This is a genomic window from Qipengyuania flavescens (assembly GCF_029688735.1).
GTDB lineage: Bacteria > Pseudomonadota > Alphaproteobacteria > Sphingomonadales > Sphingomonadaceae > Qipengyuania.
In genome coordinates, this window is sequence record NZ_JARULD010000002.1 from 786911 (window position 1) to 843033 (window position 56123).

The window sequence follows — 56123 nt, forward strand, 5'->3', positions numbered from 1 at the left end:
GTATCCGCCTCGGTAATGATCGGGGTAATGAGGCCGGTCGGCGCGGCAACGGCCACCGAGACATCGGCGCGCTTGTAGCGGTGGATGGTGTCGCCCTGGAAGCTGACGTTGCATTGCGGCACGCGCATCAGCGCGCGGGCCAGCGCCTTGATCAGCAGATCGTTGACCGACAGCTTGACCCCGTCCGCCTCCAGCCCGGCGTTGAGCTGCTTGCGCAGGTCGAGCATCGCATCGAGCCGCACGTCCACGGCAAGGTAGTAATGCGGGACCTGCTGCTTGCTCTCGGTCAGGCGGCGGGCGATGACCTTGCGGACATTGGTGAGCTTTTCTTCCTCGTAGGGCGCACCGTATTCGCTTTCGGCCGGCGTCTTGCTGGGTGTGCGCGGTTCGGCCATTTCGGCAGTCGCGTCCTGCTTGGCGGGAGCGGATGCCTTGCCGTCTTCCGCGCCTTCGACATCGGCCTTCACGATGCGGCCGCGCGGGCCGGAGCCAGTCACGTTGGCGAGATCGACGCCTTTCTGCTCGGCAATGCGGCGCGCAAGCGGCGAGGCGATGATACGCTCGCCGCTGTCGTCTTTCGGCGCAGCGGGGGCTTTCGTATCGACTTCGACGGGAGTGCGGGCGGGCTCGGCGCTTTTGCGGGGTGCGGCTTTGGCGGGTTCGGCCTTGGCGTCCGGCTCGCTGTCCGATTTGCTCTCAGCAGCAGTATCGCCCCCTTCCGGAGCAGCCGCAGCCGCCTCGTCCAGGTCTTCACCCTCTTCCGCGAGCATCGCGATGACGGTCCCGACCTTCACACCCTCGCTGCCCTCGTCGACCGCGATCGAGGCGATCGTGCCTTCGTCCACGGCTTCAAATTCCATCGTCGCCTTGTCGGTTTCGATCTCGGCCATGATGTCGCCGGCTTCCACCTTGTCGCCCGGCTTCACCAGCCATTTGGCGAGCGTGCCCTCCTCCATGGTGGGCGACAGGGCGGGCATCTTGATCGGCGTGGGCATGTTTACGTTACGTCCTCGCTGGGGAGAGAGTTCGCCCGCACCTCTGGCCAAAATGGCACGGGCAAGCAAGGTCCTTGCGCAGAATACGAATTACAAGATAGGCCCGCGTGCAAGAGAGGGGACTTTGGATGCGTATCTATCTGGTCGTGATGGACGAAACCGAGGAGGCGAAGCGGGCGCTGCGGTTCGCCAGCCTGCGCGCCTACAAGACCGGCGGGACCGTGCACATCCTGGCGCTGGTACCGCAGCAGACCTTCAATGCCTTCGGCGGGGTGCAGGCGACGATCGAGCAGGAAGCGCGCGACCGGGCGGAGGTGATGGCCAATTCGGCCGCGGGCAATATCTTCGGCGAGATGGGCAAAATGCCGACTATCGCCGTGCGCCCCGGCGCGCCAGCCGACGTCATCCGCAAATATATCGAGGAGCACGGCAATATCGCGGCACTGGTGCTGGCGACGAGCGCGGAGGGCAATTCCGGCCCGCTCGTAAACCATTTCGCGGCAACGGCGGGGAACCTGCCCTGCCCGCTCTACCTGATCCCCGGCGGCATTTCGAAAGACGAGCTGGACGCGCTGGCCTGATCGCTCAGGTCAGCGTGCCGCGCGTCGGGTAGCCCTTTTCGATCGAATAGGTCAGGCCTTCGAGCAGGTCGTCGAGATCGGGCCGCGTGAACGGCGCGCTCTGGACCACTGCCAGATGCAGCGTCCCGTCGGGCTTCACCAGGAACAGGCCGGGTTCGGAGAACGTATCCGGCTCCTCGCTGCCTTCGCGCTTTTCGCTGATGTAGAGGCCCCATTCGCGGGCTTTATCCTTGGCGAGCGAGTGGGCGATGGGCAGGTCGTGGGTCTCCCACTCCTCATGCGCAACGGCGGCACGCTCGGGGCTGTCCATGCTGACCGAGAACACATTGATGCCCTTGTCGGTAAAGTCGGACAATCGCCCGCCGAGTTCGGTCAGGTATTTCTTGCAGATCGGACAATGCTTGCCGCGATAGAACACCAGCATGGTGTAGTTCTCGGGCTCCTGCTTCGACAGTTCGAAGCGCGCGTCGATGGTCAGCGGCAGGTCGAGATCGGGCACTTTCTGGCCGGGGATAAGCTGGGGCATGATGTCTCCTTTTAGAGCATCAATGACCCCTGCCCCGGCCCGTTCCGAAGCTACTTCTTGCGGCCCCGATGGCGGATGTTGCCCGGCCGCCCCCGCTTGCCCTGATCGTGCTTCTGGCGTGGTGCGCCCTTGCCTTTCTTGGACCCGTTCTTGGGAGCCCCCTTGCGCTGGTGCGAGCGCTTCTTCGGCTCGGCGCGATTACCGCGACTTTCGACACCATGCCCGTCGCTGTCGGGCACTTCGAACTTGAGCGCACCGGTCAGCGCATTGGCCTCGGCCAGCTTCAGCTTCAGCCGGTCGCCAACGGCGTATTCGGTGCCGCTCTTCTCGCCGACCAGCTTCTGGGCCTTCTCGTCGTAAGTGAAATATTCTCGGCCCAGCGTGCTGACCGGGACCAGCCCGTCGCCGCCGAGCTTGTCGATGGTGGCAAAGAAGCCGAAGCCCTGTACGCCGGTAATCCGCGTGTCGAAGGTCTCGCCGACACGGCCCGAGAGCCATGCCGCGACATAGCGGTCGATCGTATCGCGCTCCGCCTCCATGGCGCGCCGTTCGGTCTGGCTGATGGCATCGGTGATCTGGCTGAGCGCGGTCTTGTCGCGATCGGACAGACCCGAGCCTTCCGGCAGGTCCAGCTTCGGCTTCGGCTTCGGTTGCTCGAGCTTGTAGGCATCGACCAGCGCGCGGTGGACCAGCAGGTCGGCATAGCGGCGTATCGGCGAGGTGAAGTGCGCATAGCTGCCCAGCGCGAGGCCGAAGTGACCCGCATTGGCGGGCCCGTAATAGGCCTGTGTCTGGCTGCGCAGCACCGCTTCCATGATCAGCGCCTTTTCCGCCGGATCGGAAATGTCCTTCATCATGCGATTGAAGAGGCCCGGGGTGATCACCTGCCCCATGGCGAACTTGCGACCCTGGCTGGCCAGATATTCCTTGAACGCGAGTAGCTTCTCGCGGCTCGGGGTTTCGTGGACCCGGTACACGACTGGCGCGTTCTTCGCCTCCAGTGCCTTGGCTGCGGCGACGTTAGCTGCAATCATGAAGTCCTCGACGACGCGGTGCGCATCGAGCCGTTCGCGCACGGCGATTTCTTCGATCACGCCGTCGTCGTTCAGCTTCACCTGCCGTTCGGGCAAGTCGAGATCGAGCGGGTCGCGCGCCTCGCGGGCCTCGTAGAGCAGTTTCCAAGCGCCCCACAGGTTCGTGAGGTATTCCGGCGCATCGCCGGCATCGATGGCCGCCTGCGCGTCCTCGTAAGCGATGTTCTTCGCCAGCCGCACGATGGCGCGGGTAAAGCGCCAATCGGTGACCTTGCCCTCGGGCGAGATGCGGATGTGGCAGGCCATGGCCGCACGGTCGACATCCTGTTTCAGGCTGCAAACGTCGGCGCTCAACACCTCCGGCAGCATGGGCACGACCCGGTCGGGGAAATAGACCGAATTGCCGCGCTTCCTCGCCTCGCGGTCGAGCTGGCTGCCCGGGCGCACGTAATAGCTGACATCGGCAATCGCGATGATGGCCCGGTAGCCGCCCTTGCCGTCGGGCTCGGCCCAGATGGCATCGTCGTGGTCGCGCGCGTCGGCGGGGTCGATTGCGACAATGGGGACATCGCGCAGGTCTTCGCGATGCTCGTCGCTAAGCGGCAGATCGACCGCACGCTCCGCCTCTTCGATGACTTCGCGCGGGAAAATATGCGGGATGCCGTGCTTGGCGATGGCGATCAGGCTGAAGGCCTTGGGCGCCAGCGGATCGCCGACGACCTCGACCACTTTGACCTTGGAGCGCGGCGATTTTCCCATGCGCTCGGCCAGCACCAGCTCGCCGACCTCGGCCTCGCCGACATCGCCGATGGGCGAGGAATCGCGCACCTTCTTGTCGACCGGCGCGAGCCAGTAATTCCCGCTGCCGTCCTTCTCGACCACGCCCATCAGGCCTTCTGTGCGGGCGGGCAGCTTCTTGATCGGCGTCGCGCGCCAGCCGCGTTCGGTTTCCTCGTTACGCGCAAGAATGCGATCGCCGCGCTTGAGCGCAGCCATCTTCCTGCTTTCCTTGACCATGAGGCGCGGCGGCTTTTCCTTGCTGTCGGGCGCCCAATTTTCAGGCTCCGCAACCGTTTCACCGTCCTCGATCGCAACGATCTTCAGTACGGTGACCTTCGGCACGCCGCCCATGCGGTGATAGGCGGTGCGCTTGCCGTCGATCAGGCCTTCTTCGGCCATGTCCTTGAGGCGCTTCTTCAGCGCGATCTTCTCCTGCCCCTTGAGGCCGAACGCCTTGGCAATCTCCCGCTTGCCGGCGGGCGTCTCGGAGGTCTGGATGAATTCGAGTATCTGTTCGTTGCTCGGCAGGCCCTTAGGCTTCCGATGTTTGTTCTGTTTTGTCATGCGCGCCATATGGGGATGGGCTTACTCGGTTTCATCCTCTTCCACCGGGATCGGGGCGAATTGGCCTGCCGGGACAGCGCTGGAGACCGGGCTGCGCGACCCGTCGGCACCGGTAGCACTGACTCCGAAAATCCAGTCGTCGCCGCGCACGCCTTCCAGCCTGGCATTGGTCGCGACGATATTCTCGATCACCGGCTCTTCGCGCCAATAGGCTTCATCGGTGCGGCGCTGCCACACGGTGTAGCCGACAGCGCCCGGGACCTCGCTCCACGCGATGTCGGTGTAGGTTTGCACGGCGGCTTCCGCAGTTGAGGCTGGTGGGGCAGGGGTTCGAGCAAGTTTGTCGAGTGCGCGGATGTTGAACTGCGTCACCTTGGCGAGATAGGCGAAGTCCATCTCGTCCGCCGTGTCGCCATAGACGGTTCCGCTTTCGGTCCGCAGGTCCTGGTGCTGATGCTCGTAATCCTCGACCGCCACGGCGATGCGGATGGCGGGAAAGCCCTTCTCCATGAACGGAATCTGGTCCCCGCCGCGCCCCATGCGGTCGACCCGCCAGATCTGGCGCACGTCGAGCCCGCCCTCGGTCTCGTCGGCGACATTGTCGAGCCAGCGCGAAAGGTTGCGGCTCGGGCTATCGTTCTCTCCGCCCTCGCGGCGCTGGGCGGCGCGGACGGCGTCGGTCAGATCGGCGCGCGGGCCTTCGGAGAACACGCGGACGTGGTCGGGATCGCAATAGCCGTCGCTGCCGCAGCTATTGCCGACCACGTCGTTGTTAAGCACGGCCTTGACCTGCCAGCCCTGCTCTTCGGCATAGTCCGCCATCAGGCGTCCGCCGTAGAGCCCCTGCTCCTCGCCCGAGAGCAGCGCATAGACGATGGTGACCGGATAGCTGTTTTTGGCGAGCTGGCGCGCAGCTTCGAGGACCAGCACCGTACCGGAGCCATCGTCATTTGCGCCTGGCGCATCGCTTTCCCAGTCCATCGCATCGGTGACGCGGCTGTCGATATGCGCCTGCACGATGACGACCTCGTTAGGCCGCTCGGTCCCGCGCTGGATCGCGACGGCGTTGCGGATGCGCGTCGGGCGCGGCAAGCGGCGGCCCTCTTCGATGCGTTCGGGCGCAACCATCGTCAGGCAACCGCCGCAGCTTTCGGAAATGCGGCCGAATTCGGCCAGCCCCCAGTCGACTGCCGCACCGATGCCGCGCTCCGGATTGTCCTGCTCCGACAGCGTGTGGCGGGTGCCGAAGCCGACCAGCGTGTCGATATCCGCTCGCAGGCGCTCCTGCGAGACGTCGGCAGCAGGATCAGCCCCCTGCGCGGCGAGCGGTGTGGTGGCAAGGAGGGCGGCGAACAGGGAGAGTTTTTTCATGGCCGAAGCTCTCGGCCAAACGCGTCGTCAAATCAAGCTAGTAAGCCTTCGCCAGCAGGACGCGCTCGACAGCCGGTTCGCCAGTAAAGATGCACGCCCCATCGACCGGCGCGGCGTCCATCGGCAAATTGCGGATCGTCAGCTTGTGCTCCTTGAGCCGCTCGACCACCTTTTCCAGCGCTTCTCCGGTCGGTTTGGACCACTGGACCTCGACCCAGCCGGGATATTTCGACGCTGCGAAATGCTGCTCGACTTGGGCGAATTCAGTGACACCGCGCGTTATGTTCTCGTTGCGCCGTTCCCCGGCCGCCGTCAGAAGCGATGCCTGCATGTCGGCGAGAATGTCCGGCACCGTCTGACCGGCAACCTCGCGAGTGGGCGTCTGGAAAGCAGGCTTGCCGCTCTCTGCGTCCCATAGGCGGTCGCGGCGAAGCAGGCTGACGACGCCATTGTCCATGTCGCGGCCGCCGACCTCGATGATCACAGGCGCGCCCTTGCGGACGTAATCCCAACGCTTGGCCGCGGCCTTGCCCGGACGTGTGTCGAGCAGGACCCGCAGCGGCTCGCCCAGCACATGCTGACTGGCGAGCGTTGCGCGCAGAGCTTCGCAATAGTCGATCAGCGCTTCGTCTTCGGGCTTGTCGCGCAGCATCGGCAGGATGACGACCTGCTGGGGCGCGATCTTCGGCGGCAAGCAGAGGCCGTCGTCATCGCCATGCGTCATGATGACGCCGCCGACCATGCGGGTCGAAACGCCCCAGCTGGTGGTGTGGCAAAGGCTTTCGCTGCCTTCCCTGTTCTGGAACTTGATGCCGGAGGCCTGCGAGAAATTGGTGCCCAGATAGTGGCTGGTGCCAGCCTGCAAGGCCTTGCCGTCCTGCATCATCGCCTCGATCGACCAGGTTTCGACCGCACCGGGGAAACGCTCGTTCTCGGGCTTTTCTCCCGCTACGACAGCCAGAGCGAGATCTTCGTCGGCGAAGGCCCGATAGACTTCGAGCATCCGCAGCGTGTGCTCCTTCGCCTCGGCTTCGTCGGCATGGGCCGTGTGGCCCTCCTGCCATAGGAATTCGCTGGTGCGCAGGAACATGCGGGTGCGCATTTCCCAGCGCACGACGTTCGCCCACTGGTTGAGCTTGAGCGGCAAATCCCGCCAGCTCTGCACCCAGCGCGCCATCGCATCGCCAATGATGGTTTCGGACGTTGGCCGCACGACCAGCGGCTCTTCCAGCTTGGCTTCGGGATCGGGGATCAGCCCTCCGTCCTTGCCCGCGATCAGGCGATGGTGCGTGACGACAGCCATTTCCTTGGCGAACCCTTCGACATGCTCCGCCTCGCGTTCGAAATTCGAGAGCGGGATGAAGATAGGGAAATAGGCATTGTCGTGCCCGGTCGCCTTGATGCGGTCGTCGAGCAGGCGCTGCATGCGCTCCCATATGCCATAGCCCCACGGACGGATGACCATGCAGCCGCGCACGCCCGATTCCTCGGCCATTTCGGCAGCGGAGATGACTTCCTGATACCAGGCTGCGAAATCGTCGGCGCGCTTGGTGTTCAGGGCATGGCGGATCTGGGCCACGGGCGTTCCTCGGGAGCTATGGTGGAAAGGCGCGGGGGCCGATGCCGCTATTTCGACAGTTCGTCCAGCTTCTTCTGCATGGCCGCCATCTGCTCGCGCATCTGGGCGAGTTCGTCGGTCTGCTCCGGTTTGGCATTCTTCGCGCCGGTCTTGCGGGTGCCGGGAATGAAAGCTTCCGCGGCGTTCTGCATCATCTTGAAATTGGCCTCCGCCATCTTGGCGAGCGGATTGGCCTCGATGCCCTTGGCGAAGGCTGCCTGTAGCTGTTCGCGGTTCTTGCGGAAGTTCGTCATGCTCGCTTCGAGATAGCTCGGCATCATCGACTGCATCGAATTCCCGTACATGCTGATGAGATCGCGCAGGAAGCTGACCGGCAGCATCTGCGTGCCATGGCTTTCTTCCTCGACGATGATCTGCGTCAGGATGGTGTGGGTAATGTCGTCCCCGCTCTTCGCGTCGAGCACCTGGAAATCGACATTCTCACGGACCATCTTCGCCAGATCGTCGAGCGTGATGTAGCTGCTGGTGTCGGTGTTGTAGAGCCGCCGGTTGGCGTATTTCTTGATGATGATCGGCTCGCCGTCTGCGGTACGCTTGGCCATCCTTGCATGCTCCCCGGATTGTGCAGTGCAGAGGAAGGCTTAGCACGTGCAAAAACGGCAGCGCAACATGACGCAAAGGTCAACCGAAGCGGCGTCCCAGAACGGTCAACAATTCATACTGCGAAAGAGAGGTTTGCCGCGCAGCATCGGGCAGGTGGTAGGGTAGCGAGACCCAGTCCCCCTCGCCGATCCCGGAAGCGTCGGTGAGGTCCAGGACGATCATGTCCATCGACACCTTGCCGAGGATTGGAAGGCGCTTGCCGTCGACCTCGAAATGGGCTCCGGCCCAGTTGCGCAGAATCCCGTCGGCATAGCCTAGCGAAACGACGCCGACACGCATCGTTGAAGGGGCCGTGAAGGTTGCGTTGTAGCCGACGCTTTCGCCCGCTCCGATCTGCCGGGTTTGGATTATCCTCGCTTGCGGATAGGCGACCTGCTGGATACCATCGGCAAGTTCCGATCGCGGGATCCCGCCATAGAGAGCAAGCCCGGGGCGCGTCAGATCGAATGAGAAGTCGTTTCCGAGCGCCACGCCCGCGCTGTTGGCCAGGCTGGTCTCGCGATGCGCAACCTTGCCCATGACTTCGCGAAATGCACCGAGCTGGACCGGGTTCTTGTCGCTGTCTTCATCGGCACAGGCGAGATGGCTCATCAGGACTTCGACCGATAAAGCCTGAATTGCAGGGTCGTTCACCTCGTAGGGCGAAATGCCGAGGCGATTGATGCCGGTGTCCACCATCAGATGGCAGGGATAACCGCCGTTTTCGGTCCAGATTTGCGCCTGCCTTACGCTGTCAATGACTGGCCGCACGCCGGTGGCTCTGGCGTAGTCTGCCTCCGCGGCAGAGCCGACGCCGTGCAGCACCGCGATTTGTTCTGCAGGTACATGTTTTAGAACCGCGGGGACCTCGGACCAATGCGCAACGAAAAAGTCCCGGCACCCCGAATTGCGCAGGACCGGTACGCAGGTATTCACGCCAAGACCGTAGCAATCCGCTTTCACCGCCGCGCCCGCCCTCGCCGAGCCCGACAGACGGTCGAGCGCGCGCCAGTTATGGGCGAGCGCATCCTCGTCGATATGCAGCCGCAGGGTCGGCGGAGGCAGGTCAGCCATGCGCGTCTTCGAAGTCTTTCGGCGGGCCGTCGGGAATGCCCCACCACGCGACCAACAACCCGAATGCCACAACCGCGATCGTGTACCAAAGCCCGGAATAGGCGTTACCCGTCATGGCCACGATATAGCCTGCGATCAGCGGCAGGAAGCCGCCGAGATAGCCTGCGCCGATGTGGTAGGGGATGGATATCGAACTATAGCGAATCTTGGCCGGAAACATCTCGCACAGCAGCGCCGCGACCGAGCCGTAGGTCAGGGCCGAAAGCATGCCGAGAACCAGCAGAAGTACGATGATCCCGATGATGCTTGTCGTCGGCGGGGTCTGCCGCTCGAAATTGTAGCCCTGCTCTTCCAGCCAACCCTGGATCGTCGCCCGGCGGTCGCTGTCGCCGACCCCGGCGTACTCATAGGGCTGCGAACCGATCGCGACCGATTGGGCAGAGCCCGCCCCGATGTCGTAGGGCACCCCTAGCGCCGTGAGATCCTGCAAAACCCGGCCGCAACTGCTCGCCTGCACTTCGGCGAAGGGATCGTAATCGCAAGCTTCGCCCGTCACCACGACCGGGGCAGCCTCCGCGCTGGCATTCAGGCCCGGATTGGCGAGCGCTCCGATGCCCCAGAACACGGGAAACAGAAGCAACAGCGAAAGGGCGGCGCCGATGATGATCGGCTTCTTGCGCCCCACCCTGTCGGACCATTTGCCGACCACGAGGTAGAACCCCATCGATATCGAACCGGCGATAAGCAGCATCCATTCGACGACATTCTCGTCGACGCGCATGGGGCCGCGCAGGAACGAAAGGCCGGAAAAGAAGGCTGTGTACCAGATCGTTGTCAGGACGCCGGTAATGCCGAACAGAGCCACGAAAATGCGCTTGCCGTTGCCGGGATAAGTCAGGCTTTCCTTAAACGGATTGGCGGAGGTCTCGCCGGCCTCTTTCATCGCCTGGAACACCGGGCTTTCGGACAGCTTTAAACGCATCCAGAGCGAAATGCCGAGGAGGACGATCGAGAGCAGGAACGGGATGCGCCAGCCCCAGGCCGCGAAATCGTCTGCCGGGATGAACGCGCGGCACGCGATGACCACGATGATCGAAAGCACGAAGCCGCCGACCACGCTGGCCTGGATGAAACTGGTGTAGAAGCCGCGTTTTTCGGGCGGTGCATGCTCCGCGACATAGATTGCCGCGCCGCCATATTCGCCGCCCAGCGCAAGGCCTTGCAGGATACGCAGGCCAATCACGATGATCGGCGCAACGATCCCGATGCTTGCCGCGCTGGGGATCAGACCCACGCCGGCAGTCGCCACGCCCATCAACGTGACGGTCACGAGGAAGGTGTATTTGCGCCCCAGCCTGTCGCCAAGAAAGCCGAACAGGATCGCGCCAAGCGGACGGAAGCCGAAGCCGACGGCAAAGCCAGCCCACACGAGGAGGATTTCGAGGGTCTCGTTATCGCTGGGAAAGAAGGCCGCGCCGATCAGCGCAGCGAGAGTACCGTAGATGAAAAAGTCGTACCACTCGAAGATGGTCCCCGCCGAACTCGCTGCGATCACGAGGCGGATTTCCTTGTCGGTCGGTTCCCTTTGCAAGGCGGTTGTGCCCCCGGACATGCGTCGCTCCCCAATTGCCCTTTAGCGCTGTTTGCCCGAGTTTAGCGGGAGGCTGTTTCCTTGGAAAGCGCGTCCAGCGCAGCTCTCCACGGCAAGAGGATCGCTTCGTGACGGCCTTGATGCGGCAGCGCCGGTTCGAGCATGCCTAGGCGCGGCCAGTCCGGCAGCTCGCCCCCAGACGACAACCACGCGGCGATGCTCCGCTCCGCCGCCTCCAGGTCTGCGAAGTTCCTGCCGACTGCGTCGCCCGCAAAGATCGCCGCAGCTGCCTGGCCGACCGCGCAGGCACTCACCTTCATGCCGACACTGGATATCGCGCCAGCGCCATCGATTGTGCAACCGATCGCCAGCGTGCTTCCGCAGGTGCGCGAACGCACTTCACCAGAATGCGGCGCGTGAGGATCGAGAGGAATATCCGCCAGCTCGACCGCGAGAGCCAGAAGTTGCGGGGAGTAAAGCGTAGTCCGCGCTGGCGCCGTCATTCGGCTTCGGCGGCCTCTTCGCCGCGAAGGCGAGCGCGCCTTTCTGCCAGAACGTCGGACAAGGACCGTGAGCCGGCATCGACGAGCTCATAGCTGCGAGCGGTCGTGATCCATGCCGGACGACCCTTGTAGCCCCAGATGTCGTCGTAGCCGAGCACCAGCAAGGAGAAAGCGACCACGGCGATTACGATGCCCTTGATCGCCCCGAAACCGAAGCCAAGCACGCGGTCGATCGGTCCGAGGACCGTGCCACTGGATGCGGAGCTGGCATTGCTGGCGATGACCTTCATCGCCGCATAGGGAATCAGCAGCAGGATGGTGAAAGTCAGAAGCGTGGTCGTGATGCCCGACCCAAGGTAGTCCTGCATGAACAGCGTCAAGGGTGTGTGAAGCTGCTTGATTGCAAACACCGCAAGCACCCACGCCGCGAGCGAGAAAAATTCCTGCACGAAACCGCGCATGAAACCGCCGACCGCCGCAATGCCGACGATGAACAGCACTATTAAATCGAAACCCGTCATGACGGGGCGCAGAATTATGCGCTGCCCATCACCCGGTCAACGAGGTTGGCGAGTTGTCCCAAACCCTTGTATTCGAGTGTGACATCCTTGCCTTTCGTATCGACCGGTCCGAACCCGCGCTCGAAACCGAGTTTCGCCGCCTCACGCAGGCGCAAACCACCATGCGCGACGGCACGAATTTCCCCGGCAAGTGAGACTTCGCCGAGCCAGACGCTGCGATCCGGCAACGGCTTGTCGGCCAACGCGCTTACCAGCGCTGCTGCCACGGAAAGGTCTGCCGCCGGGTCGGACAGGCGATAACCGCCCGCCACGTTGAGATAGACTTCCGCCGAGCTGAAATTGAGCCCGCAGCGCGATTCGAGCACCGCGAGGAGCATGGCGAGGCGCCCGCTATCCCAGCCCACGACCGCGCGGCGCGGGGTCGCGCCCGATTGTAGGCGCACGATCAGCGCCTGAATTTCCAGCAGCACCGGCCGCGTCCCTTCGATGGCCGGGAACACCGCGCTGCCCGCCATCGGCTCGTCCCGCCCCGAAAGGAAAAGCATCGAGGGATTGGCAACCTCCTCCAGCCCCTCGCCCGCCATCGAGAACACGCCGATCTCGTCCACCGCGCCGAAGCGGTTCTTGAGGGCGCGCAGGATGCGGTACTGGTGGCTGCGCTCGCCCTCGAAGCTCATCACCACATCGACCATATGTTCGAGCACGCGCGGCCCGGCGATATTGCCTTCTTTCGTCACATGGCCCACCAGCACCAGCGCAACATCGTTTTCCTTGGCGTAGCGGATCAGCTCGAAAGCGCAGCCGCGCACCTGGCTGACCGTGCCCGGCGCGCCCTCGATCGTGTCCGAATGCATGGTCTGGATCGAATCGATCACGAGGAAGCTCGGCGCTTCCATCTGACCCAGCGTGGTCAGGATATCGCGCACACCTGTCGCCGCGGCGAGCTTGACCGGCGCATCGGACAGCCCGAGCCGCGCCGCGCGCATGCGGACTTGCCCGGTCGCCTCCTCGCCGCTGACATAAACGACGCCGCGCCCCTCGCGCGCGATCTTTCCGGCGGCCTGCAGCAGGAGGGTCGATTTGCCGATCCCGGGATCGCCGCCCATCAGGATTGCCGAACCCGGTACCAGCCCGCCGCCAAGTGCGCGGTCGAACTCCGCCAGACCGGTCGGTTGGCGTGCCGGCAGCGCACCCGGCTTGTCGAGATCGACGAATTCTACCGCCCGCCCGCCGCTGGACAGATCGTGCTTCAGCGAGAAGACCGTCGCCGGTGCATCCTCGGTCAGCGTGTTCCACTCGGCGCAATCGGCACATTGGCCCTGCCAGCGGTGAGAGACACTGCCACAGGCCTGGCAGACATAGCGTTTCTTGGGCTTGGCCATGGGCGCTTGCTAACCGGAACATTTGCGGAACGCAATTGCCATCTGCGATGTAGCCGTGCAAACCGGACGCGATGCGCCAGAAAGAATTACGAATAGCGCTGGTCTGTTATGGCGGGGTGAGCCTGGCGGTCTACATGCACGGCGTCACGCGCGAACTGTGGCAGCTGGCCAGGGCGAGCCGCGATTTCCATAGCGAGAATGCGCCGCGAAGCGGCGTCGATGCCGTCTATCGTCGCCTGTTCGAGCGGATGGAGGAAATCCACGACCTGCGCCTGCGGGTGCTGCCCGACATCATGAGCGGTGCGAGCGCGGGCGGGATCAACGCCGTCTTCCTGGCGCAGGCGATCTATTCCGGCCAGTCGCTCGAACCACTGACCGATCTGTGGCTGGAAGTGGCCGATGTCGATGAACTGGTCGATCCGGAGGCCAAACCCAACTGGCGCCTGTCCAAGTTCTGGGCCCAGCCCTTCGCCAATTGGCTGCTCAGCAGGCCGGGGAGCGATATTGCGGACACGGTCGCACCGGAGACGCGGCGCGAAGTCGAGCGCAAGGTATCGCACCTTATCCGCGGGCGCTGGTTCGAACCACCGTTCTCGGGGCTGGGCTTTTCGCGGCTTCTCGAACGGGCCTTTGCGGCCATGGAGCAAACGCGGGCAGAAGCGCCTCTGCTGCCGCCGGGCCACCCGCTCGACCTTTATGTCACCGCGACCGATTTTCACGGGCACATGGAGCTGCTGCACCTCAACAGTCCGCCGGTGGTCGAGGATACCGAGCACCGGATGCCGATCTTCTTTCGCGAACGGACGCCGAAGCATGGCGGCGAAGGGCTGGCCAATCCGCTCGAGCTCGTGTTTGCGGCACGGGCAACGGCCAGCTTTCCCGGCGCTTTCCCGCTCTTGCGCCTCGACGAAATGGATGCGCTTTCGGATGCAAGCGGGCGCAGCTGGCCCGGGCGCGATGCCTTCCTCGAACGCATCATGCCGGTGCATGTGATGCGCGAAACCACCGACCACGTTTCGCTGATCGACGGGTCGGTGCTGGTCAACAAGCCCTTCGCCGGCGCGATCGGCGCGCTACGGGGCCGACCGGCCCAGCGCGAGGTGGACCGGCGCTTCATTTATGTCGACCCGCGGCCCGACAGGTTCGGCAAGCCAGACGGCAGCAAACACGAGCCGGTCGGGTTTTTCTCCGCCATCTTCGGCTCGCTCTCGACCATCCCGCGTGAGCAGCCCATACGCGACAATCTGGATCAGCTGGAGGAGCAAACGCGCGAGGCGGAAAGGATCGGGCGGATCGTCTCTTCCCTGCGGCCAGAAGTCGATGCGGCGGTCGAAAAGCTGTTCGGTCGCACGCTCTTCCTCGACCGGCCGACGCCAGCGCGGCTCGGCAACTGGCGGCGCAAGGCGCAGCAGGCGGCGGTGGAGCAGGCGGGATATGCTTTTCATTCCTACGCCCAGGCCAAGCTAAGCGGTATCGTGCAAAGGCTGGCTCGCCTCACGATGGCTGCCGCCCCGCGCCTGGCGCTGGACGATACCGGCCCGATCGAGGCGGTTCTGCGAGCGGAATTGCACCGGCGCGGGCTCAACATACTGTCTTTGCCCGGAGGCGGGGCGACGCCGCAGGCGATCGCCTTCTTCCGCGAGCACGATATCGGTTTCCGCATCCGCCGCCTGCGCCTGCTCGCGCGCCGCCTTGCTCGCGATTGGGAGGCCGATCCGGAGATTCCCGACGAGGCGCTGCAGCAAGCCCGGGACACGGTCTATGCGATCCTGTCCCTGTATTTCGAGAAGGAGGGCACCGCCGCGCTCGGGCCGGCCTTCGAAGGCGTCGCCGAGCAGGTGCTGGCCGATCCCGGAACGCTGCTGGACATGCTCGATGCCAAGCGGCTGTTGCCGGAGATCGACGATCGGGCGGAGGTGATGCTGGCCGAGGCGCTGGAGCAAATGCCCAAGAACCTGCGGCGGCGCATGCTCTTCGCCTATCTCGGCTTTCCATTCTACGACACGGCCACTCTAGCCCTGTCGCGCAACGAGGGACTGACCGAATTCGATGTTGTGAAAGTCGACCGGATCAGTCCGGACGATGCTCGCAGTATTCGCGAGGGTGGGACACAAGCGACCTTGCGCGGGATCGAGTTCTACAATTTCGGTGCCTTCTTCAGCCGCGCCTATCGCGAGAACGATTACCTCTGGGGTCGCCTGCACGGAGCAGAGCGGATGATAGACATCGTTTGCTCCACCATGCCCGAGCCCCTGCCCGACGGGGCGTGCCGCGAATACAAACGCGACGCTTTCCATGCGATCCTAGACGAGGAGCTCGAGGCCGGGCGCTGCTCGGTCAGGCTGATCGATCAGCTCCGCCGTGAAGTGAGCGAGCGCCTACCCTAGAATCTTGGCCCTAGTCGCGCGCTTCCAAGCTGCGGTAGATCGCGCCTGCGAACCCGTCGGCATCGATGAACCCTTCGCCGCGATCGAAGCTTGCGAGCGGCTGCGTCGCGACGGCCTGTTCCAGGCTCATTCCCTCGCCCATTAAAGCGCGGACCCGATCGACTGCCTGCCCGATCATCGTGCGGTAGGCGACGAGTTCTGACTTGTTCGACACCGGACCGTGGCCGGGGATCACCACCGTCTGGTCGTCGATCATGCGGATCACCGCATCGAGCGAATTCATAGCGTCGATCACGTTCCCGCCCGACGATGTGTCCATAAACGGGAAGCCGGGGATATTGAAATAGAGGTCGCCCATGTGGACGACATTGGCGCCGTGCCACATGACCACGCTGTCGCCATCGGTATGGCCGCCGCCGACGAACATCACATCCGTGCGATAACCGTTCAGATGCATGCTGACGCCCTGTCCATAGGTCACGACCGGCAGGGCTGCCTTGGCGGCCGGAGCAATCGGGTTTTCGCCCTCCCGTCCGTCGGCGAGGCGCGCACGGACATTGTGATGAGCAAAGATGAGCGCGCCCTTCTCGCCGAGGTTTTCGTTCCCGCCCGTGTGGTCGCCGTGCCAGTGCGTGTTGATCACATAATCGACCGGCTGCGCGCCGAGCGCTGCAATCGCGGCTTCGATCTTTGCGGTCAGCGGGGCGAACTGGTCGTCGATCAGGACCGTGCCGTCCTCGCCGTAACTCACGCCAATATTGCCGCCCGCGCCGAAAAGCACGGCGATACCGGGCGCGACTTGCTCGGCAGTGATCTCGACCTCGTCGAAATTGCGTTGGGCGGTCAAAGGCGCGGCCACCAGCGCGATGGCACCGGCAGCGAATGCGAAAAATTTGGTCATGGCAGTCTCCCTTGGGGCCTTGGTAGTGCCAGCCGGGAGAGCTGTCGAGCTAGCCGCCGAGCGCGGTCTTAAGCTTGTCGAAGAAGCCGCGACTTTCGGGGCATTCGTCTCCGGTCTCGGTCTCGCGAAATTCCTCGAGCAACGCGCGCTGTTCCTTGCTGAGCTTCGTCGGCGTCTCGACGGCAATTTCGACGACCAGATCGCCACGGCCCCGACCCTGTAACACCGGCATGCCCGCGCCGCGCTGGCGCAGCTGCTTGCCCGACTGGATGCCTGCCGGAATCTCGATCGTCACCTCGTCACCATCGATGTTCGGAATATCGATCGAACCGCCGAGTGCAGCCTTGGTGAAGCTAATCGGCACGCGAGTGGCCAACGTCGTGCCTTCGCGCTGGAAGATCGCATGCGGCTTCACGTGAACGAAGATGTAGAGATCGCCCGGAGGCGCGCCGCGCGGACCTGCCTCGCCCTTCCCCGACAGGCGGATGCGCGTGCCGGTGTCAACGCCGGGCGGAATGTCTACCTCGAGCTTCTGCGCCCGGTCGACCCGTCCTTCCCCGCGGCAATCGCGGCAGGGTGAGGTGATGACCTGTCCGCTGCCGTGGCAGTTGGGACATGGCCGCTCGACCACGAAAAATCCTTGCTTGGCGCGGACCTGCCCGCGGCCGTTGCACAGGTTGCAGGTGCGGGCCTGCGTACCAGGCGTCGCGCCCGAACCGTGGCAGGTATCGCAATTCTGCGAGACTTCGATTTCCAGCTCGGTCGACTTACCATGGAAAGCGTCCTCGAGATCGACCTGCATATCGTAGCGCAGGTCCGCCCCGCGCCGTGCCTGGGCGCGACCGCCACCGCCGAAGGCGCTGCCGAAGATCGTCTCGAAAATATCGCCGATGTCGCCGAAATCCGCGCCGGGATGCCCGCCGCCCGGTCCGCCGTTCTGGAAGGCCGCATGGCCGAAGCGGTCGTAAGCCGCGCGCTTTTGCGGATCCTTAAGGCAATCGTAAGCGGCGCTGACCGCCTTGAACTTGGCCTCGCTCTCGGTGCAGCCCGGATTGCGGTCCGGGTGATGCTTCATCGCGAGCTTGCGATAGGCGCTCTTGATCGTTGCGCCGTCCGCATCGCGGGACACGCCGAGCAATTCATAAAAATCGATTTCAGTCGCTGACATTGTTTTCCCTACCCAAAATCATACCGCCACCGGAGCGTGCAAGCACCGGTGGCGGGTCGATTTTCATCAGCGATCAGTTCTTCGAGTCTTCGTCGACTTCCGAGAATTCGGCGTCGACCACCTCTTCCTCGTCGGAGCCGGCGTCTGCGGCTGCGTCGCCTTCCGGAGCAGCCGAGGCATTCGCCTGTTCCTGCTCGTAGATCGACTGGCCCATCTTCATGGCTGCCTGGGTCAGCTCCTCGGCTGCCGAGTTGATGGCGGCCGGATCGTCGCCTTCGAGCGCGGTCTTGGTCGCTGCGAGCTTGGCTTCGACGTCGGACTTGAGCGACGCGTCGATCTTGTCGCCATGCTCCTCGAGCTGCTTTTCGGTCGTGTGCACCAGGCTGTCGGCCTGGTTGCGCGCTTCCGCGCTCTCGCGGCGCTTCTTGTCCTCTTCGGCGAACTTCTCGGCATCCTGGACCATCTGGTCGATGTCGGAGTCCGACAGACCGCCCGAGGCCTGGATGCGAATCTGTTGTTCCTTGCCCGTGCCCTTGTCCTTGGCGCTCACGTTCACGATGCCGTTGGCGTCGATGTCGAAGGTCACTTCGATCTGCGGCACACCGCGCGGTGCGGCGGGAATGCCGACCAGGTCGAACTGGCCGAGCAGCTTGTTGTCCGCCGCCATCTCGCGCTCGCCCTGGAACACGCGGATCGTCACGGCCTGCTGATTGTCTTCGGCCGTCGAATAGGTCTGCGTTTTCTTGGTCGGGATCGTAGTGTTGCGGTCGATCATGCGGGTGAACACACCGCCGAGCGTCTCGATACCGAGAGAAAGCGGCGTCACGTCGAGCAGCAGCACGTCCTTGACGTCGCCTTGGAGAACGCCCGCCTGGATGGCAGCACCCATGGCCACGACTTCATCGGGGTTTACACCGGTGTGCGGCTTCTTGCCGAAGAATTCCTCGACCACTTCGCGGACCTTGGGCATGCGGGTCATGCCGCCGACGAGGACGACTTCGTCCACGCCGCCCTTATCGATGCCGGCATCGGCCAGCGCCTTCTTGCAAGGCTCCAGCGTACGCTTGATCAGGTCGCCGACCAGCTGCTCCAGCTTCGAGCGCGTGAGCGTCTCGACGAGGTGCAGCGGAGTGGTCGCGCCGCCTTCCATGCGCGCGGTGATGAAGGGCAGGTTGATCTCGGTCTGCGCCGAACTCGACAGCTCGATCTTGGCCTTTTCCGCCGCTTCCTTGAGACGCTGAAGAGCGAGCTTGTCGGTCTTCAAGTCCATGTTTTCCTTCTTCTTGAACTCTTCCGCGAGGTATTCGACGATCGCGCTGTCGAAGTCCTCACCGCCCAGGAAGGTGTCGCCATTGGTCGACTTAACTTCGAAAACGCCGTCGCCGATCTCAAGGATCGAGACGTCGAAAGTGCCGCCGCCAAGGTCGTAAACGGCGATGGTCTTGCCGTCTTCCTTGTCCATGCCATAAGCAAGCGCAGCCGCAGTCGGCTCGTTAATGATGCGCAGCACTTCCAAGCCGGCGATCTGTCCGGCGTCCTTGGTCGCCTGGCGCTGGGCGTCGTTGAAGTAGGCCGGGACGGTGATGACCGCCTGCTTCACGTCTTCTCCGAGATAGCTTTCGGCGGTTTCCTTCATCTTCTGCAGGATGAAGGCGGAAACCTGGCTGGGCGAATATTCCTCGCCTCCCGCTTCGACCCACGCATCGCCGTTCTTGCCCTTGACGATGTCATAGGGGACGAGATCCATGTCCTTCTTGGTGGTCGGATCGTCGAACCGCCGGCCGATCAGGCGCTTGATCGCGAACAGCGTGTTGTCGGGATTGGTGACGGCCTGGCGTTTGGCAGGCTGGCCGATCAGGCGCTCGTTATCCTTGGTAAAGGCGACGATCGAAGGCGTCGTGCGCGCGCCTTCCGAATTTTCGATCACCTTGGGCTTGCCGCCGTCCATCACGGCGACGCAGGAGTTGGTGGTGCCGAGGTCGATACCGATTACTTTAGCCATGGTTTCCCCATCAATTGCTTCGTTGGACACCGCTCTGTCGGTTCCCCGCTACGGGCGGAACCACTCGGCGGCTCGTTCGAGTGGTGGTGTGTTAGGTGTGTTACGCACGGGATATAGGAGCGGTTTTGCTTGGCACAAGGGACCCCCGCGGCTAGTTTTCAAAGCTTGTTGGACACGGAGGCCAATCCATGAATTTCGCGCGTTTCGCCCCTTATGCTGTTGCCGTCGCAGCCTTTTCGGTCGCTGCCTGCTCCGATGGCGGAGATGCGCCGGAAGCCGCTGCGGATGCGAACCCGACAGGGCTGGAAGTATCCAATGCGCGGCTCGTGCTGCCGGCCGTTTCCGGCAATCCCGCCGCGATCTATTTCGAAGTGACCAACGCCGGCGAGCGCAATGTCGCCATCCGCAGCGCGTCGGTCGAAGGCGCCAGCAGCGCCCAGATCCACGACACGACGGAGTGGAGCGGTGAGATGGTCATGGGCGAAATGGGCCCGCTGACACTGAATGTGGGCGACAGCGCGAGCTTCGAACCGGGCGGCAAGCATGTCATGGCGTTCGACCTCGATCCTGCGCTCGAAGCAGGCGGCACGACAGCGATGACGCTGACCGTTGCGGGTGGCAAGAGCATGACCACCGATGTCGAGATCGTCGCTGCCGGGGATGATCGCTGAGCGGACCGACCGACACGCTCGGCCTCGAGAGCCATCCGGACGAGCGCGCTGCATCTTGTCCTGCCGGTGGCGAGCGCCCTCTGACGCCCGGCGAGATCGCCCTGGCGCGCACCGTTTTCGGCGATGCCATCGATTACGATCGGGTCACCATCAAACGCCGCAAGTGGTTTCCGTTTCAGCCACGCCGGGTCACCATGGCCCCGCGCGGCCACCTGCACTTCCATCCGCATAGCGAAGCCTATTGCGACGATTTCAGCACGGCTAGCCTGACGCGACAGGGCCTGTTCATTCACGAACTGGTCCACGTCTGGCAGGTCCAGACCAAGGGCCGCTGGTATCTCGTCACGCGCCGCATGCCGTGGGCACGCTACGACTATGCGCTTAAGCCCGGATGGGGGCTGGAGCGGTACGGGATCGAGCAGCAGGCAGAAATCGTGAAACACGCCTTCTGGCTGAGGAACGGTATGCGGGTCGCAGGCGCACCCGATGTTTCGGCCTACGACCTTCTCGTCAGGTTTCGTGGAGCGGCGCAGCGCTAAAAGGCTAAAAGGGGCCGCCCATCGATAGCGACAAGCGACCCCCTAACCGGTTCGAGATGTGTTCCTACCAGTAGCGTGCGTAGCGATCGTCGTAGCGGCAGTCGTCGTCCACGTAACGGCCATCGCCATAATAACCGTCGCAGCGGTCGTTCTTGTCGGTGGCGTAACCGACCACGCCGCCGATGGCCGCTCCGGCGAGGGCGTAGGTCTTGATATCTTCACCAAGGATTGCGCCTAATCCGGCACCTGCTGCGGCACCGGCCGCAGCACCTTCCACGCCGTAGTTCTGCGCGCATGCGCCCAGCGAAAGGGTCGATAGTGCCAGCGCAGGCGCGAGCATGAGCTTCGTCTTCATGAATGTTCTCCGTCTTGCATCCCTGTTGAAGACACTACGGAGAGGTGCGCCGCATGTTCCGGCTCAGTTGTAGGTTACGCCGGGCAGGCCCTGGCCGCCATCGGCGATGAATGCGTCGATCCGCTCTTCCAGAACGGGCAGCGGGACCGAGCCAAGTGCCAGCACGACATCGTGGAACTTGCGGATATCGAAATCCTCGCCAAGCTCGGCCTCGGCCTTGGCGCGCACGCGGCGGATGGTCATCTCGCCGAGTTTGTAAGCGAGCGCCTGACCCGGCCAGCTGATGTAGCGATCGACCTCCGTGCCGACCTCGTGCTCCGATAAGGCCGTGCGCGAAGCGAGGTAATCCATCGCGCGCTCCCGGCTCCAGCCGTATTGATGGATGCCCGTGTCGATCACCAGCCGCACCGCGCGCCACATCTCGTAGCTGAGCTGGCCGAAACGTTCGTAGGGCGTGCGGTAGATGCCCATCTCGTTGCCGAGATATTCGGTATAGAGCCCCCACCCCTCGCCGAAGCCTGAGAAATAGGTTTGGCGGCGGAACGGCGGTGCCGCGTCCCGCTCCAGCGCGATCGCTGCCTGGAAGGAATGGCCGGGGGCGCATTCGTGCATGGTAAGCGCCGGAATATTGTAGACCGGGCGCGACGGCAGGTCGTAGGTGTTGATCTGGCAGAACTCTAGCCCGCCCCTGCCCGCGGTGTAGAACGGGGCGATGGCCGGATCGACCGGCCGAATGCCATGGCGATAGCGCGGCAGGAAGCCGAAATACTCGCCCAGCCGGTCGTCTACCCGCTTGGCCGTATAGGCCGCGACACCCATCAGCTCGTCGGGCGTGTCGGCCACGAACTGGGGATCGGTGCGCAGGAAGGTGACGAACTCGGGCAACGTGCCCTCGAATCCGGCCTCCGCCTTCACCGTCTCCATCTGTGCGGTGATGCGCGCCACTTCCTCGAGGCCGATCCGGTGGATCTCCTCGGCGGTCAGGTCGAGCGTCGTATATTCCCTGATCTGTTGCGCGTAATAAGCCGCACCGTCGGGAAACTCGCGCGCGCCGAGAGTGGTGCGCGTGTTCGGCAGGTATTCGTCGCGGAAGAAGGACAGCAGGTTGCTATAGGCTGGCGTTACTGCGTCTGTGATGGCAGCCCTGCCCTCGGCCAGCAGACGCTCGCGGTCTTCGGCGGAAAAGCGCTCGGGCATCTGTCCGAAGGCGCTCCAGAACGGGCTCTGCTCGGGATCCTCGACGACATAGGCCGTCAGCGAGCGGTCGCGGCCCTCAAGCGTGACGCGCGGCACACTGAACCCGCGAGCCAGCCCCGCGCGGGCATTGGCGGTATGCTCGGCGAAATAGCGCGGGATGTCGCGCATCCGGCCGATGTAGCGTTCATACTCCTCGACTGTCGCGAACCCGCGCGATGCAGCGAGATAACTCCAAAAATTGTTGTCGCTGTCGAACGGCATTTCCCATTCGCGAAAGCGCGCATCGCCGATCTCGGTTTCGAGCAGGTGGCGGAACACTGCAGCATCGATGCGCCCCGCATCACTGAGCTGCGCCTCGTCCAGCGCTTCGAGCCGGGCCAGCATGGCCTCGGCGTATTCGGCTCGCGCCACCTGCGCTTCGGGTGTGACCGATGCGAGGCTGCTGCCGGGCGACGTAGCGCCCGTCTCAGATACGACGCGTCCGGCATCCTCGATGCGTTGGTCGTACCATTGTTCGGTCAATGCCGAGAGGCGGTCGTCGGTGGCTTCCTGCGCAGCAGCAGGTAATGGAAAGGCAGCAGCGACGAGGACCGCCGCTCCGAAGATTGCAGTCCTCATCGTATCATCCCCTCGATTTCAAAGGTCAGTCCGGCTTTTTCGCCACGCCGACCATGGCCGGGCGCAGCAGACGGTCCTTGATCATGTAACCGGCCTGCATTTCCTGCACGATCGTGCCGGGCTCGGCTTCGTCGGTCGGGACTTCCATCATCGCCTGGTGCTGGTTCGGGTCGAGCGGCATGCCGGTCGAAGCGATCCGCGTGATGCCGTTCTGGGTGAAGACCTTCTCCAGCTCGCGCTGGGTCGCTTCGATCCCGGCGATAAAGTGCTTGGACTTTTCGTTCTCGCGCAATTCTTCCGGGATATGGTCGAGCGCGCGGGCGAGGTTGTCGGACACACTCAGGATGTCGCGGGCAAAGCCGGTCGCGGCATAGTTACGTGCGTCCTGCACTTCCTTCTCGAGGCGGCGGCGCACGTTCTGCGTGTCGGCGCGCGCATAAAGCACGTCCTGCATCGCGGCTTCGAGATCCGCTTTCAGCTTGGCAAGCGCCTCGTCCAGCGGGCTTTCTTCGCTCGCTTCGCCGGCCTCGCCGTCATCGCGCATGTGTTCGGGCACGCCTTCCATCTCGCGCGCCACTTCTTCATCGACCGCCTTCTCCTGCGGTTCGTTCTTGTTCTCTTCGGTCACTGGTAAACCCTGTCAGCCTATGCGTTTGCCCAAGGATCGGGCCGTGAAATCCACCATGGGGACGACTCGCGCGTAATTCAACCGGGTCGGGCCGATCACGCCCAGCACGCCGACGACCTTGCCCTCGCGGTCGCGATAAGGCGAGGCGATTACGGACGAACCAGACAGCGAAAAGAGCCGGTTCTCGCTGCCGATGAAAATGCGCATGGCCTCGGCGCGGCGGGCGCGTTCGAGCAGGGCGGACACCGACTGCTTGCTTTCGAGGTCGTCGAGCAGCGAGCGCACCCGTTCGATATCGGACAGCGCGGTGTCATCGAGCAAGTTCGCCTGACCGCGCACGATCAGCACCGGGCGATGGCTCGCATCCTCGCTCCATGTCGCGAGACCGCGTTGCACGAGATCGCGACTGGCCTCGTCGAGCGCGGATTTGCCCGAAACGATCTCGGCTTCGACAAGCTTGGCCGCCTCGGCCAAAGTGCGGCCCGATGTTCGCGCGGTAAGGTAATTGCTCGCCTGTTCGAGCGAGGTGCCCAACGCCTCGGCCGGAAGCGCCAGCACGCGGTTCTCGATGTGCCCGTCCTCGCCCACCAGCACCGCGAGGACGCGATTGGCGTCTAGCGCGGTCAGCGAAACCTGCGCCAGCCTCGGCTCGCGTGTCGGGACCATCACCATGCCTGCCGCGCCCGACAGGTCGGACAAAAGGGCAGAGGTTTCCTCCAGCGCCCGCTCGATCGGGCCGGGCTCGCCAAGGCGCTGCTCGATGGCGGCGCGCTCTTCTCGCGTCGGTTCGGCGACCTGCATCATCGCGTCGACGAACAGGCGCAAGCCCGTCTCGGTCGGCATTCGCCCGGCGCTGGTATGCGGGGCAGCCAGAAGGCCGCGCTGCTCCAACTCCGCCAGCACCGAACGGATCGAGGCGGGTGACAGATTGAGGCCGCCGTCCGATGCGAGCGCCTTCGAGCCGACTGGTTGCCCGCTATCGAGATAGCCTTCTACCACAAGGCGGAAAATATCCCGCGCGCGGTCGGACAGGTCGGTGAGCGGCGGCGAATTCATTCCCTCTATCTAGCCCGTCCCCTTGCGGCCTCAAGACCCTTGCGCCAAACGCACACGCGAGATTCGACTGCATTGGAGAAAGAGAATGCGACCTTCAGGACGCGCGCCCGACGAAATGCGCGCCATCACCATCGAGACCGGCTACACCAAGCATGCCGAGGGCAGCTGCCTGATCAGCTTCGGCGAAACGCGCGTGCTGTGCACCGCCAGCGTCGAAGAACGCATCCCGCCGTGGCTGCGCGGCAAGGGCGAGGGCTGGGTCACCGGCGAATATTCGATGCTCCCGCGTGCGACCCACACCCGCGGCCAGCGCGAGGCCGCCAAGGGCAAGCAGAGCGGGCGTACGCAGGAAATCCAGCGCCTTATCGGCCGTTCCTTGCGCGCCGTGGTCGATCACAAAAAGCTCGGCGAGCGGCAGATCACACTCGATTGCGATGTGATCCAGGCCGACGGCGGGACGCGCACGGCCTCGATTTCTGGAGCGTGGGTTGCGCTGCGGCTCGCAGTCGATGGACTGATGAAGTCTGGTGCGATCACGCAGGATCCCATCACCGCCAAGGTCGCGGCAATTTCCTGCGGCGTCTATCAGGGCACGCCGGTGCTCGACCTCGATTACCCCGAGGACAGCAATGCCGATGCCGATGCGAACTTTGTCCTGATCGAAGGCGGCAAGATCGCCGAGGCTCAGGCCACCGCAGAGGGCGCGCCCTATGACGAGGAAGCGTTCCTGCGCCTCTTGCGGCTCGCCCAAATGGGCTGCGCGCAAATCTTCAAGGCACAGGACGAGGCGACGCGCAAATGACCCGCCGCCTCGGTTCCGGAAGCCTCGTGATTGCGACGCATAATGCGGGCAAGCTCAAAGAGATATCCGCGTTGCTGGAACCGCATGGCGTAAAATGCCTCTCGGCAGGCTCTCTCGGCTTGCCGGAGCCCGCCGAAACCGGCACGACCTTCGTCCAGAATGCGCTGATCAAGGCGCGGGCCTCGGCGGAGGCATCGGGTCTCGTCGCGCTAGCCGACGACAGCGGTCTGGCGGTCGACGCGCTGGACGGGCGGCCGGGTGTTTACACAGCGGATTGGGCCGAGCGGCAGTGGTTCGAGGGCGAACCGGGCCGCGACTGGTACATGGCCATGGGCAAGGTCGAGGGGATGCTACAGGAAAAAGGCGGGGGTGCGCCTCGTTCCTGTGCGTTTCATTGCGTCCTCGCCCTCGCCTGGCCCGACGGGGAGTACGCGGTCTACGAGGGCAAGGCTCCCGGCACGTTTACATGGCCCCCGCGCGGAACGATGGGCTTCGGCTACGATCCCGTCTTCGTGCCGGTCGGGCGTGAGCAGACTTTCGCCGAGCTCGACCCGGCAGAAAAACATGCCATCAGCCACAGGGCCGAAGCCTTCAAGAAACTAGTGGCCGAGCAGTTCGGCTGAGGATCAATAGGCTTTGCGGCCCCAAACATTTCCGGCGGGCCAGTATCGACAGACCAGCACGTCGTTGCCGCGCGCGGTAATCCAGGCGCAACCGACCTCCTGCGTATCGCGCCACACGACCTGCGTGTAATGCGCGACGTCGGCCCAGTTACCGGTGCGCGAGATGTGCGGGAAATCGCCGTGGCGGTAATGTTTCTTCTCTTCGATGAAGAGACCGACCGCGGTGTCTACGGACCAGTTGCCGGCGGTGCCCATCCAGAGGTTTTCGCCCGTTCCGTTGCGCACTGCCCGATCGGCATGCTGGAGCCGGCCCTTGCGGGACAGCTCATGCGCCCACTGTTCGGCTTCGCGCTCCAGATGCACGTTCCATTTCAGTGCAGGCAATCGCAAGCGCTGGCGCTCTGCATTGTGAAGATGCAATATGCGTGCGGCGGTATGCACGTTGCTCGAAGAAGCGTTGTGCGAAGACGCGCTTGCGGCGACGCCGACCCCCGTGGCACATAGCAAACTCACAGCGCCGACCATCGGCGCTATCCATTTTTTCGACCCGTCCATGCAGGCCATGTTTTCGCCCGCAGGGTTAAGATAAGCTGAAGGCGATCTTGGCGCGTGCACTCTACATCCACTGGCCGTTTTGCCTCGCGAAATGCCCTTATTGCGACTTCAACAGCCACGTTCGCGCAACACATGACGATGATGCGTGGCGGGAGGCCCTGCTTGCCGACATGCGCCATGAAGCGTCCTCGATCCGGTCTGAAGAGAAGCTCGCAAGTATCTTCTTCGGCGGGGGAACGCCCTCGTTGATGCCCCCTGCCCTGGTCGCCGAATTGCTCCGCGAGGCCGAAAGGCTTTGGGGTTTCCAGAGCGACATCGAGATTACGCTGGAGGCCAATCCATCCTCGGTCGAAGCCGCCAATTTCGCGGCGCTTGCAGCTGTGGGGATCAATCGCGTCTCGCTCGGCATCCAAAGCCTGCGCGACGAGGCGTTGCGTTTTCTCGGTCGGTTGCACGGTGTGAGCGAGGCGTTGAAATCCGTCGAAACCGCGCAAAAGCACTTCGATCGCGTATCCATTGACCTCATATACGCTCGGCCGAAGCAGACCGTTGCGGAATGGCGCATCGAGTTGTCCGAGGCTCTAGCCTTGGGGACAAGCCATATGTCGCTCTACCAGTTGACCATCGAGCCGGCGACGCGCTTTGTCACAGACGTCCGGCGCGGGATTTTCGACCCATTGGAGGACGATCGCGGAGCCGATCTTTATGCGCTGACGCAGGAGATGACGTCAGCGGCGGGTCTGCCGGCTTACGAAATCAGCAACCATGCAAGGCCCGGCGAGGAGAGCCGCCACAACCTTACCTACTGGCGTTACGAGGATTATGCCGGGATCGGCCCCGGCGCGCATGGCCGGCGCGGTGGCGTCGCGACGACACGCCATCGCAAGCCGGAGAACTACCTCGCTGCGGTCAAGCGGCAGGCGCACGGCATAGCCGAAGCGCGCGATCTCGATGCAGCCGAGCAATTGTCCGAGGCGCTGCTCATGGGTTTGCGCCTCGCCGAAGGCATCGACGTCACGGCGCTCTCCCGCCGTTTCGGTCTCGACGCCGAAGGGGCGATCGAGCGCGACAAGCTCGCGCTCTACGCGAACCTCGGAATGGTCTGGCAGCGCGGCAGCCGCATTGGCGTCACGCCGCAAGGCATGCCGCTGCTCGATGCGCTGCTGGGCGAGCTGGTGTCGGCCGACCTCGTGACGTCATGAGCAAAGCCGAGCTTTTGCAAGTCTGGCACGATCATCTTGCAGTCGGGCAGCGCAAATCTCCGCATACCGTTCGTGCGTATCACAAGGCGGCGGAGCGGCTTCTGACTCGTCAGGAACTCACCGACTGGCCGGATGTCGCCACACTGACGGCAACCCGCCTCCGCACACATATGGCGTCACGCCGCGCCGAAGGACTGGCGAACTCCTCGGCTGCGCGGGAACTGTCCGCGCTGAAGGGGTTCATCGCCTTCGCTCGCGCGCAGGCCGGCCATGACGTCACCGATCCGCCGCGTATGCGTGGGCCGCGCATCAAGAAGGGCCTGCCCCGCCCCGTAACCCCCGACGATGCGACCGCCCTCGCGGAGACGGTCGAGGCGATGGCTGGCGAGGCATGGACCGGCGCACGCGATCGGGCGGTGCTCTTGCTGCTCTATGGCGCCGGTATGCGAATAGCCGAGGCGCTTTCACTGACCGCGGATGTCCTCCCGATCGGCGAGCGGCTGACCGTCACCGGAAAAGGCGGCAAGCAACGCGTCGTCCCCATCCTGCCCATCGTCAGCGCGGCGGTGGCCGACTATGCCCGCCAATGCCCTTGGCCGCTGTCCGCCGGCGAGCCGCTGTTCCGGGGGGCGAAAGGCGGTCCGCTGTCGCAAGGTATGGTGCAGAAGGCGACGGCGCGAGCCCGCAAGGCCCTGGGTCTGCTCGATACTGCTACCCCGCATGCGTTACGGCACAGTTTCGCCACCCATCTGCTGGGCGCGGGAGCAGACTTGCGGAGTCTCCAGGAACTGCTCGGCCATGCCAGCCTCGGTTCGACGCAGATCTACACGCAGGTCGATGCCGCGAAACTGCTCGAGACCTACCGCACCGCCCATCCGCGCGACCGGGATTAGGGCTCGCTTTCCGACGGCTTCCACTTCCACACCCGCCAGGCATACCACACGGCGCCAAGTCCGATGAAACCGCCGACCGCCCAGCTGGCATAGGTCTCGTATTCGCCGATCAGTCCGGCCAGGGACCGACCTCCCCAGATCAAGGCACCGTTCCAGATCAGCGATCCGAGGAATGTGAAAAGCAGGAAGCGCCAGAGCTTCATCCTCGCCAAGCCGGCGGGTAACGAGATGATCGTGCGAAGGAATGGCGAGAAGCGGAGCAGGAAAACGATCCAGTCGCCGTGCTTGCGAAAGATGCGACGGGATTTTTCGAATTCGTCCCATTCGAAGGTCAGCCAGCGTCCGCGCTTGGCGATGAAGCGTTTAAGGTCCTCCTCGCGCCAGCGTGAGCCGAGCCAGTACCAGAAATAATTCCCGGCGACCGTACCCAATGTCCCGATGATAAGCAGCGGCGCGAAGGTCATGCGCCCTTGCGCCACCAGCACGCCGCCATAGCCCATGATGATTTCGGACGGCATCGGCGGGAAGATGTTTTCCAGCGCCATCAGGATAAATATCCCGATGTAACCGCCGCCGGCGATGGCATTGAGAATGAAGCTGTTCACGCAGGCACCAACGCGCCCGGTCGGTTATTGCTCCGAGTGACGGCGTTCGATGGCATCCCAAATCAGCCCAGCGGTGTCGGTACCGTTGAACCTGTCGATGGCGACTATCCCGGTCGGAGAGGTCACATTGATCTCGGTCAGCCACTTGCCGCCGATCACATCGATGCCGACAAACACCAACCCGCGTCGTTTGAGCTCCGGACCCATTGCCGCGCAGATTTCTTCCTCGCGATTGGAGAGCGTCGCCGCTTCGGCGTGACCGCCCTGCGCCAGGTTCGAGCGGAACTCACCTTTTCCCGGGAAGCGATTGATTGCGCCAGCAAATTCTCCATCGACCAGCACGATGCGTTTGTCGCCTTCGCTGACTTCCGGGAGGAATGGCTGGACCATGTGTGGCTCGGGCCAGGTCTGGTCGAAGACCTCGCTTAGCGCCGACAAATTCGTCCCGTCCTTGTCGATCCGGAAGATCGCCTTGCCACCATTGCCGTGCAGCGGCTTCACCACGACCGAGCCGTGCTTTTTCTGGAAATCGCGCAGATCGTCGAGGTGCCGGGCGACCAGCGTCGGCGGCATATATTGGGCATAATCCAGCACGAACATCTTCTCCGGCGCATTCACCACTTCGCGCGGTTCGTTCACGACGAGCGTCGTGCCCTTGAGCCGGTCGAGCAGGAAGGCGGCGCTGATGTAGCCGAGGTGAAACGGCGGATCCTGTCGCATCAGGACGACGTCGATATCCTTCGCGAGATCAACCCTCCGCCGCTCCCCGGCCGTGAAGTGGTTGCCCTCGACCCGCTGGACCGTGACCGGCGCGACATGCGCCGTGATCCGGCCGCGAGCGCTGCCGTCGCTCTCGTAAGCCAGCGTCGCGACGTCGTAATGCCAAAGCTCGTGCCCGCGGGCCTGGGCCGCCAGCATCAGCGCGAAGGAGCTGTCGCCCGCAATGTTGATGCTTTCCAGCGGGTCCATCTGGACTGCGACACGCAAACTCATCGGCGGCTCCTCAGGGTTGCCAGGCGTTGGCGATGTGGCGGGGGAAGCTGCCGGGCGCAAGCAGGATTACGTCGATCCGTATGTCCTCGCCGTTCTCGGCATAGCGATGCGCTACGGCCTCCACCGCCGCCGCAACGCGCGAGAGGCGGTATTCGTCGATCGCATGGTCGAGATCGGCGCGCTTGCGCCGCCATTTGACTTCGATGAACGCGACCACATTGCCGCGCCTCGCGACCAGGTCGATCTCGCCCGCCGGGGTTTTCACCCGTGTATCGAGGATTTGCCAGCCCTTGGCCTTCAGCCAGAAGGCTGCCCGCGCTTCGCCGTCGCGTCCGCTCTTTTCGGCGAGCTGCCGCCTCATTCGGCGCGCAGTTCCAGAGCGCGGGCATAAAGGTCCTTGCGCTCCAGCCCGGTTTCCCGTGCGACGCGGGCGGCGGCCTGAGACGGCTTGAGCGTTGCCAGCGCGTCGCGCAGCAGGATGTCCGCATCGGCCTCGCTCGCTTCCATCGGGATCGGCGGACCGACCAGCAGGACGATTTCGCCCTTGGGAGGATGCGACTCGAAGTAAGCCCGCAAGCCGTGCGGCAGGCCGCGGCGGACTTCCTCGTGCAATTTCGTCAGCTCCCGCGCGACCGCGACCTCGCGATGCGGCAGCACCTGTTCGATCGCATCCAGCGATTTGAGCAGGCGCGGCGCGGTTTCGTAGAACACCAGCGTCGTGTCGATGCCGCCAAGTTCTTCGAGCATCTCGCGGCGCGCCTTGTCCTTGGCCGGCAGAAACCCAGCGAACATGAATCGGTCGTTCGGCAGGCCGGACAGCGACAGGCCCATTACTGCCGCACAAGCGCCGGGCAGCGCGGTCACGGGAATGCCCTCGGCTCGGCAATCATTAACCAGCCGGTATCCGGGATCGCTGACCAGCGGTGTGCCCGCATCGCTGACCAACGCGACGGCCCGCGTCCGCATCGATTCGACCAGCCGCCCGCGATCGCGATGTTCGCTATGATCATCGTAGCGCCATAGCGGCTTAGAGATGCCTAAGTGCTTGAGCAGCTTGCCCGTGACCCGCGTATCCTCGCAGGCCACGCCGTCGCAGGCGCGCAAAACATCGACAGCACGCAGGGTGATGTCACCGAGGTTGCCGATTGGCGTCGCCACGATATACAGCCCAGGCTCGAGGCTTTTTTCGGGAGGTGCGGGATCGCTCACCCCCTCCCCATGAACCATTGGCAAGGGATGCGGCAAGATGATGCGCTGGACTATCGACCGTAGAACGCTGGCAACCGCTGCGCTCGCCACGCTGCTGGCCGGTTGCGCCGTCATTCCGCGCGGGGCGGAGCGGCCGGCGCCGGTCGATCCGACGCCGACGCCGGAACCGAGCGCGACTGCCCTGCCCGAAGACCAGACCCGACACCGTGTTGCGCTTTTGGTGCCGATGTCCGGATCGAACGGCAATGTCGGCCAGGCGATCGCCAATGCGACGACCATGGCACTGCTCGATACCAGCGCGGAAAACCTGCGGATTACGACTTACGATACGGCGCAAGGCCCCGAAGCGGCAGCGCGGCAGGCGGTGGCGGAAGGCAACAGCCTGATCCTTGGGCCGCTGCTCGGCAGCAATATCCCGTCGGTGCTTTCGGTCGCCCGGTCGGCGGACGTTCCGGTCATCTCATTCTCCAACGATACGAATGCCGCCGGCCCGAATGTCTTCATCATGGGTCACATTCCCGAACAGTCGATCATGCGAACGGTCGAATATGCGCGGGAGCGCGGGGCGCAGAATTTCGCGGTGATCGCACCGGACGGCGCCTATGGCGTACGGGCCGAAGAAGCCATGCGACGAGCGACTGCGGCTTATGGCGGCAGCGTGGTGTGGACCGAACGCTATTCGCGCGGCAACACCTCGATCGTCAGCGCGGCGGAGCGGCTGAAGGCGCATGGCGGATACGACACCGTGCTGATTGCCGACGGGGCGCGGCTGTCGATCCAGGCGGCCGGCGCGTTGAAGTCGGGCGGCAAGTCCGCCCGGCTACTCGGCACCGAACTGTGGAGCGGGGAAAGCTCGCTGACACGCGCACGCGCGATGAACGGCGCTTTGTTCTCCGCCGTGTCGGACAATCGCTACAAGCGCTTCGTCGACAGCTACGAAGCGCGTTTCGGCGGTCAGCCTTACCGGATCGCGACGCTCGGCTACGATGCAGTGCTGCTTACCTTGCGGGTTGCGCGCGACTGGGAGGTCGGTCGGCCCTTCCCGGTGCGCGAGTTGCGCAGTTCGGACGGCTTTCTCGGGCTCGACGGAGCGTTTCGTTTCGGGCCGAGCGGCATCGTCGAGCGCGCGATGGAAGTCCGCGAAGTGCGCGGCGACAGCGTCGTGGTGGTTGCCAACGCGCCTGGCGGCTTCTGAGCGGGGCGGATAACCTCGCCCGCGCGCTTGTAGCGCGGCGCTACGGCACGATATAGCTAGGCGCATGTCCGACGATCTTTTCGAGAACACGCCTACCTCCAGCGGCGATTACGATGCCTCCTCCATCGAGGTGCTGGAGGGGCTCGAGCCCGTTCGTCGCCGCCCTGGCATGTACATTGGCGGCACCGATGATCGTGCGCTCCACCACCTCGTCGCCGAAGTGCTCGACAACGCGATGGACGAGGCTGTGGCGGGCCATGCGAGCCGCATCGAAATCCGGCTCGACGAGGGCAACAAGGTTACCGTGTCGGACAATGGCCGCGGCATTCCGGTGGCCGAGCATCCGAAATATCCGGACAAGTCGACGCTCGAAGTGATCCTCACTACGCTGCACTCGGGCGGGAAGTTCTCAGGCAAGGCCTATGCCACCAGCGGCGGCCTGCACGGGGTGGGCGTCAGCGTCGTCAACGCCCTGAGCAGCGACACACGCGTCGAGGTCGCGCGCGACAAGACGCTTTATGCGCAGGAATTCGCCAAGGGACACCCGACCGGCAAACTGCAGGAGCTGGGGCCGACCCCGAACCGGCGCGGCACCACTGTCAGCTTTGTGCCCGACACCGAAATCTTCGGCGACCGCAAGTTCAATCCCAAGCGCCTGTTCAAGCTCGCCCGCTCCAAGGCCTACCTCTTCGCGGGCGTCGAGATCCGCTGGAAATGCGCCGACAGCCTCGCTTCCGAAGACGTACCGGAAGAAGCGGTCTTCAAGTTCCCCGGCGGCCTCGCCGACCATCTGGCAGAGCAGATCAATGGCCGCGAGTGCGTCACTGCCCAGCCCTTTGCCGGCAGTCAGGATTTCCCCGAGGGCGAAGACGGCAGCCAGCAGGGCCGCGTAGAATGGGCGATCGCCTGGCCGCTCTTCTCCGACGGCTCGACCAGCTGGTATTGCAACACCGTGCCGACGCCCGATGGCGGCACGCATGAGCAAGGGTTACGGGCGGCATTGACCAAGGGCCTACGCGCTTTCGGCGACCTCACCGGGGTCAAGAAATCGAAGGACCTGACCGCGGACGACGTGATGGTCGGCGCGGAGGTGATGCTCAGCGTCTTCATCCGCGATCCGCAGTTCCAGAGCCAGACCAAGGACCGGCTTACCTCGCCCGAGGCGGCCAAGCTCGTCGAGAACGCGGTGCGCGACCACTTCGACCATTTCCTCACCGACAATATGGACCGCGGCAAGGCGCTGCTAGGTCAGGTCATGGAGCGGATGGACGAGCGCCTGCGCCGCAAGCAGGAGCGCGAGGTCAAACGCAAGACCGCGACCAATGCCAAGAAGCTGCGCCTGCCTGGCAAGCTCACCGATTGCTCGGGCGAAGGCGGTGGCGAAACCGAGCTGTTCATCGTCGAAGGCGATAGCGCCGGTGGCAGCGCCAAGCAGGCACGCGACCGCAAGACGCAGGCGATCCTCCCTATCCGTGGCAAGATCCTCAACGTCGCCAGCGCTACTGCGGACAAGATCCGCGCGAACAGCGAAATCGCCGACCTGTCGCTCGCCATGGGCTGCGGGACGCGCAAGGATTGCGACCCGGAAAACCTGCGCTACGACCGCATCATCATCATGACCGACGCCGACGTCGACGGCGCGCATATCGCAACGCTGCTAATGACCTTCTTCTTCCAGGAAATGCCCGATGTCGTGCGCGGCGGGCACCTCTACCTCGCCCAGCCGCCGCTCTATCGCCTGACCGCGGGCAAGGAGAGTCGCTACGCCCGCGACGACGCCCACCGCGCTGAGCTGGAAGAAACGGTGTTCAAGGGCAAGAAGGTGGAAGTCGGCCGCTTCAAGGGCCTCGGCGAAATGAACCCCGCCCAGCTGCGCGAAACGACGATGAACCCCGACACGCGTTCGCTCATCCGCATAACCCTACCTGCGGAATTCGAGCAGCGCGCGGTGGTCAAGGAACTCGTCGACCAGCTCATGGGCCGTAACCCGGAACACCGCTTCAATTTCATCCAGAACAACGCCGGCGAATTCGACCGCGATATGATCGACGCCTAGCCCGATCTCTCCGTGTGCACATGTAGCTCGCCCTCGAGCGTTCTGTGTACGGGGCATTTGTCGGCGATCTCGATCAGCTTCGCGCGCTGGTCCTCGTCCAGACCGGCGCCCTCAATCGTGATCGTCCGGTGGAGCGCCTGTAGCTGCTTGCCCTGCTCCATCGCTTCGACGTGGTCGCACTCGTCCGCATGCTGGCGTTCGTGGCGCACTTCGACCGTTAAGCCTTCGAGCGGCCACTTCTTGCGATCCGCATACATCTTCATGGTCATGGCGGTGCAGGTGCCCAGTGCGGCGTTGAGCAGGTCGTAGGGCGTAGGGCCGGTATTGTCGCCGCCATAGCTTCGCGGCTCGTCGACGATGAAGCGGTGGCTCTTGGTGTGGACTTCGGTGCCGAACTTGCCGTGGCCGGTCTTCACGACCACGCCGTCCTCCGGCATCGGCCAGTCGTCGCGCAGGGGCAGATAACGCTGCGCCCATCCGGCAATGACTGTGGCGGCGAAGCGCGCGTCGGCTTCCTCGACCAACAGGTGATCCGCGCCTTCCAGGCTGACGAAGCTCTTGGGATGTTTCGCCGCCTGGAACAGCGCGCCTGCGTGTTCGATACCGACGATCTGGTCGGTCGGCGAGTGGAGGAACATCAGCGGCTTGCGGATGCGGGCGACCTCGGCGAGCAGGTCGGCGCTTTCGACCTTGTCGAGAAACTCCTTGCTGAGGCTGAATTCGCGGCCGCCGATGGTGACCGTGGTATCCTCGCCAGCCCGGACCGCCTCGAGGTCGCCGTCGATATTCTCCAGCACATGCGGCACATCGCTGGGCGCGCCGATCGTGGCAATCGCGGCGACGTGGTCGGAGCCGAGATCGTCGGCAGCGGCCAGCACGGCGGCTCCGCCGAGCGAGTGTCCGACCATCAGGATCGGTCCTCCGAAGCGCTCGACGAGCGTGCGGGCCGCGTCGACGAGATCGCTGACATCTGTGGCAAACCCCGCGCGCCCGAACTCGCCTTCGCTACCGCCGAGACCGGTAAAGTCGAACCGCAAAGTCGCAATGCCCTCCTGCGCCAGCGCGCGCGCCACGGTGACGGCGGCCTTGCTGTTCTTGGTGCAGGTGAAGCAATGCGCGAACAGCGCAGCGCCCCGCACAAGCCCCGTCGGGAGTTCGAGGGACCCTTCGAGCGCATGGCCCGCTTCGGTCGTGATAGAAATTGGTTCGGTCGGCATTTGCTCTCCTGTCCGTCCGGCGGGCCATGGAGGTTACAACGCCCCCTTGCCCTTCGCGTGCCCTCCCCCTAACGCTCACGTCAAGTTGCAAGGGAAAACCGATGGCCGACAACACTTCCGACCAGACCCGTTTTGAAGGCACCCAGTCCTATATCGCCACCGAAGACCTCAAGGTCGCGGTGAATGCGGCCGTAACGCTGCGCCGCCCGCTGCTGGTGAAGGGCGAGCCGGGCACGGGCAAGACGGTCCTCGCGCACGAGATTTCGAAAGCGCTCGATGCGCCGCTGATCGAGTGGAATGTGAAATCCACCACCAAGGCGCAGCAGGGCCTCTACGAATACGATGCGGTCGCACGCCTGCGCGACGGCCAGCTCGGCGATGAGCGGGTCCACGACATTTCGAACTACATCAAGAAGGGCAAGCTGTGGGAGGCGTTCACCTCCGAGCAGCTTCCCGTCCTGCTGATCGACGAGATCGACAAGGCCGACATCGAGTTTCCCAACGACTTGTTGCAGGAACTCGATCGCATGAGCTTCGACGTCTACGAAACGCATGAACGGATCGAGGCGAAGGAACGTCCGATCGTGGTCATCACCTCGAACAACGAGAAGGAACTGCCCGACGCATTCCTGCGCCGCTGCTTCTTCCACTACATCAAGTTTCCCGACCGCGAGACGATGCAGGAGATCATCGACGTCCATTATCCCGACATCCAGAAGACGCTGGTCAAGAAGGCGATGGATATCTTCTACGAACTGCGCGAAGTGCCCGGCCTCAAGAAGAAGCCCAGCACGAGCGAGTTGCTCGACTGGCTGAAACTGCTGATGAACGAGGACATGCCGCTCGAGACGCTGCAGGACGCCAATCCCAACAGCGCGATCCCGCCGCTCCACGGCGCGCTACTAAAGAACGAACAGGACGTGATGATGTTCGAGCGCCTAGCCTTCATGGCGCGGCGCCAGAGCTAGCAACGTTCAGTAAGCAGAAAATAGAAAAAGGGCGCGAACCAGTTCGTTCGCGCCCTTTTTCGCGTGTCGATAGGGGATGCAATCAGCGGAAGCTGTAGGCCAGTTCGAAGTCGCCCCAGCGGCGACCGTTGATTACGATCGGCACATAGACATTGCGCACGACGACGTAGTTTTTCCCGTCCCCCTCCTGGCGATAGACCGCCATCATGAAGGCATCGCTCTGCTGTTTGGCCTTCTTGTCGATACCGTACAGCATGATGCGACCGTTCCTGCAGTAGGTCGTATCGTGCGTGATGTCTCCGGTGGGTTTGCGGCAACGGTCGCTGATATGCGTGGGAAGGAACCCGTTCATGTCGGCCTGCGAACACATCATGATCGCGCCGCCTTCTGCGACCACCCGGTCGTTTACGGGGCGCCAATTGGCATCGGCCCAATTGCAGAGGGACGTCCTGTACTGCTTGGGATTGGTGCCTGCGACATGCACGTAATTCTGGTCGAACAGCTGCTCCATAGTCAGTGAGCCATCGGCCAGCGCGTCCTCGGCAAGCCTGGTTATTTCTTCGGCATAGCTTCGAGCCTTATCCACCATCAGGCTGTCGTCGGGCGAAAGTCCGGCTTTGACCAGATTGTCGAACATGTCGCTGGCGGTCAGTTCGAGATCTTCCATGCGGTCATGCGCAGTGGCGAGCTTCTGCTCGTTGTCGCTGACCGCGCTGTCGAAGTCTCCCAGAGTGTCCTGGACACGGTGAACATGTTCCGAAATGGTCGCGGTATTGCGGGCGATCTGGTCCTGCTGCTGGTCAACCTCGCCGATCAGTTCGGTGACGCCCTGAAGCGTATGTTCGATGGCAGTGACCGAACTCTTGGCCTCGGCGCTGGCGGTGGCGCCGACCTGGATCTTCTCGATCACCTGTTCGGCTTCTTCGCCAAGCGTGTCGATCGTCCGCCCGATTTCCTCGGTGGCCCGGCGCGTCTCGCTGGCGAGCGTTTTCACCTCGTTTGCCACGACGGCGAAAGTGCGGCCTTGTTCGCCAGCACGCATCGCCTCGATCGTCGCGTTGAGGGCGAGGATGTTCGTCGTTTCGGCAATCTGGTCGATTTCTTGCGAACTGCGACGGACCTGGTCCATCGCTGCAGCGAAGCCGGTGACATGTTCGGTCAGCGTTTCGACTAGGCCCAGAAGATTACCGATCTGACCGAGCGAATTGCCGATAAGTTCGGAACCCTGGGAAAGCCGCTCGATGGCGCGCTGCGACAGCAGTCGCGCTTCGTCGGTCGCTTCGAGCACCATGCGCTGATCTTCGTCAAGTGCGGAGACCGTGCCCTGCAATTCGACATATTCGGATCGCAAGTGGCCGAACGAGTCGATGACGCCTTGCACGATCCCCGCGACATCGGAGCATCCGACCGTCACCTTGCCGCAACTCTCCGGAATTGCCGACACGTCCTTGCTGTCCGTCATCGCGATTTCGCGCATTTCCATGCTTGACCACGTCCCTGTATTTTTAGACCCGATCTAGGGGTTAAACGGGAATGGTTATTGCCCGGTTAAGCAGCCTTCGCCGATTTTCGCTTCGCCATCGCGGTAGAGGGCGCTAAGCCCGTGTCATGTTTTTCAATTTCGTCGACGAGCTGCGCGCTGCCGGAATTTCGGCAAGCTTCAAGGAACACCTCACGCTGCTGGAAGCGCTCGACAAGGATGTGATCGAGCAGACGCCGGAGGCCTTCTACTACCTCTCCCGCGCGACCTTCGTGAAAGACGAAGGTCTGATCGATCGCTTCGACCAGGTCTTTGCCAAGGTATTCAAGGGCATCCTGTCCGACTACGGCCAGAACCCGGTCGATATCCCGGAGGACTGGCTGAAGGCCGTCGCCGAGAAGTTCCTCTCCGACGAGGAGATGGGAAAAATCAAGTCGCTGGGCGACTGGGACGAGATCATGGAGACGCTGAAGAAGCGGCTCGAGGAGCAGGAAAAGCGCCACCAGGGCGGCAACAAGTGGATCGGCACCGGCGGCACCAGCCCGTTCGGCAATTCGGGCTATAACCCCGAAGGCGTGCGCATCGGCGGCGAAAGCAAGCACAAGCGCGCGGTCAAGGTGTGGGACAAGCGCGAGTTCAAGAACCTCGACAACACCAAGGAACTGGGCACCCGCAACATAAAGATGGCGCTGCGCCGCCTGCGCCGCTTCGCGCGTGAGGGCGCGGCGGACCAGCTCGATATCGACGCGACCATCGACGGCACGGCCAAGCAGGGTTGGCTCGACATCCACATGCGGCCGGAGCGGCGCAATGCTGTGAAGCTGCTGCTGTTCCTCGATGTGGGTGGATCTATGGACCCCTTCATCAAGATTACCGAAGAGCTGTTCAGCGCTGCGACCAGCGAATTCAAGAACCTTGAGTTCTTCTATTTCCACAACTGCCTCTACGAAGGCGTGTGGAAGGACAATCGCCGCCGCTGGCAGGAGCGGACCAAGACCTGGGATATCCTCCACAAATACGGCCACGACTACAAGGTCGTTTTCGTTGGCGACGCAGCCATGAGCCCCTATGAGATCACCCATGCGGGCGGCAGCGTGGAGCATATGAACGAGGAAGCCGGCGCCACCTGGATGCAGCGGGTCACCAACACCTATCCCGCGACCGTCTGGCTCAATCCCGTGCCCGAAAAGCAGTGGGGATATTCACAGTCGACAAAGGTGATGAAGCACCTGGTAAACGACCGGATGTATCCACTGACGCTGGATGGCCTCGACGACGCGATGCGCGAATTGAGCCGCAAGCAGGGATAGGACGCCTTGCGGCACACCCGCTTCGAGGCGGTCCGCCACCGGCTCGAGCAGTTCGATCCGGGCACGGGCTGGCGGCTCTGGTTCTACGAGTTCCTGCTGTTCGGGTTCAAGCAGGCTTGGGCCTGCCTGTTCGGTGGACTGATGCTCGCGCTGCTACTGGCGACGCATCTATATTATCCCGAAGACGCGTCCTTGCCCCGATACGATTTCATCACCTTGGCAGCCGTTGCAATTCAGGCTGCGATGCTGGCCTTCCGGCTCGAGACTTGGTCCGAAGCCAAGGTCATACTGATCTTCCACATCGTCGGCACGGTGATGGAGCTGTTCAAGACGGCAGCGGGATCGTGGATCTACCCCGAACCGAGCGTGCTGCGGATTGGCGACGTCCCTCTATTCTCGGGCTTCATGTATGCGGCGGTCGGGAGCTATATCGCCCGCGTCTGGCGCATCTTCGACTTTCGCTATTCGCACTATCCCGCACGCTGGACGACCTGCGCACTGGCGGCGGCGATCTACGTGAACTTCTTCGCCCATCACTGGCTCCCGGACATCCGCTATTTGCTGTTCGGGGTCACGATGCTGCTGTTCTGGCGGACGAGAATCCACTTCCGCAACTGGCTGGAGCATCGCTGGATGCCGTTGCTGCTTGGATTTTTCCTGGTCGCATTATTCATCTGGGGTGCAGAGAACATCGGTACCTTCGCTCGCGCCTGGACCTACCCGGGGCAGGAGGACGGCTGGCAGCCGGTCAGCCTGGCCAAACTGGGAAGCTGGTTCTTGCTGATGCTGATTAGCTTCGTCCTCGTCAGCCTTGTGCACCCGGTGCGCGAGCCGGTATGAGAGCAACGAAGGAGAACACGATGCGCTATCTTGTGCTACCCGCCCTCGCCCTCGCAGGAGTCGCCATTGCTGCGGAGCCCGACGAGGAGCGCACGGCATCTGGCGGAACCGAGAGCGCGGCGGAAGCGACACCGTGCGATAGCAACGTGCCGGTTTTCAATCCCGAAGGCTGTCCCGAAAAGCCGATCGATGTGGATGAGTGCGAGCAGACCATCACGCAAGTTCGCGATGCAAATGGCCAGCCTTCGCTGCGGCGGGAGGGAGCCGTCCCGGAAGACGCCGAGATGATCGCGGCCGTCGACCACCAGATCGGTGGATGCAGTGTCATGGTCATGCACAACGACACATCGGATGTGCGCCCTGTTCCCGAACCCGACGATCGCGCCGAGCTGATCCCCGCCGGTTAGTCCTGCTTGTCCAACTCGTCGTTGAGGCGCAGGCTGCACCGCCAGAAGAAGAATGCCGGGATCAGGCCAAGGAAAGCCGCGCCGTAGAGCACGTAGCGGACGCTTTCCTCGCCGTATTCGGGGCGCAACCAGTCGGACAGCATGCCGAAGAATAGTGGCCCGAGGCCCAACCCGATCAGGTTTTGGAAGAACAGCAGCACGGCAGCGGCGATAGCCCGCGAGCGGAGAGGCACCAGTCCCTGCGCCGCAGAGTAAGTCGGGCCGTAATACAGCGAATTCAGCAATGTCGGCACGAACAGCAGGATCAGGCCCATCTGCCAAGTCTGCGCCTGATAGGCGAGAAACGCGATCGGCGCTGCAACGGCCATGCCTATGGCCGGTGCCGTGAGAACGTGGCGACGGTTCTGCGAACCGAAGCGGTCCGCAAGCCAGCCGCCGAGCACGGTCCCCGCGATGCCCGCGGCGCCGTTCACGACGCCGAACCAGAAGCCGACCTCACCCGGGGTCATGCCATGGGTCCGCTGGAAGAAGATCGTCGTCCAGGTGACCTTGCCATAGGCGAGAAACGCCGCCGCCGATCCGGCGCATAAAAGCAGGACGAAGGCGCGCGAACGCATGACCTTGCCCATCGCCTTGAAGAACGGGACCACGTCTTCGGTGCCCCTCTGGCGTAGAACCTCGAGGCTGTCCTTACGGCGCGGCTCCTTGAGGACGAACCACACAATCAGGGCGAGAACCACACCGGGAATTCCCACGAATAAAAACGCCCTGCGCCAACCCACCCAATCGGCGAGCACGCCGCCGATGAGCATGCCGAGCAGCGTTCCTATCGGGATCCCGAGCGCGTAGAACGCCAAAGCGGAGCTGCGTTTCTCCGGCGGCACAAGATCCGAAATCAGCGAATGTGCCGGCGGTGTGCAGCCGGCCTCGCCGACCCCGACGCCGATGCGGGCGAGAAGCAGTTGAATAAAGTTTTGCGCTACGCCGCACAGCGCGGTCATCGCCGACCACGTCGCCAGTGCCAATGCAATCAACCGCGGTCGATGTGTTGTCGGCCTGTCGGAATAGCGCGCAATCGGCAGGCCGAGGACGGTGTAGAACAGTGCAAATGCGAGGCCCGTCATCAAGCCGATCTGCGTATCGCTCAGACCAAGGTCCTGCGCGATCGGTTCGGCCAGGATGTTGACGATCTGCCGGTCGATGAAATTGAAGATGTAGACGATCAACAGAATCCAGAGGGTCGCGCGCACTGAACTCTGCGCTGCGCCGGTCGGTGCCGCTGTCGCCATGAAATTCTCTCCTGAAGCGCGGGTATGCCCGTCACTTTCGGTCAAGCAACCCTATCCATTGGCTTTCGTCAAGGGTTCTTCGACCGATCGAAAGTCGGGTTTGGTGCCCAGGGGTGGTTCAATACGAGTCCACCGCGTGGAAAAGCGCCGCGATTTGCGCCTGCTCGATTTCGTCGAGATCGGGATGCCAGATGTCGAAAATCAGGACCAAGCGGTCGGTCTGCGAGTGGTTCCAGGCTTCATGTTCGATCGTATCGTCGAAAACCATCAGCTTACCCTTCTCCCAAACTCGCGTGGACGAACCCACCCGAAGGGCCCCGTCACCCGGCACGACCAGTGGGAGGTGGCATATGAGACGCGGGTTCAGCATCCCGGTATGCGGGGGAATGTGCGCACCAGCCTTCAGGAGGGAGAACATAATCGTCGGTGCACGCTTGGGTATCCGGCACTGGGGAGCGATGTCGGTAATCGCACCAAACGTGTGCGGGCAAAGCTTCACCCGGTCCGCGATCGGCTTCTCCGAATCGATAAGATCGAAGGTGCTCCAATCGTCATTCTCGAGTAGACCGTGCGAATTGCCCTGTGGGCGGTCTTCGGTGCGCTTCATGTAAGCCGCGAAAGTTTCACCGCCATCCATGAGGGCTTTCGCTTCCGAGACGATCTGCTCGGTATACGCTTCGAGTTCTTCTACCCAGGACCAGCTAGCGGTATCGTAATATTCCGCATAGGGCAGATCGGGATAGAAATAGGTCGTCGGCATCCGGAGATATTGCTCGCCGGTGTTTTCGCGCTGGAATTGGCCGGTCATAATTGCGATGCTTTTGGCAAATCTCGGATGCCATTCCGATTGCGGGAAGCCCTGCCGTTCCAGCGATGCATGGAGATGGCGCACATAGCCCTGCTCGATGTCCTGCAAGCGCCGCAAGGCTCGCTGCGCCGTGGGCCGATCATAGGGTGCGCCTGCTTCGGCCTGTTTCAAGGCGGCAGTGTAGTAAGCGGAAGCGGCCCGATGATCGCCAGCGTCGAGGCGAGCATCGCCTTCAGCCACAAGACGGGCGAAATCCGGCGCGGCCTGGGTCATCCGTAGAGCAGGTGCGGCGCGATTGTCTGGCGCCATGCAGTTTCGTCTGCGTCCGCGAGGCTATCCAGGTCGCCGGGTTCGGCTTCGCTGTCATCCACCCATTCGCGCAAACTCGGCCCGCCGTTGATCACGTCGATCGCGAGTCGCTCGAGCTCGTACTCATAGGGAAAATCGCGCCACAGATCGTAGTCCGGATAGAGGTTGCGGATCGCCTTGAAGGCCAGCGCCTGAAGCCGCCACGGTCGGAACTCGTGATGATCGTAGAACGGGCCTTCCGCGTGGATCATCAGTGCATTGCAGAGCTTCCCGGCGTGCTTGTGGAACGTCGGCTCGAACCAGCACTCGCGCAGGGCGCAACCCCGAAGCCATGCGGGAGCAAGTCGCTCCATCTCTTTCACAACGCCGCCTGCATCGACATCGGGCGCGCCGAACAACACTTCGAGCGGCCGGGTCGTCCCGCGACCCTCGCTCAGTGTCGTTCCCTCCAGCATGACGGTACCGGCATAGGCCCGCGCCATGTTGACGCTGGCGGCATTCGGGCTCGGATTGATCCATACCCGGTCTTCCGGCCAGCCAAAGCCGGGCGCATGACCCGGCTTCCACCCAACCATCTCGATCACCTTGTAATCGAGATCGAGGTCGAAATGCGTTTTGAACCAGTGGCCCATCTCACCCATCGTCATGCCGTGGCGCATGGGCATGGGCGCCGCGCCGACGAAGCTTTCCTGACCCGGGACCAGCAAGGTGCCTTCCACCGGCCCGCCAGCGGGATTGGGGCGGTCGAGCACCCAGACCGATTTGCCCGCCTTCGCCGCCTCTTCCATCAGGTAAAGCAGCGTCGTCACGAAGGTGTAAATGCGGCAACCGAGATCCTGCAGGTCGAACAGGAACACGTCCGCCGTCGACATCATCTGCCCGGTCGGCCGGCGGACTTCGCCATAGAGGCTGAAGATCGGGATGTTGTGGCGGGGATCGGTCTCGTCCGCCGTCTCCACCATATTGTCCTGCTTGTCGCCCTTCAGTCCGTGCTGCGGTCCGAAAGCCGAGGTCACATTGACCCCGCGTTCGATCAGCGCGTCGAGCGAGTGGTGCAGTTGCGCGGTGACCGAAGCCGGATGCGCCACCAGCGATACGCGTTTGCCCTCGAGCGGGGCGCGCAGTTCGTCTTCGGTCAGAAGGCGGTCGATGCCGAATTTCATGGCGCGGTGGGTGCCGCAAGCTCGCCTGTGAAGCAAGCCGGTTCATGGAAATCCGGCATATCGCCCGAATGGCAGAGCGCCCAGTAGCTTTTCGTGCCGCCCTGCTCTTCTAGAACGCAAGTTATCGCGTAGTCGCAATCGACCGATGGCACAGCACTGGCGGGGATGGCCGCATCGAAGATGGCGAAGCTGCTGCCGGGCCGCATGGTGCAATCGGGCTCGCGGTCCATCGTCAGCTCTCGCATGCCCTTTCGTGGCGCGTCGAAGGCGTAAGCATTCCAGCGCTCCGACGGGGACAGGTTGTATTCGAGGTAAGAGTTGCCGCCCGTGGGCTTCACGAACATTTCGAAGCAAGTGGTCTGCCATAAGCCGTCGGCCCGGCCACGCCCCGCGAATTTAGACACGACCAGACCCTGCGCCCCCTTGATGCGCCAGCGGACGCGCAGCCAATTGGCATCGCGGCCGATGATCCGCGCCGTCACGGAGCTTACGCTCGCCGGAGGATAGGCCGGATGCGGCACCAGTTCATGCGTTTGCACAGGCGTCCTTACCTGCTAGCGCGCGCTCCATCATGAGCACCTTTTCCTCCGACCTCCTAAGCACGCTCGAAGAGCGCGGCTACATCCACCAGATAACCAATGGCGAGGCGCTGGACGCGCTAGCTGCCAAGGAAATCGTGCCGGGCTATATCGGCTTCGATGCCACCGCGCCATCGCTGCACGTGGGAAGCCTGGTGCAAATCATGATGCTGCGCCGGTTGCAGCAGGCCGGGCACAAGCCGATCGTCGTGATGGGCGGCGGCACGACCAAGGTGGGCGATCCCAGCGGCAAAGACGAAAGCCGCAAGATGCTGACCGATGCCGACATCGATGCGAACATCGCCGGCATCCGCAAGGTGTTCGAGCGCCTGCTGACTTTCGGTGACGGGCCGACCGACGCCGTGATGGTCAACAATGACGAGTGGTTGAGCGAACTCGGGTATATCGAGTTGCTGCGCGACGTCGGCCCGCACTTCACGGTCAATCGCATGCTGACCTTCGATTCGGTCAAGCTGCGGCTCGACCGCGAGCAACCTCTGACGTTCCTCGAATTCAATTACATGATCCTGCAGGCCTACGATTTCCGCGAGCTGGCGCAGCGTTATGGCTGTCGGTTGCAGATGGGCGGGAGCGACCAGTGGGGCAATATCGTCAACGGCATGGAGCTTGCCCGCCGCATGGACGGCAGCGAGCTGTTCGGCCTGACGACGCCGCTGCTCACCACCGCCGACGGATCGAAGATGGGGAAGACGGCAGCGGGTGCCGTGTGGCTTAACGAGGACCAGCTACCAAGCTACGATTTCTGGCAATTCTGGCGCAATGTCGATGACCGCGATGTCGGGCGCTTTCTGCGGCTGTTCACCGATCTTCCGCTGGGCAAAATCGCCAGACTGGAAGCGCTGGAGGGCGCGGAAATCAATCAGGCGAAGACGGTGCTGGCCAATGAGGTCACCGCACTGGTTCGCGGACGCGAGGCAGCCGACGCCGCGGCGCAGACGGCCAGCGACACGTTCGCGGGTGGCGGATCGGGCGAGGACTTGCCCACGCTTTCGGTCGGCAGCGACGGCATGCGGATCGGTGCTGCGCTCACCGCGCTCGGCTTTACGGCGTCCAATGGCGAGGCGAAGCGCAAGTTGGCGGAAGGCGCGGTCAAGCTGGATGGCGCAGTCGTCGACGATCCCGGGTTTCTGATAAACGTTGATGCTGATTCCGAAATCAAGCTCAGCCTCGGCAAGAAGAAGCACGCGATTTTGCGCCGTTGATTGCGGCGGCCGCCTCCGTGCGAGCGCCAATTCCTTCGTGCGGGTTTACCAAATATCAGCCTTTCCCGGTGCATGTCGTTTGCGATCAATTTTTCGGAGGGATCGCAATAGATGAGTGCCGGAGCACAATTGAGCGTAACCGACCAGCGGCGCATGGCGCGCCACCCGGTCGATCACCCCGTCATTGCCGAACATTTCGGCAAGGGTGATCTGCGCCTCCACATCGCCAATATCTCGGCAAACGGCTTCATGGTCGACAATGCCGACGGGCTCAGCCGCGGCGAGCGGGTCATCATCCGTCTGCCGGTGATCGGACGGATCGAATCCTACGTCATCTGGACTCGCGACAATCGCGCCGGGTTCCAGTTCGAGCGGATCATCCGGATGGACGATTTCCTCGCCCTGATCGACGAGCTTCAGCCGAACCCGCGCCTGCGCAAGCTGCGCTGACCGGCAAGATCTGATTCTGACACGCAAAGCAGGCGCGTCTTCCCATCGGGAGGCGCGCCTGCCATGCGTTCGGCGTGAGCCAAACCGACCAAGCAATAAGCCCCGATAGCTCGCCCTTCCGGATCGCGAATTTCCGCGCCTACTGGCTGTCGCGCCTCAGCATGACGCTGGCCCAATATGCGATGATGCTGATCATCGGGTGGCAGACTTACAATATAGCCCGCGATGCCGGGATGAGCGTGGCAGAGTCCTCCGGCCAGCTTGCGCTGATCGGCCTACTGCAATTTCTCCCGCTGTTCGTGCTGACACCCTTTTCGGGCTGGGCGGCCGATCATTTCGACCGGCGCAACATCGCGCGGCTGACGATGCTGGCTCAGTTGGGATGTGCAGCGGCGTTGGCTTTCCTGACGTGGCACGGAGACCTCTCGCTCGCTTGGCTCTATGGTGTCGCTATCGTGCTCGGTGTGGTGCGCGCCTTCAACGGCCCTGCCTTGTCGGCGCTGGCCCCGAACCTCGTGCCCAAGACGATCCTCCCGAATGCCATCGCCTTGTCGAGCATCGCGTGGCAGGTCGGCATGATCGTCGGCCCCGCGATTGGCGGCTATACCTATGCTATCCTCCCTGCCTTGCCCTACCTTGTGGCGGCCGGACTGTTCGCCGTGTCGATCACTGCGATTTCCTTCATCGGCGAGGTCCCGCAACCCCCGCGCGAGGCGAACAAGCGACCGATCCACCAGATGGTCGAGGGCCTGCGCTATGTCGTACGCAACAAAATGGTGTTCGGCGCGATCACGCTCGACCTGTTCGCAGTGTTTCTGGCCGGGGCGACTGCGCTGTTCCCGGTCTACGCGCGCGACATCCTAGAGGTCGGTGAGACCGGCCTTGCCCAGCTCGCCATGGCTCCCGCCGTCGGCGCTGCGCTCACCGCGCTGCTGTTCTCTTTCCGCCCGCTGAAGACCAATGTCGGGCCGAAGATGCTGTGGGCCGTCGCAATCTTCGGTGTGGCGACCATCGTTTTCGGCCTGTCGACCTATATGCCGCTCAGCCTTGCCATGTTGTTCATCGTTGGCGCGGCGGACATGTTCAGCGTCTACATCCGCCAGTCGCTGATCCAGCTGCACACCCCGGACGACAAGCGTGGCCGGGTATCTTCGGTCAGCCAGCTGACGATCAGCGCCTCCAACGAATTCGGCGATTTCTTTTCGGGGTCGCTCGCATTCGTGTTCGGCCCGGTGATCGCTGTAGTCGGCGGAGGCGCCGGTGCCATCGTCACGGTGGCGCTGTGGAGCAAGCTGTTCCCGGTTCTGCGGACAACCCGGACCTTTGACCCGCCTGAAGAATTGCTAGAACCGACACCGGAAGAAAAGCTCAAGGAGCAGATGCCATGAAAGCCGACTCCATTCTCGACACCATCGGGCGCACACCGCACGTCCGCCTCTCCCGCCTGTTCCCCGACCACGAGGTCTGGGTGAAGAGCGAGCGGAACAATCCCGGCGGTTCCATCAAGGACCGCATCGGCCTCGCCATGATCGAGGATGCCGAGAAGGCCGGCAAGCTCAAGCCGGGCGGCACCATCGTGGAGCCGACCAGCGGCAACACCGGTATCGGCCTGGCGATGACCGCCGCGGTCAAGGGCTACAAGCTGGTTCTCGTGATGCCCGAAAGCATGAGCATCGAGCGCCGCCGCTTGATGCTCGCCTATGGCGCAACCTTCGACCTCACGCCGAAGGAAAAGGGCATGAAGGGCGCGATCGAACGCGCGCAGGAGCTGGTCGCCGAAACCGACGGTGCCTGGATGCCGAGCCAATTCGACAACGAGAGTAACTGGAAAGTCCACGCCCGCACGACCGCACAGGAGATTCTGAAGGATTTCGCAGACAGTCCGATCGACGTGATGATCACCGGCGTCGGCACCGGCGGCCACCTCACTGGCTGTGCGGAAGTGCTCAAGGAGAAGTGGAGCGGTTTCAAGGCCTACGCCGTCGAGCCTGCCCAGTCCCCGGTTATCAGCGGAGGCCAGCCCGGCCCTCACCCGATCCAGGGCATCGGCGCGGGCTTCGTGCCCGACAATTTGCACACGCAATCGATTGACGGCTCTATCCAGGTCGATGCCGAGGCGGCCAAGGAGATGGCCCGGCAATGCGCTGCGAAGGAAGGTATGCTCGTCGGCATTTCGAGCGGCGCGACGCTTGCCGCGATCGCCAAGAAATTGCCGGACCTTCCCGCAGGAACCCGCGTGATGGGCTTCAATTACGATACCGGGGAGCGCTATCTTTCGGTGCCGGACTTCCTGCCCGAATGAGCGGGCTCAAGCGTATCGACTACAGTGATAACGGCACGCCGCTCGTCGCTCTGCACGGCAAACCTGCGGGACAAGCGCGGGCGGCGGTGGCGGTCTTCCCGACTTTCATGAACTCCACGCCCGGCGTTGAAGCCAAGGCTCGTGAGCTAATAAACGAAGGCTACGAAGTTCTGATCGGCGACTTCTACGGGCCCGAAGCACCCGCGGATCCCAACGAAGCCTTCGTGGCGCTCGAGAAACTGCGCGGCGATCCGCCCGCGATGCGTCAGCGGCTGCGCGCGACGCTCGATCTGTTAAGCGAGTTGGCACCGGACCTACCGCATCTGGCGATCGGGTTTTGCCTAGGCGGGATGGCCGTCCTCGAAATGGCCCGCGACGGGCAGGATCTGCTTGCGGTGGCGAGTTTCCATGGCCTGCTCGAAACGCGACTTCCGGCTCAGGACCGTCCGAGGGCGCGCATGCTCGTCTGCCATGGCGATCGGGACGAATTGGTGCCACGCTCGCATGTCATGGCGTTCTGGGAAGAGATGGACGAGGTCGGGGCCGATTGGCATTTTCAAAGCTATGCTAACGTCGGACATGGCTTCACCGCCAAGGTCGGCCTCGACGGCTCGCCCAATCCGGCCTTCGACGCCAGCGCCGATCGGCAGAGCTGGCAGGCGATGCTCGGTCTGTTCGATGAGGTACTCTCTAACCCGCGAACGTGACGCCCAAACATTCGGCAATTGGTGTTGCTAAAAAGGGGGCACCAAAGCGCCCCCTTTTCTACCAAAGACCGTCCGCGCCTCAGGCAGCGGTAGCGAAGGCGTCTTCGCCCAACGCCATCATGCTTTCCGAACCGCTTTCCAGCTTGCGACGAAGCGCACCGGCATCGGGTAGGAAACGGTCCATGTAATAGCGCGCACTGGCGAGCTTGGCTTCGTAAAACGCTGTGTCGTCGCTGCCACCGGCCAGAGCGGCCGCCGCAGTCTTCGCCATGCGAAGCCACATCCACCCGAGCGAAACGATGCCCATGATGTGCATGTAGTGATGCGCACCGGCGCCGAGGTGGTTGGGGTTCTTCATCGCGTTCTGCATGAACCACATCGTCGAAGCCTGCTGCTGGCCGAGCGCCTTCTCGAGCGCTTCGGCCATCGGGGCGAGCGTCTCGTCGTCCTTGGCCGCGGCGATATCTTCACCGACGACCTTGAAGAAGGCCTGGATCGCGGCGCCTCCTTTATGGGCGAGCTTGCGACCGCAAAGGTCCATCGCCTGCACGCCATTCGTGCCTTCGTAGATCTGCGCGATGCGGGCATCGCGCACGAACTGGCTCATGCCCCATTCCTCGATATAGCCGTGGCCGCCGAAGACCTGCTGCATGTTGGTCGCGACTTCATAGCCCTTGTCGGTGCCGTAACCCTTGATGACCGGCGTCAGCAGGCCGATCATCATATCGGCTTCCTCGCGCTCTTCCTCGGTCTGCGCCTTGTGCGTCAGGTCGACCTGCAGCGCTCCCCACAGGCACAGCATGCGCATGCCTTCGGTAAAGGTCTTTGCATCCATCAGCATACGGCGCACGTCGGGGTGGACGAAAATGGGGTCGGCCTGCGCATCGGGATCGGCCGGTCCGGTCAGCGCGCGGCCCTGACGACGGTCGAGCGCGTAGGCAACGGCGTTCTGGTAGGACACCTCGGCCTGGCTAAGGCCCTGGATGCCCACGCCGAGACGCGCGGCATTCATCATGATGAACATGGCGGCGAGGCCCTTGCTCTCTTCGCCGACGAGCCAGCCCTTGGCGCCGTCATAGTTGAGCACGCAGGTCGAGTTGGCGTGAATGCCCATCTTGTGCTCGATCGAACCGCACATCACGCCATTGCGCTCGCCCGGCGTACCATCCTCGTTGACGATGAACTTGGGCACCACGAACAGCGAAATGCCCTTGGTGCTGTCCGGGGCACCGGGAGTTTTGGCGAGGACAAGGTGAATGATGTTCTCGCTCATGTCGTGTTCGCCGGCCGAGATGAAGATCTTGGTGCCGGTGATGGCATAGCTGCCGTCGGACTGCGGCTCCGCCTTGGTGCGGATCATGCCGAGGTCGGTGCCGCAATGCGGCTCGGTCAGGTTCATGGTGCCGGTCCATTCGCCAGACACCATCTTCGGCAGGTACTTTTCCTTCTGTTCCTGCGAACCCTTGGCAATCAGGGCCGAGATCGCGCCATTGGTGAGGCCGGGATACATGCCAAAGGCCTGGTTTGCGCTGGAAATGAACTCTTCCAACGCGAAGCCGAGAACATGCGGCATGCCCTGTCCGCCGAATTCTTCGGGATGGGACAGCGTGCCCCACCCTGCTTCGTTGAAAAGGTCGAACGCTTCCTTGAAGCCCTTGGGCGTGGTGACGGAGCCGTCTTCGTTCCAGGTGCAGCCTTCTTGGTCGCCCGACTGGTTGAGCGGTGCGAGCACCTCGGCACAAAATTTCCCGCCTTCGTTGATTACAGCATCGGTCACGTCTGCGCTCGCCATCTCGAAACCGGGCAGATTGCCATAGCTGCCGAGGTCGAGGACTTCGTTCACGATAAAGCGCGTGTCGCGGGTCGGGGCGGAATAGATGGGCATCTGCGTGTCCTTGCTTGGAATGTAACTGGGTAATCGAAGCTAAGATCAGTCGAGGTCGAGCGACTCGATCTGGTCGATGAAATCGGTGAGTTCGTTGATCGAGCTGTCGATGTCGTCCCGCTGCTCCTTGAGCTTGGCAACGTGGGTCTTGCACTTTTCTACCGTGACGCGGCGCTGTTCGACCCGCCCGTCGCCGAGATCGTACAGATCGATCATCTCGCGGATTTCGGTGAGCGAGAAGCCGACGTTCTTGGCCCGCATGATCCAGGCGAGCCGTGCACGGTCGCGCTTCGAATAGATACGGGTCAGGCCGACGCGTGACGGCGCAATCAGGCCCTCATCCTCGTAAAAGCGCAGGGCGCGGGCGGTACAGCCGAACTCGCTGGTCAGATCCGAGATCGAGAACTGCTCACGGTCGAAGGCATCCGGGCGTTCGAGGTGCGCGCCGGCGTGACGGCGGTCGCCTTCGCTGCGCCGAGCATCTTTGGGAAGCGGCTGGTTCATGCCCCTTCCCTACTCAACGTTTACGTAAGCGTCAAGTCTTGACGGGTTGGAGAGTTCGACCTTGCACCACCCGGTAGAAGCAACTGCGAGCGCCTGTGTGACAGGTCGGCCCGGCGGGGCTGCAGTGGAGGACAAACGCATCCTGGTCGCAATCCACCTGGATCTCATCGACCTTCAGGATATTCCCAGACGTCTCGCCCTTCTTCCACAACGTGTCTCGGGACCGTGAGTAGAAATGCGCCTCGCCGCTTTCCAGCGTTGCTTCGAGGGCTTCGGCGTTCATGAAGGCGACCATCAGGATGTCCTTGGTTGCCGTGTCCACCACCACGGCGCTCAGCAGGCCGCGATCGTCGTATTTTGGATTGAGGGTGCGACTGGTTTCACGCTGATCGCTGTCGGACACGCGGCTGGACCTTTCCGGCTTGTAAAAATGCGACGGGCTTGTTGCACGATAACCACAAATGCGTTTCAAAATCGAGCAGCTTTCAAAATGCCTGTTCCATCGGGTGCGCGCATGGTGAACATTCTTCTCGTGGATCGCGACGATCCGCCAAACCGGAGCATCGGTGCCGTTAGAGCGCCAGGTTCATGGGGGTCCCGGATCCGCTGCCGCGTTGAGGGTTTTCGCGGCGCATCCGGAAACGATGAGGGATGGACCGAGGTGCCTGCTGGGGGGCAGCACCGCCGTCGAAAGACCGGTCCGGTAATATTCGTCACGTGGCGCCCGGGTTCGCAAGGACCCGGGCGTTTCGTTTAGGCGGCGCGCCTCGACAGGTCTTTCGCCTCTTCCAGGACCCGTGCAAAACAGACGATCCGAACGGTCCTGGCGCCGGCACGCTTCAAAACCTTCACGCAAGTCGAGGAGGTCGCCCCGCTCGTCAGAACGTCATCTACCAGCAGGACGTCTGCTCCATCGAGCTGCGGTTTCGCCTTGGGATTAAGTGCGATAGCTCCGGCGAGGACCTTCTTGCGCGCCTTCGCCCCCAGTCCACCGAGCGATTGCGTAGGCCTCGTCCGCACCAGCGCATCGACAACAAGCTTGCCATGCCCGAGCTTCTCTAGTTGGCGCCCGAGCAGCGCTGCCTGGTTATATCCCCTTTGCCAAAGGCGCTGACGATGAAGCGGCACCGGCACGATGATCCGACCCTGTCTAGCCTCGATTTCAGGGATGCGCGCGGCGATCATACTCGCCAACATCGGGGCGAGCGCTATCCGGCGCCCATGCTTTAGTGCGAGCATCAGTTTTCTCGCCGTCTCGCCGTATAGCGTTCCTGCCGAAATCCCGTCATGGACCGGGGGATCGGCGAGACACGGCGCGCAAATTGCCCCGTGTTGCGGGCCATTCTCGCCAAACGGGCGTTGGCAAAGGCGGCAGTTCGGCTCCGAGGGGATGACCAACTCATCCCAGCAGGCATGGCAAAGGCCGCCTTGCTCCCCCACGCTGTCGCCGCATGCCGGACACCGCGGCGGGTAGATGAAGTCCACCACCGGCGCGAGGCTTTCGGCGAGGAAGCGTCTTGTCGACATCGAAACGTGATGCCCGTCTTGCGCGCCTCCGGCAAGCACGGCAGGGCACCCGTCATGGCCAGCACGCCCCCGCCCCGCATCTTCTCGCGCCGCCGCCGCATCGCCGGATTGCGTCGTGCGCGGGTTCGCCAATCGCAGCGCGATGCCGCGCGCTATATGCTGCACGACATGGTCGAGGATGTGCTCGAGCGGCTCGAATTCATGCGCCTGTCCCCGGCACGCGCTTTGGTGATCGGTGACTGGACCGGCACGCTCGCGCTGTCGCTTCGGGGGCTCGGCGTCGAGGTCGAGGAGGCCGACGTCGCAACGCTGGACGAGGAGCAGCCCCTGCCCGGCGGTCCCTACGACCTCATAGTTTCACTAGCCTCGCTCGACCGCGTGAACGATCTGCCGGGCGCCCTCCTCCACCTTCGCGGCGCGCTGAATGAGGGCGGCATTCTGATCGCCAGCGTGGTCGGCGCCGGAAGCCTCGCCAATTTGCGGACCGCCATGATCGCCAGCGAACCGGACCGGCCGGCGGCGCGGATGCATCCGCTGATCGACAATGCCGCGGCCTCCGCCCTCCTGCAGCGCGCGCTGTTCCGGCGGCAGGTGGTCGATGGACGGTCGCTGAGCGTGTCCTACGGCAGCCTCGACCGGCTGGTCTCCGACCTGCGCGACCAGGGTCTCGGCAGTTCGCTTGCCAGTCCGGCACCGCCGCTGGGCAAGGCGGCGCTGGAGCGGGCGCGAGCAGCCTTCCTGCGCTCCGCCAATGCCAAGGGACGCGTCGTCGAAACTTTCGAGATCCTGACGCTAACCGGCTGGAAAGACTAGCGTAGGCTCGCCTGCGCTGCTGCGAGGCGCGCGATCGGCACGCGGTAGGGAGAGGCACTGACGTAGTCGAGCCCGGTCTTCTCGCAGAAAGCGATGCTGGCCGGATCGCCGCCGTGCTCGCCACAAATTCCGAGCTTTAGCCCATCCCGTGTAGCCCGCCCGCGTTCGCTCGCCAGTTCGACCAGCTGGCCGACACCGTCGATGTCGAGGCTGACAAAGGGATCGCGGGCGAAGATGCCCTTGTCGACATAGGTCGTCAGGAAACGCCCCGCATCGTCACGACTGACGCCGAGCGTAGTCTGCGTAAGGTCATTGGTACCGAAGCTGAAGAATTCGGCGGATTCGGCGATGTCGCCCGCCATCAGCGCGGCGCGCGGCAGTTCGATCATGGTGCCGACGAGGTATTCGACCGTACAGCCCGTATCTGCGAACACCTGCTGCGCGGCGCGGTCCACCACGTCCTTGAGCAGTTCCAGCTCGCGCCTGGTAGCGACTAGCGGGATCATCACCTCGGGCACCGGCGCCTCGCCGCTGGCCTTCGCTACCTCGCAGGCTGCTTCGAAGATCGCGCGGGCCTGCATCTCGTAGATTTCGGGATAGGTGATCCCGAGGCGGCACCCGCGATGGCCGAGCATCGGGTTGAACTCATGCAGCTCGTTCGCACGGCGGCGCAGCTTGTCGATGCCGACACCGGTCGCTTCGGCCAGCTCCTCGAACTCCGTATCTCCGTGCGGCAGGAACTCGTGGAGCGGCGGGTCGAGCAGGCGGATCGTGCAGGGGAGGCCGGCCATCACCTCGAAGATCTTGACGAAGTCCCCGCGCTGTTCGGGCAGCAGCTTGTCGAGCGCAGCGCGGCGGCCAGACTCGTTCTCGGCCAGGATCATCTCTCGCACGGCGCTGATCCGACCGGCATCGAAGAACATGTGCTCCGTCCGGCAGAGGCCGATGCCTTCCGCACCGAACTGGCGCGCCATCTTGCACTCGGTCTCGGTCTCGGCATTGGTTCGCACGCGCATGCGGCGGTGCTTGTCGGCCCATTCCATCAGCGTGCCGAAGTCGCCTGCAAGCTCCGGCTCGATGGTTGCCACTTCGCCGGCCATAACCTGGCCGTTGCCGCCGTCGATGGTGATGACATCACCTTCAGAAAGCTCGCGATTGCCGATAGTTAGCGTGCGCTCTTTCCCTTTTTCTTGGCGAGCGATCGCAACCTGCGATGCGCCCGAAACGCAAGGCCGCCCCATGCCGCGCGCGACCACGGCAGCGTGACTGGTCATCCCGCCGCGCGCCGTGAGGATCCCGGTCGCGGCATGCATCCCGTGAATGTCCTCCGGCGACGTTTCGACGCGCACGAGGATCACCTTCTCGCCGCGATTGGCCCACAGCTCCGCCGTGTCGGCGTCGAGCACGATCTTGCCGCTCGCCGCGCCGGGTGAGGCCGGTAGACCGGTGGTCAGAACATCGCGCGGCGCATCGGGATCGAGCGTCGGGTGAAGCAGCTGGTCGAGCGCCATGGGATCGACGCGCAGGATCGCGGTTTTTTCGTCG

General features: G+C 63.4%; 55 protein-coding genes (2 of these 55 running past the window's edge). 21 read left to right on the forward strand and 34 right to left on the reverse strand.

Going from position 1 to position 56123, the window contains the following annotated elements; all coding sequences use genetic code 11:
• Positions 1 to 995, reverse strand: partial view of a pyruvate dehydrogenase complex dihydrolipoamide acetyltransferase gene (locus tag P8R33_RS09095; RefSeq protein ID WP_278328655.1) — the 5' portion only. The gene continues 346 nt to the left of window position 1, outside the view; only the first 995 of its 1341 coding nucleotides appear in the window; it begins with the start codon at positions 993 to 995; the stop codon falls past the left edge of the window.
• A 128-nt stretch (positions 996 to 1123) separates the two neighbouring features.
• Here P8R33_RS09095 and P8R33_RS09100 point away from each other — a divergent pair, with 128 nt between their 5' ends.
• Positions 1124 to 1576, forward strand: coding sequence for a universal stress protein (locus tag P8R33_RS09100; protein WP_278328656.1), 453 nt, complete (start codon positions 1124 to 1126; stop codon positions 1574 to 1576).
• 4 nt (positions 1577 to 1580) lie between these two features.
• Here the strand turns inward: P8R33_RS09100 and P8R33_RS09105 are convergent, their stop codons facing one another.
• The 10 genes from P8R33_RS09105 to radA all read right to left on the reverse strand — a co-directional run bounded on the left by P8R33_RS09105 (position 1581) and on the right by radA (position 13143).
• Entirely contained in the window at positions 1581 to 2102 is a 522-nt protein-coding gene (locus P8R33_RS09105; RefSeq protein ID WP_278328657.1) for a peroxiredoxin-like family protein, read from the reverse strand.
• Between the two features lie 50 nt (positions 2103 to 2152).
• Positions 2153 to 4489: a ribonuclease R gene (gene rnr, locus P8R33_RS09110; RefSeq protein ID WP_278328658.1), complete on the reverse strand. Its 2337-nt coding sequence runs from the start codon at positions 4487 to 4489 to the stop codon at positions 2153 to 2155.
• 12 nt (positions 4490 to 4501) lie between these two features.
• A complete protein-coding gene (locus P8R33_RS09115) occupies positions 4502 to 5851 on the reverse strand; it encodes a M20/M25/M40 family metallo-hydrolase (RefSeq protein WP_278328659.1) in 1350 nt (449 codons plus the stop codon).
• Positions 5852 to 5888: 37 nt separating this feature from the next.
• Complete coding sequence (gene proS / locus P8R33_RS09120; protein ID WP_278328660.1) at positions 5889 to 7430, reverse strand: proline--tRNA ligase; 1542 nt, start codon at positions 7428 to 7430, stop codon at positions 5889 to 5891.
• Positions 7431 to 7477: 47 nt separating this feature from the next.
• The gene (phaR, locus tag P8R33_RS09125) at positions 7478 to 8032 is read right to left on the reverse strand and encodes a polyhydroxyalkanoate synthesis repressor PhaR (protein WP_278328661.1); all 555 of its coding nucleotides are present in this window, start codon (positions 8030 to 8032) and stop codon (positions 7478 to 7480) included.
• Between the two features lie 79 nt (positions 8033 to 8111).
• The gene (gene alr / locus P8R33_RS09130) at positions 8112 to 9146 is read right to left on the reverse strand and encodes an alanine racemase (RefSeq protein WP_278328662.1); all 1035 of its coding nucleotides are present in this window, start codon (positions 9144 to 9146) and stop codon (positions 8112 to 8114) included.
• The gene (locus P8R33_RS09135; RefSeq protein WP_278328663.1) at positions 9139 to 10758 is read right to left on the reverse strand and encodes an MFS transporter; all 1620 of its coding nucleotides are present in this window, start codon (positions 10756 to 10758) and stop codon (positions 9139 to 9141) included. The genes alr and P8R33_RS09135 overlap by 8 nt, the downstream gene beginning before the upstream one ends.
• A 41-nt stretch (positions 10759 to 10799) precedes the next feature.
• The gene (locus tag P8R33_RS09140; RefSeq protein ID WP_278328664.1) at positions 10800 to 11240 is read right to left on the reverse strand and encodes an iron-sulfur cluster assembly scaffold protein; all 441 of its coding nucleotides are present in this window, start codon (positions 11238 to 11240) and stop codon (positions 10800 to 10802) included.
• Entirely contained in the window at positions 11237 to 11761 is a 525-nt protein-coding gene (locus tag P8R33_RS09145) for a CvpA family protein (RefSeq protein ID WP_278328665.1), read from the reverse strand. The genes P8R33_RS09140 and P8R33_RS09145 overlap by 4 nt, the downstream gene beginning before the upstream one ends.
• A gap of 14 nt (positions 11762 to 11775) precedes the next feature.
• On the reverse strand, positions 11776 to 13143 hold the full coding sequence (gene radA / locus P8R33_RS09150) for a DNA repair protein RadA (RefSeq protein ID WP_278328666.1): 1368 nt from the start codon (positions 13141 to 13143) through the stop codon (positions 11776 to 11778).
• Positions 13144 to 13214: 71 nt separating this feature from the next.
• Between radA and P8R33_RS09155 the strand changes: the two genes are divergently transcribed.
• Positions 13215 to 15530: a patatin-like protein gene (locus P8R33_RS09155; protein ID WP_278328667.1), complete on the forward strand. Its 2316-nt coding sequence runs from the start codon at positions 13215 to 13217 to the stop codon at positions 15528 to 15530.
• Between the two features lie 10 nt (positions 15531 to 15540).
• On the opposite strand, the gene P8R33_RS09160 is transcribed toward P8R33_RS09155, so the two are convergent.
• The 3 genes from P8R33_RS09160 to dnaK all read right to left on the reverse strand — a co-directional run bounded on the left by P8R33_RS09160 (position 15541) and on the right by dnaK (position 19601).
• Complete coding sequence (locus tag P8R33_RS09160) at positions 15541 to 16431, reverse strand: MBL fold metallo-hydrolase (RefSeq protein ID WP_278328668.1); 891 nt, start codon at positions 16429 to 16431, stop codon at positions 15541 to 15543.
• A gap of 49 nt (positions 16432 to 16480) precedes the next feature.
• Positions 16481 to 17599: a molecular chaperone DnaJ gene (dnaJ, locus tag P8R33_RS09165; RefSeq protein ID WP_278328669.1), complete on the reverse strand. Its 1119-nt coding sequence runs from the start codon at positions 17597 to 17599 to the stop codon at positions 16481 to 16483.
• A 73-nt stretch (positions 17600 to 17672) separates the two neighbouring features.
• Positions 17673 to 19601, reverse strand: a complete 1929-nt coding sequence (dnaK, locus tag P8R33_RS09170) for a molecular chaperone DnaK (RefSeq protein ID WP_278328670.1) — start codon at positions 19599 to 19601, stop codon at positions 17673 to 17675.
• A 188-nt stretch (positions 19602 to 19789) separates the two neighbouring features.
• Here dnaK and P8R33_RS09175 point away from each other — a divergent pair, with 188 nt between their 5' ends.
• Both P8R33_RS09175 and P8R33_RS09180 read left to right on the forward strand, forming a co-directional pair.
• Positions 19790 to 20272, forward strand: a complete 483-nt coding sequence (locus P8R33_RS09175; protein ID WP_278328671.1) for a copper chaperone PCu(A)C — start codon at positions 19790 to 19792, stop codon at positions 20270 to 20272.
• An 80-nt stretch (positions 20273 to 20352) separates the two neighbouring features.
• Positions 20353 to 20811 carry a vgr related protein gene (locus P8R33_RS09180; protein WP_278328832.1) on the forward strand — a complete coding sequence of 153 codons (459 nt, stop codon included), beginning with the start codon at positions 20353 to 20355 and terminating at the stop codon, positions 20809 to 20811.
• 64 nt (positions 20812 to 20875) lie between these two features.
• Here P8R33_RS09180 and P8R33_RS09185 read toward each other — a convergent pair whose 3' ends face one another.
• The 4 genes from P8R33_RS09185 to hrcA all read right to left on the reverse strand — a co-directional run bounded on the left by P8R33_RS09185 (position 20876) and on the right by hrcA (position 24665).
• Complete coding sequence (locus P8R33_RS09185; protein WP_278328672.1) at positions 20876 to 21166, reverse strand: YMGG-like glycine zipper-containing protein; 291 nt, start codon at positions 21164 to 21166, stop codon at positions 20876 to 20878.
• A gap of 63 nt (positions 21167 to 21229) precedes the next feature.
• On the reverse strand, positions 21230 to 22981 hold the full coding sequence (locus P8R33_RS09190; RefSeq protein WP_278328673.1) for a DUF885 domain-containing protein: 1752 nt from the start codon (positions 22979 to 22981) through the stop codon (positions 21230 to 21232).
• Positions 22982 to 23006: 25 nt separating this feature from the next.
• Positions 23007 to 23609, reverse strand: a complete 603-nt coding sequence (gene grpE, locus P8R33_RS09195) for a nucleotide exchange factor GrpE (RefSeq protein ID WP_278328674.1) — start codon at positions 23607 to 23609, stop codon at positions 23007 to 23009.
• Positions 23610 to 23621: 12 nt separating this feature from the next.
• Positions 23622 to 24665, reverse strand: coding sequence for a heat-inducible transcriptional repressor HrcA (gene hrcA / locus P8R33_RS09200; protein ID WP_278328675.1), 1044 nt, complete (start codon positions 24663 to 24665; stop codon positions 23622 to 23624).
• Positions 24666 to 24750: 85 nt separating this feature from the next.
• On the opposite strand from hrcA, the gene rph reads away from it, so the two are divergent.
• Positions 24751 to 25467, forward strand: a complete 717-nt coding sequence (rph, locus tag P8R33_RS09205) for a ribonuclease PH (protein WP_278328676.1) — start codon at positions 24751 to 24753, stop codon at positions 25465 to 25467.
• A complete protein-coding gene (gene rdgB, locus P8R33_RS09210) occupies positions 25464 to 26090 on the forward strand; it encodes an RdgB/HAM1 family non-canonical purine NTP pyrophosphatase (RefSeq protein WP_278328677.1) in 627 nt (208 codons plus the stop codon). The genes rph and rdgB overlap by 4 nt, the downstream gene beginning before the upstream one ends.
• 3 nt (positions 26091 to 26093) lie before the next feature.
• Here rdgB and P8R33_RS09215 read toward each other — a convergent pair whose 3' ends face one another.
• On the reverse strand, positions 26094 to 26654 hold the full coding sequence (locus P8R33_RS09215; protein WP_278328678.1) for a CAP domain-containing protein: 561 nt from the start codon (positions 26652 to 26654) through the stop codon (positions 26094 to 26096).
• Between the two features lie 38 nt (positions 26655 to 26692).
• Here P8R33_RS09215 and hemW point away from each other — a divergent pair, with 38 nt between their 5' ends.
• The gene (hemW, locus tag P8R33_RS09220) at positions 26693 to 27847 is read left to right on the forward strand and encodes a radical SAM family heme chaperone HemW (RefSeq protein ID WP_278328679.1); all 1155 of its coding nucleotides are present in this window, start codon (positions 26693 to 26695) and stop codon (positions 27845 to 27847) included.
• A complete protein-coding gene (locus P8R33_RS09225; protein ID WP_278328680.1) occupies positions 27844 to 28740 on the forward strand; it encodes a tyrosine recombinase XerC in 897 nt (298 codons plus the stop codon). The genes hemW and P8R33_RS09225 overlap by 4 nt, the downstream gene beginning before the upstream one ends.
• On the opposite strand, the gene P8R33_RS09230 is transcribed toward P8R33_RS09225, so the two are convergent.
• Genes P8R33_RS09230 through rsmI form a run of 4 tightly spaced genes read right to left on the reverse strand, consistent with a single transcriptional unit; the run spans position 28737 to position 31565 of the window.
• Positions 28737 to 29345 (reverse strand): DedA family protein, encoded by a 609-nt coding sequence (locus tag P8R33_RS09230; RefSeq protein ID WP_278328681.1) that lies wholly within the window; start codon positions 29343 to 29345, stop codon positions 28737 to 28739. The genes P8R33_RS09225 and P8R33_RS09230 overlap by 4 nt on opposite strands.
• Before the next feature lie 24 nt (positions 29346 to 29369).
• Complete coding sequence (gshB, locus tag P8R33_RS09235) at positions 29370 to 30338, reverse strand: glutathione synthase (protein WP_278328682.1); 969 nt, start codon at positions 30336 to 30338, stop codon at positions 29370 to 29372.
• A 10-nt stretch (positions 30339 to 30348) separates the two neighbouring features.
• Positions 30349 to 30699 carry a YraN family protein gene (locus P8R33_RS09240; protein ID WP_278328683.1) on the reverse strand — a complete coding sequence of 117 codons (351 nt, stop codon included), beginning with the start codon at positions 30697 to 30699 and terminating at the stop codon, positions 30349 to 30351.
• Positions 30696 to 31565 (reverse strand): 16S rRNA (cytidine(1402)-2'-O)-methyltransferase, encoded by an 870-nt coding sequence (gene rsmI / locus P8R33_RS09245; RefSeq protein ID WP_446532501.1) that lies wholly within the window; start codon positions 31563 to 31565, stop codon positions 30696 to 30698. Before rsmI ends, P8R33_RS09240 begins: the two co-directional genes overlap by 4 nt.
• Before the next feature lie 19 nt (positions 31566 to 31584).
• Between rsmI and P8R33_RS09250 the strand changes: the two genes are divergently transcribed.
• Both P8R33_RS09250 and parE read left to right on the forward strand, forming a co-directional pair.
• Positions 31585 to 32742 (forward strand): penicillin-binding protein activator, encoded by a 1158-nt coding sequence (locus tag P8R33_RS09250; protein ID WP_278328685.1) that lies wholly within the window; start codon positions 31585 to 31587, stop codon positions 32740 to 32742.
• Between the two features lie 64 nt (positions 32743 to 32806).
• Positions 32807 to 34798 (forward strand): DNA topoisomerase IV subunit B, encoded by a 1992-nt coding sequence (gene parE / locus P8R33_RS09255; protein ID WP_278328686.1) that lies wholly within the window; start codon positions 32807 to 32809, stop codon positions 34796 to 34798.
• Here parE and P8R33_RS09260 read toward each other — a convergent pair.
• Positions 34795 to 36015, reverse strand: coding sequence for a bifunctional alpha/beta hydrolase/OsmC family protein (locus P8R33_RS09260; RefSeq protein WP_278328687.1), 1221 nt, complete (start codon positions 36013 to 36015; stop codon positions 34795 to 34797). The two genes, parE and P8R33_RS09260, sit on opposite strands and share 4 nt — an antisense overlap.
• Before the next feature lie 101 nt (positions 36016 to 36116).
• On the opposite strand from P8R33_RS09260, the gene P8R33_RS09265 reads away from it, so the two are divergent.
• Positions 36117 to 36983 carry an AAA family ATPase gene (locus P8R33_RS09265; protein WP_278328688.1) on the forward strand — a complete coding sequence of 289 codons (867 nt, stop codon included), beginning with the start codon at positions 36117 to 36119 and terminating at the stop codon, positions 36981 to 36983.
• Positions 36984 to 37065: 82 nt separating this feature from the next.
• Here the strand turns inward: P8R33_RS09265 and P8R33_RS09270 are convergent, their stop codons facing one another.
• Complete coding sequence (locus P8R33_RS09270) at positions 37066 to 38466, reverse strand: methyl-accepting chemotaxis protein (RefSeq protein WP_278328689.1); 1401 nt, start codon at positions 38464 to 38466, stop codon at positions 37066 to 37068.
• 125 nt (positions 38467 to 38591) lie between these two features.
• On the opposite strand from P8R33_RS09270, the gene P8R33_RS09275 reads away from it, so the two are divergent.
• Genes P8R33_RS09275 through P8R33_RS09285 form a run of 3 tightly spaced genes read left to right on the forward strand, consistent with a single transcriptional unit; the run spans position 38592 to position 41020 of the window.
• Positions 38592 to 39773: a vWA domain-containing protein gene (locus P8R33_RS09275; protein ID WP_278328690.1), complete on the forward strand. Its 1182-nt coding sequence runs from the start codon at positions 38592 to 38594 to the stop codon at positions 39771 to 39773.
• A gap of 6 nt (positions 39774 to 39779) precedes the next feature.
• Entirely contained in the window at positions 39780 to 40613 is an 834-nt protein-coding gene (locus P8R33_RS09280) for a DUF817 domain-containing protein (RefSeq protein WP_278328691.1), read from the forward strand.
• Positions 40614 to 40633: 20 nt separating this feature from the next.
• Entirely contained in the window at positions 40634 to 41020 is a 387-nt protein-coding gene (locus P8R33_RS09285) for a hypothetical protein (protein ID WP_278328692.1), read from the forward strand.
• On the opposite strand, the gene P8R33_RS09290 is transcribed toward P8R33_RS09285, so the two are convergent.
• On the reverse strand, positions 41017 to 42309 hold the full coding sequence (locus P8R33_RS09290) for a spinster family MFS transporter (protein ID WP_278328693.1): 1293 nt from the start codon (positions 42307 to 42309) through the stop codon (positions 41017 to 41019). The genes P8R33_RS09285 and P8R33_RS09290 overlap by 4 nt on opposite strands.
• A gap of 118 nt (positions 42310 to 42427) precedes the next feature.
• Positions 42428 to 43117: an aspartyl/asparaginyl beta-hydroxylase domain-containing protein gene (locus P8R33_RS09295; RefSeq protein ID WP_278328694.1), complete on the reverse strand. Its 690-nt coding sequence runs from the start codon at positions 43115 to 43117 to the stop codon at positions 42428 to 42430.
• A 75-nt stretch (positions 43118 to 43192) separates the two neighbouring features.
• Here P8R33_RS09295 and P8R33_RS09300 point away from each other — a divergent pair, with 75 nt between their 5' ends.
• On the forward strand, positions 43193 to 43396 hold the full coding sequence (locus P8R33_RS09300; protein ID WP_278328695.1) for a hypothetical protein: 204 nt from the start codon (positions 43193 to 43195) through the stop codon (positions 43394 to 43396).
• Here the strand turns inward: P8R33_RS09300 and P8R33_RS09305 are convergent.
• Entirely contained in the window at positions 43387 to 44589 is a 1203-nt protein-coding gene (locus P8R33_RS09305; RefSeq protein ID WP_278328696.1) for an exo-beta-N-acetylmuramidase NamZ family protein, read from the reverse strand. The genes P8R33_RS09300 and P8R33_RS09305 overlap by 10 nt on opposite strands.
• A complete protein-coding gene (locus P8R33_RS09310) occupies positions 44586 to 45128 on the reverse strand; it encodes a DOMON-like domain-containing protein (RefSeq protein ID WP_278328697.1) in 543 nt (180 codons plus the stop codon). Before P8R33_RS09310 ends, P8R33_RS09305 begins: the two co-directional genes overlap by 4 nt.
• Before the next feature lie 32 nt (positions 45129 to 45160).
• Between P8R33_RS09310 and tyrS the strand changes: the two genes are divergently transcribed.
• From tyrS to P8R33_RS09335, 5 genes are all read left to right on the forward strand, one after another.
• Complete coding sequence (gene tyrS / locus P8R33_RS09315; protein WP_278328698.1) at positions 45161 to 46390, forward strand: tyrosine--tRNA ligase; 1230 nt, start codon at positions 45161 to 45163, stop codon at positions 46388 to 46390.
• A 111-nt stretch (positions 46391 to 46501) separates the two neighbouring features.
• Positions 46502 to 46840 carry a PilZ domain-containing protein gene (locus P8R33_RS09320; RefSeq protein WP_278328699.1) on the forward strand — a complete coding sequence of 113 codons (339 nt, stop codon included), beginning with the start codon at positions 46502 to 46504 and terminating at the stop codon, positions 46838 to 46840.
• 74 nt (positions 46841 to 46914) lie between these two features.
• Positions 46915 to 48228, forward strand: a complete 1314-nt coding sequence (locus P8R33_RS09325; RefSeq protein WP_278328700.1) for an MFS transporter — start codon at positions 46915 to 46917, stop codon at positions 48226 to 48228.
• Positions 48225 to 49142, forward strand: coding sequence for a cysteine synthase A (gene cysK / locus P8R33_RS09330; protein WP_278328701.1), 918 nt, complete (start codon positions 48225 to 48227; stop codon positions 49140 to 49142). The genes P8R33_RS09325 and cysK overlap by 4 nt, the downstream gene beginning before the upstream one ends.
• Positions 49139 to 49849, forward strand: a complete 711-nt coding sequence (locus P8R33_RS09335; RefSeq protein WP_278328702.1) for a dienelactone hydrolase family protein — start codon at positions 49139 to 49141, stop codon at positions 49847 to 49849. Before cysK ends, P8R33_RS09335 begins: the two co-directional genes overlap by 4 nt.
• A gap of 79 nt (positions 49850 to 49928) precedes the next feature.
• Here P8R33_RS09335 and P8R33_RS09340 read toward each other — a convergent pair whose 3' ends face one another.
• From P8R33_RS09340 to P8R33_RS09355, 4 genes are all read right to left on the reverse strand, one after another.
• Positions 49929 to 51734 (reverse strand): acyl-CoA dehydrogenase C-terminal domain-containing protein, encoded by a 1806-nt coding sequence (locus P8R33_RS09340; RefSeq protein WP_278328703.1) that lies wholly within the window; start codon positions 51732 to 51734, stop codon positions 49929 to 49931.
• A 45-nt stretch (positions 51735 to 51779) separates the two neighbouring features.
• Entirely contained in the window at positions 51780 to 52238 is a 459-nt protein-coding gene (locus P8R33_RS09345; RefSeq protein WP_278328704.1) for a MerR family transcriptional regulator, read from the reverse strand.
• Positions 52239 to 52269: 31 nt separating this feature from the next.
• Positions 52270 to 52641 (reverse strand): phosphoribosyl-AMP cyclohydrolase, encoded by a 372-nt coding sequence (hisI, locus tag P8R33_RS09350; RefSeq protein WP_278328705.1) that lies wholly within the window; start codon positions 52639 to 52641, stop codon positions 52270 to 52272.
• 350 nt (positions 52642 to 52991) lie between these two features.
• On the reverse strand, positions 52992 to 53804 hold the full coding sequence (locus tag P8R33_RS09355) for a double zinc ribbon domain-containing protein (RefSeq protein WP_347569045.1): 813 nt from the start codon (positions 53802 to 53804) through the stop codon (positions 52992 to 52994).
• Positions 53805 to 53819: 15 nt separating this feature from the next.
• On the opposite strand from P8R33_RS09355, the gene P8R33_RS09360 reads away from it, so the two are divergent.
• Positions 53820 to 54578, forward strand: a complete 759-nt coding sequence (locus tag P8R33_RS09360; protein ID WP_278328706.1) for a class I SAM-dependent methyltransferase — start codon at positions 53820 to 53822, stop codon at positions 54576 to 54578.
• Here P8R33_RS09360 and ppdK read toward each other — a convergent pair.
• Positions 54575 to 56123 carry the 3' portion of a pyruvate, phosphate dikinase gene (gene ppdK, locus P8R33_RS09365; protein WP_278328707.1) on the reverse strand. The gene runs 1127 nt beyond the window's last position, so 1549 of the gene's 2676 nt are visible here — the last part of the coding sequence; the start codon falls outside the window, past its right edge; its stop codon occupies positions 54575 to 54577. The genes P8R33_RS09360 and ppdK overlap by 4 nt on opposite strands.

Bases quoted from the DNA above. Each gene is read 5' to 3' on its own strand.
- P8R33_RS09190 (WP_278328673.1), bottom strand. From the start codon at position 22,981: ATGAGGACTGCAATCTTCGGAGCGGCGGTCCTCGTCGCTGCTGCCTTT.
- P8R33_RS09335 (WP_278328702.1), top strand. From the start codon at position 49,139: ATGAGCGGGCTCAAGCGTATCGACTACAGTGATAACGGCACGCCGCTC.
- cysK (WP_278328701.1), top strand. From the start codon at position 48,225: ATGAAAGCCGACTCCATTCTCGACACCATCGGGCGCACACCGCACGTC.
- P8R33_RS09155 (WP_278328667.1), top strand. From the start codon at position 13,215: ATGCGCCAGAAAGAATTACGAATAGCGCTGGTCTGTTATGGCGGGGTG.
- radA (WP_278328666.1), bottom strand. From the start codon at position 13,143: ATGGCCAAGCCCAAGAAACGCTATGTCTGCCAGGCCTGTGGCAGTGTC.
- dnaJ (WP_278328669.1), bottom strand. From the start codon at position 17,599: ATGTCAGCGACTGAAATCGATTTTTATGAATTGCTCGGCGTGTCCCGC.
- P8R33_RS09105 (WP_278328657.1), bottom strand. From the start codon at position 2,102: ATGCCCCAGCTTATCCCCGGCCAGAAAGTGCCCGATCTCGACCTGCCG.
- tyrS (WP_278328698.1), top strand. From the start codon at position 45,161: ATGAGCACCTTTTCCTCCGACCTCCTAAGCACGCTCGAAGAGCGCGGC.
- P8R33_RS09160 (WP_278328668.1), bottom strand. From the start codon at position 16,431: ATGACCAAATTTTTCGCATTCGCTGCCGGTGCCATCGCGCTGGTGGCC.
- P8R33_RS09290 (WP_278328693.1), bottom strand. From the start codon at position 42,309: ATGGCGACAGCGGCACCGACCGGCGCAGCGCAGAGTTCAGTGCGCGCG.
- P8R33_RS09285 (WP_278328692.1), top strand. From the start codon at position 40,634: ATGCGCTATCTTGTGCTACCCGCCCTCGCCCTCGCAGGAGTCGCCATT.
- P8R33_RS09345 (WP_278328704.1), bottom strand. From the start codon at position 52,238: ATGAACCAGCCGCTTCCCAAAGATGCTCGGCGCAGCGAAGGCGACCGC.
- P8R33_RS09250 (WP_278328685.1), top strand. From the start codon at position 31,585: ATGATGCGCTGGACTATCGACCGTAGAACGCTGGCAACCGCTGCGCTC.
- P8R33_RS09320 (WP_278328699.1), top strand. From the start codon at position 46,502: ATGAGTGCCGGAGCACAATTGAGCGTAACCGACCAGCGGCGCATGGCG.
- rph (WP_278328676.1), top strand. From the start codon at position 24,751: ATGCGACCTTCAGGACGCGCGCCCGACGAAATGCGCGCCATCACCATC.
- P8R33_RS09265 (WP_278328688.1), top strand. From the start codon at position 36,117: ATGGCCGACAACACTTCCGACCAGACCCGTTTTGAAGGCACCCAGTCC.
- P8R33_RS09240 (WP_278328683.1), bottom strand. From the start codon at position 30,699: ATGAGGCGGCAGCTCGCCGAAAAGAGCGGACGCGACGGCGAAGCGCGG.
- rsmI (WP_446532501.1), bottom strand. From the start codon at position 31,565: ATGGTTCATGGGGAGGGGGTGAGCGATCCCGCACCTCCCGAAAAAAGC.
- P8R33_RS09135 (WP_278328663.1), bottom strand. From the start codon at position 10,758: ATGTCCGGGGGCACAACCGCCTTGCAAAGGGAACCGACCGACAAGGAA.
- dnaK (WP_278328670.1), bottom strand. From the start codon at position 19,601: ATGGCTAAAGTAATCGGTATCGACCTCGGCACCACCAACTCCTGCGTC.
- P8R33_RS09215 (WP_278328678.1), bottom strand. From the start codon at position 26,654: ATGGCCTGCATGGACGGGTCGAAAAAATGGATAGCGCCGATGGTCGGC.
- P8R33_RS09175 (WP_278328671.1), top strand. From the start codon at position 19,790: ATGAATTTCGCGCGTTTCGCCCCTTATGCTGTTGCCGTCGCAGCCTTT.
- P8R33_RS09225 (WP_278328680.1), top strand. From the start codon at position 27,844: ATGAGCAAAGCCGAGCTTTTGCAAGTCTGGCACGATCATCTTGCAGTC.
- gshB (WP_278328682.1), bottom strand. From the start codon at position 30,338: ATGAGTTTGCGTGTCGCAGTCCAGATGGACCCGCTGGAAAGCATCAAC.
- P8R33_RS09145 (WP_278328665.1), bottom strand. From the start codon at position 11,761: ATGACGGGTTTCGATTTAATAGTGCTGTTCATCGTCGGCATTGCGGCG.
- parE (WP_278328686.1), top strand. From the start codon at position 32,807: ATGTCCGACGATCTTTTCGAGAACACGCCTACCTCCAGCGGCGATTAC.
- P8R33_RS09295 (WP_278328694.1), bottom strand. From the start codon at position 43,117: ATGACCGGCCAATTCCAGCGCGAAAACACCGGCGAGCAATATCTCCGG.
- P8R33_RS09300 (WP_278328695.1), top strand. From the start codon at position 43,193: ATGGCGCACATAGCCCTGCTCGATGTCCTGCAAGCGCCGCAAGGCTCG.
- P8R33_RS09140 (WP_278328664.1), bottom strand. From the start codon at position 11,240: ATGACGGCGCCAGCGCGGACTACGCTTTACTCCCCGCAACTTCTGGCT.
- P8R33_RS09260 (WP_278328687.1), bottom strand. From the start codon at position 36,015: ATGCCGACCGAACCAATTTCTATCACGACCGAAGCGGGCCATGCGCTC.
- P8R33_RS09340 (WP_278328703.1), bottom strand. From the start codon at position 51,734: ATGCCCATCTATTCCGCCCCGACCCGCGACACGCGCTTTATCGTGAAC.
- P8R33_RS09115 (WP_278328659.1), bottom strand. From the start codon at position 5,851: ATGAAAAAACTCTCCCTGTTCGCCGCCCTCCTTGCCACCACACCGCTC.
- P8R33_RS09305 (WP_278328696.1), bottom strand. From the start codon at position 44,589: ATGAAATTCGGCATCGACCGCCTTCTGACCGAAGACGAACTGCGCGCC.
- P8R33_RS09360 (WP_278328706.1), top strand. From the start codon at position 53,820: ATGGCCAGCACGCCCCCGCCCCGCATCTTCTCGCGCCGCCGCCGCATC.
- P8R33_RS09270 (WP_278328689.1), bottom strand. From the start codon at position 38,466: ATGGAAATGCGCGAAATCGCGATGACGGACAGCAAGGACGTGTCGGCA.
- rdgB (WP_278328677.1), top strand. From the start codon at position 25,464: ATGACCCGCCGCCTCGGTTCCGGAAGCCTCGTGATTGCGACGCATAAT.
- rnr (WP_278328658.1), bottom strand. From the start codon at position 4,489: ATGGCGCGCATGACAAAACAGAACAAACATCGGAAGCCTAAGGGCCTG.
- phaR (WP_278328661.1), bottom strand. From the start codon at position 8,032: ATGGCCAAGCGTACCGCAGACGGCGAGCCGATCATCATCAAGAAATAC.
- P8R33_RS09185 (WP_278328672.1), bottom strand. From the start codon at position 21,166: ATGAAGACGAAGCTCATGCTCGCGCCTGCGCTGGCACTATCGACCCTT.
- hrcA (WP_278328675.1), bottom strand. From the start codon at position 24,665: ATGAATTCGCCGCCGCTCACCGACCTGTCCGACCGCGCGCGGGATATT.
- P8R33_RS09100 (WP_278328656.1), top strand. From the start codon at position 1,124: ATGCGTATCTATCTGGTCGTGATGGACGAAACCGAGGAGGCGAAGCGG.
- P8R33_RS09275 (WP_278328690.1), top strand. From the start codon at position 38,592: ATGTTTTTCAATTTCGTCGACGAGCTGCGCGCTGCCGGAATTTCGGCA.
- alr (WP_278328662.1), bottom strand. From the start codon at position 9,146: ATGGCTGACCTGCCTCCGCCGACCCTGCGGCTGCATATCGACGAGGAT.